Source organism: Xanthobacter agilis (genome assembly GCF_021730435.1).
In the GTDB taxonomy this organism is placed as follows: Bacteria; Pseudomonadota; Alphaproteobacteria; order Rhizobiales; family Xanthobacteraceae; genus Xanthobacter; species Xanthobacter agilis.
The window spans coordinates 1-55,309 of the sequence record NZ_JABWGX010000014.1 but is presented as its reverse complement, the minus strand read 5'-3'; the positions used below and the strand labels follow the sequence as shown (position 1 = coordinate 55,309).

The following is a 55,309-nucleotide window of genomic DNA, read 5'->3' as shown; positions in this document are numbered from 1 at the left end:
CGGCTATCTCGCGCTCAATCCGCGAGCCTCGCTCCGCACCGACATCATTCTCGGCGTGGTGCTGCTCTATTCGGTCCTCGGCCTCGCCGTCGATTTCCTCATCCGCACCGCCCAGAGCCGGCTCCTGCCGTGGCATCGCAGCGTGCTAGAAAAGGCGCGCTGAGCCATGAACCAGGCCATCCGCACACCTCTCCTGCCCGTCGGCGTCGTCGATCCGGCCGATAAAGCCGTAGCCCTCAAAGGCGCCGCCAAGGGCTTCGGCGGCCGCATCCTGTTCGAGGGCCTCGACCTCACCATCCGCCGCGGCGAGTTCGTGGCCCTGCTCGGCGCCTCCGGCTCGGGCAAGACCACCCTGCTGCGCATCCTGCTCGGCCTCGACACGCTGGATGCCGGGGAGGGCGAGGTCGCGACGCCGCGCGCTGCCGTGTTCCAGGAGCCCCGGCTGGTACCGTCCCAGCCGGTGTGGCGCAACGTGCTGATGGGCGTGCCGCGCCGCGCCCGGCAACGCCGTCAGGCTCTTGATGCGCTGGCCGAGGTAGGCCTTGCCGATCATGCCGACGCCTGGCCCGTCACCCTCTCCGGCGGCGAGGCGCAGCGGGTGGCGCTCGCCCGCGCGCTGGTGCTTGAGCCCACCCTGCTGCTGCTCGACGAGCCCTTCGCCGCCCTCGATGCACTGACCCGCCTCAAGATGCAGGATCTCGTGCGTCGCCTGTGCGCCCGCCACCACCCCGGCACGCTGCTCGTGACCCATGACGTGGACGAGGCCGTCCGCCTCGCCGACCGCGTCCTGGTGCTACGCGACCGTCGCCTCACCCTCGACGCGACGGTGGGCGAGGCCCGCGACGGCACCACCCCCGCTGGCGCCCGGATGCGCGCCCGCCTCTATGCCGAGCTGGGCGTCGACCCGCTCGGGCTGGAGGCCGCCGGCGCGTCCGGCAGCGCCCCGTGATTCTCGTTTCCCCTGACCAGCCAAGGACCCAGCGATGACCCGTTTCCCGACGAAACCGCAGCTCTCGCGCCGCCACGCGCTCGCGCTCGCCCTGTCCTCGGCGCTCGCCGTCGGGCTGGGGACTCCCGCTTCGGCCGCCGAGCCGGACCTCTCCGGCGTCACCCTGCGCATCGGCATTTTCGAGGACGTGACCCGCGACGCCATCGAGGCCACCGATTTCCTGAAGGGCACGCCCTACAAGATCCAGTGGGCGCGCCTCAACGGTGCCGGCCCGACCGTGCAGGCGCTGGGCGGCAATGCCATCGACATTTCCTGGGGCCTCAGCGACACGGCGGCCGCCAAGGCTTCGTCGGAGGACCGGCAGAACTGGACCGCCCAGAATGCGCCCATCAAGGTGGTGGCGCTGCTGAAGCCCCTCGACGAGGACAAGTTCTCCAACAGCCTCATCGCCGCCCACAAGAGCGCCGGCATCAAGACCCTCGCCGATCTGAAGGGCAAGACTTACGCCTATAACGAAGGTGGCAACATCAACGCGCTCGCTTTGCTCGGCCTTTACGCCGCCGGGCTGACGACCAAGGACGTGCAGGTGCGCCTCCTGACCTATGACGCGACCTCAACCGCCTTGATCGCGGGCGCGGTGAATGCAGCGCCCGTCACCCGCGCCCGCGTCGCCGACGCCCTGGCGGATGGCACGCTCGTCGAAGTCGCCCGCGATATCGATGTGGGCTTCCCCGGCTTCGTCTCGGTCACCGCCCGCACCGCCGCCGTCGACGATCCCAAGCTCGGCCCGGCCATCGGCGATTTCCTCAACCGGCTCGCCCGCTATCTGCGCTGGGCCTCGAGCCGTCCCGAGGAGACCGCGAAATCCTATGTGAAGACCCAGCAGCTCGCCGAGCGCGACGCGCTCGCCGCCGCCCGGGCCAAGGCCGTGACCCTCATTCCCGTGAACCCCGGCAGCCCGGGCTTCGAGAAGGAGATCGCGGCCACCGAAAAGCTGGTGAAGGCCGGCTTCTATCCCCGTCCCGTGGACTTCGCGACCGTGGTGGACGGCCGTTACGCCGAGCAGATCCTCAACGGCGATAAGGCCCCGACCAACTGATCGGCGGACCACACGGACGGAAGGACGTGCGGCACCGGCGTTGAGCCGGTGCCGCGACACGATCCGGCGAACCCTTGCGACTTGACCCGGTCACGCCTGGGCGCTCACGGCTTCTGCCCGAAGGCAGGAGCCGTTGCGTTTTTGGCATCCAGGCGGGCCAGAAGATCATCGGGGATACATGCGCGCCCATCGCCGGGCACCGAACTTCCGCCATCGAGCGGTCGGCGCCGAAGCCCTAACCCGCTACTTCGCCGAGAGCACCGCGTGCATGGCGTCCACCGAGCGGTTGGCGGCGGTGGCCGGGGTCCAACCGATGGCGGCGCGATAGGTGCCGAGGGGGAGCGGCGCGTCCGCCTCGCTGGCGAGGCCGAGGGGCGCCCCAGCAGTGGGCGCCACGTAGAGCGCATCCTCCGGGCAATAGAGTTCGCACATGAAGCAGGTTTGGCAATCCGCCTGCCGGGCAATCACCGGCGGGCCGGACAGCGATGGCGCGAACACGTTGGTGGGGCACGCGGCGACGCAGATGTTGCAGCCGGTGCAGCGGGCGGCGCTGATGAGCTCGATCATGCCGCGATCCCTTCGCCGGCGCGCGTCTCCACGGCATCCGCCGCGAGGGCCGCGGCCGGCCGCTGGGCGACGGACACCTCGGCGAGACCTGCCGCGGTGAGGAGGTGGCGCTGCGCCGGGTCGGCGGCCGCATGGTCGATCCGGCGATGCATCCCCCGGCTCTCGGTGCGGGCGAGCGCGCTGCGGTACATCCAGCGGGCCACCGCCGTCATGGCCGCCGCCTCGCGGGCGCGCAGTACGTTGGTGCCATCGGCCGGGGCGGAGGCGGACAGGCGCGCCCACTGGCTGTCGAGACGGTCGAGGGAGCGGGTCAGGCCCTCCTCCGTGCGGAAATAGTTGCGCGCGAAGGGGTGGACCTCGCCCACCACGGTGCGCGCCGCCTCGGCGGGATCGAAGGGGCGGGCGCCGGCGTCCCGCAGCCCCGCGGTGCCGGCGCCCCGGCGCACGCGCCCGTTCGGGACGCGGCGGCCGAAGTCCGCGGCGGCGCGCCCGGCCCAGCGCCCGGACGAGACCGCCCAGGCAGCGTTGTGGCTGCCGCCGCCGGTGAAGCCTCCGCAGATGAGTTCGCGCGTCGCCGCATCCCCCGCCGCATAGAGGCCGGGCACGCGGGTCGCGCAGGTCTCGTCCACGATGCGCAGCCCCCCGGTGCCGCGGACCGTGCCTTCGAGATGCAGCGTGATGGGGAAGCGGTCTGTGAACGGGTCGATGCCCATGCGGTCGAACGGCAGGAAGAAATTGGGCTGGGCCGCGCGCATGTTGGCCTGCATGGCCGCGTCGGCGCGGTCGAGCCTCGCGAACACCCGACCCTTCTGCAGATGGCGCGCGATGACCGAGCGTCCGCCGTTGGAGGCAGCGCCGGGGATCACCTCTCCGGCCTCGTCGGTGAAGGTCGCCCACTTGAAGAACAGGGTCTTGGTGACGGAGGCGAAGTCCGCCGCGATGGCATAGGCGTTGGAGAATTCCATGCCGGAAAAGTCCGCGCCCGCTTCCGCCGCCATCAGGTGCCCGTCGCCGGTGAGCGCGGTGCAGCCGAGCGCGCGGGAGAGGAAGGCGCAGCCGCCGGTGGCGATCACCACCGCCCCGGCATCCACCTGCCAGCCATCCCCCTGCTGCCGGCGGATGCCGCGGGCGCCGGCCACCGCGCCGGCCTCGTCCACCAGCAGTTCCAGCGCCGGGGAATGATCGAGGATGCGCACGCCCGCGCCCTTCGCGAGCTTGCGCATGAGGCGCATATATTCCGGCCCCTGCAGCGAGACGCGGATGGGATTGCCCGCGCCGTCCACCGGAAAGGGATAGCCGCGCGCGCCGAGTTCATGGAGGGCCGCGTGGGTGGTCTCCAGCACTCGGGCCGACCATGCGCGATCGGCGAGGAAGCCGCCCAGAGCCTCGCGGCTGACGATGGCGGCGGCGCGCAGCTTGGGGTCCGGCTCGACATACCAGATGGAGGTGCCGGACGGGGCGGTGGCGCCGGAAGTGCCGCAGAAGCCCTTGTCCGCCAGCACCACCCGCGCGCCCGTCCGCGCCGCCTGAAACGCCGCCCAGGTGCCGGCCGGGCCGCCCCCGAGCACGAGTACCTCGCAGGTGAGATGGAGCCCGGACGGGGCGGAAGATGAAAAGCCCATGATGCCTCCCGAAGCCCTCGCGAACGCCTGCCGCCACGCTGTCGCGCGAAGCCGAAGCGCATGCGGCGCCAAATAACGTCGATATAATGTTGATTTAGTTTATAGACTTACTTGAAAATATCAAGATTAATGTCCCTCGGCCGCCGGGAGACGCGCGGCCGCTTCGTCCGCCGCAGCCTGTCAGGAGGCCCTATGAGCGCTTCGATCAGCACCCTTCCCAACACGCCGGAGCCCGCCATTCCCGAGAGCGACATCCTCCCGCTCTCCGGGCGCATCGGCGTCGAGATCCGCAATGTGCGCCTCGCCGGCGACCTGCCGCAGCTGCTGTTCGACGAGATCCACCGCCTGCTGCTGAAGCACAAGGCGCTGTTCTTCCGCGACCAGCACCATCTCGACGACGCGGCGCAGGAGGCCTTCGGCGCGCGCTTCGGAGGGCTTGTGCCGCATCCGACCATCGGGGCGCTGGCCGGCACCTCCTCGGTGCTTGAACTGGACACCCGCCGCACCGGCGAGCGCGACAGCGGCCAGGGCGCCGGCCGGGCCGACCAGTGGCACACCGACGTGACCTTCGTGGACGCCTATCCGAAGATTTCCGTGCTGCGCGGCGTGGTGATTCCGGCGGCGGGCGGCGACACCGTGTGGTCCAACACCGCCGCCGTCTACGATCGCCTGCCCGAACCGCTGCGCCAGTTGGCGGACAGCCTGTGGGCGACCCATTCCAACGCATACGACTATGCCGCCGTGCGCCCCCACGCGACCGACGACGACCGCCGCCAGTTCGACCGCAATTTCACGAAGACCGTCTTCGAGACCGACCATCCGGTGGTGCGGGTGCATCCCGAGACGGGCGAGCGCTCGCTGGTGCTCGGCAATTTCGTGCAGCGCTTCGTCGGCCTCAACAAGGGCGACAGCCAGAAGCTCTACGACCTGTTCCAGAGCCACGTCACCGCGCCGGAGAACACCGTGCGCTGGCGCTGGCGGGCGGGGGACGTCGCGGTCTGGGACAATCGCTCCACCCAGCACTACGCGGTGAACGACTATGGCGACGCCCACCGCGTCGTGCGCCGCGTGACCGTGGATGGCGAGGTCCCGGTGAGCGTGGACGGCCGCACCAGCGTCACCCGCAACCGCTTCGACAAGCCGGCCGACCGCGCCGCCTGATCCCGTGCAGGCCGGCGGGCGGCAGGCCCGGCCGCCGGCCTGTCTTCTGCCCCCTTTCAGGAGTTCGAGACCAATGTCTGCCCTGCTGCGCCCGGTTCTGCGCCCCTTCGCCCGCGCCGCGTCGGCGCTCCTCTGCCTCGCGCTCCTCGCCGCCCCCGCAGCGGCCGAGACGGTGATCCGCTTCGGCCATCCCGGCGTCGGCGCGGAACAGCGGCCCTATTCCTATGGCGACGCGACCACCTATGCCCGCGCCCGCCAGCTGATCGAGAAGGAATTCGCCGACGACAAGGACGTGAAGATCGAATGGACCTTCTTCCGCGGCGCCGGCCCCGCGCTGAATGAATCCGTGGCCTCCGGCCAGCTCGATTTCTTCCTGTTGGGCGATCTGCCGGCCATTGTCGGCCGGGCGCGGGGGCTGAAGCACAAATTCATCTTCGCCACGGGGCGCAACAATCCCATCTTCCTCGCCGTGCCCACCGACAGCACCATCACCAAGGTGGAGGACGTGAAGGGCAAGAAGGTCGCCCTGTTCAAGGGCACGAACCTGCAGAACGCCACCGACCGCATCCTCGCCTTGCACGGCCTTTCGGAAAAGGACGTGCGCTTCATCAATCTCGACGCCAACGCCGCCGTCGCCGCGCTGACTTCCGGCAATGTGGATGCGGTGTTCGGCGGGCAGGAGTATCTGCCGCTGGCGGCGAAGGGCGTGGTGAAGATCGTCTACACCACCAAGGGCGACGACCCGACGCTGGGGCGCAATTCCTCCTATTTCGTCACCGAGGCCTTCGCCGCCGCCCACCCGGACCTCACCCAACGCGTGGTGACGGCCTTCATCAAGGCAGCCCATTTCATCTCGCAGGACCAGAACCGGGACGAGGCGTTCGAGGCCTGGGCGCTCTCGGGCCTGCCCAAGGAAACCTTCGTCACCAATTTCGAGGGCCAGCGCCTCTCCCTCATCGTCAATCCGCTGATCGATGACTATGTGGTCGCGCGCTACAAGGAACAGGCCCAGGCCGCCAAAGACTATGGCCTGCTCAAGGGCGATCCCGACATCGACCACTGGTTCGACCGCACCTATCTCAACGCGGCGCTGAAGACGCTGAAGCTCGAGGACTTCTGGTCCACCCGCGACGGGCGCGGAAACATCGAGACGCGCGGCAGCATCGACCAGAAGGCGTCAAACTAGGGGCGTCGAACTGGGGAGCGTCATGGAGCGCCCCTGCCTCCCCATCAGCGCCGTCATGCCCCGGCTCGTCCGGGGCATCCACCGGGCTCCGCTTCGGGTGTTTCAGGCCGAATACGGAGCCCGGCCGCACCGTGGATCCCCCGCACGAGGCGGGGATGACCAGCGGCGAGCGGGGCGACATGAGCGCGGGCGGGCGTTCGGCACGCAGCAGAGACGGAAGGTGACACAGCATGAGCCTTGCAGAAACGCTCGACAAACCGGCCTTCGACCAATCCGCCCGCGCCGGCACCGCGACGGCTTCCGCAGCCCGACGACGTGCCGGGAGGCGGGGGCCAGCCGGCCCGACACCCCTCGGCTCCGTACTGCTCGGCCTGTCCTTTCCCTTCGCCCTGCTGGTGGCCTGGTGGTGGGCGGCGCGCCTCGGCCTCGTGCCGGAGCAGATCCTGCCGGCACCGGCGACCATCTATGAGACCCTCTCCAGCCTCATCGCCGACGGCTCGCTCACCACCCATCTGGAAGTCTCCACCCACCGTGTGCTTGTCGGCTTCGGGCTCGGTGCCCTGTTCGGCCTCGTCTTCGGCGCGGCGGCGGGGCTTTCGCCGACCGTGCGCGCCTTCCTCTATCCGCCGGTCCAGGCGGTGGCGCGGGTGAACGTGCTGGCGTGGATGCCCCTCCTCACGTTGTTCATGGGCATCGACGAACCGCTGAAATACGTGGTCATCGGCTGGTCGGCGGCGATCCCCATCATCCTCGGCACGGCGCGCGGCATCGAGAACGTCTCGCCCGCCTTCCGGGAGCTCGGGCGCGTGCTGCACTTCAACACGCGCGACACGCTGCGCCTCGTGGTGCTGCCGGGCGCGGTGCCCTCCATCTTCGCCGGCCTGCGCGAGGGGCTCGCCAATGCGTGGCAGACGCTGGTGCTGGCCGAGCTGTTCGCCTCGTTCGAGGGGCTGGGCTATCTAATGACCTGGGGCCGGCAGCTGTTCCAGCTCGATCTCGTCATCATCGCCATGATCGTGGTGGCCCTCGCCGGCCTCGCCATGGACCTCGGTTTGCGCTGGGTGGAGCGCCGGGCCCAGCCGTGGAAGCGGGGAACGCGCGATGTCCATTGATGCCGCTGCCGCCACCACCCTGCCCGCCGAGGCCCGCGCCGGCACCGCCCTGCGGAGCGTCACGCGCCGGATTGACTGGCGCCCATGGACGGCGTTCGCGGCCCTGCTCGCTTTGTGGTTCGCCGCCCATCACTTCGGCTGGGTGCCGGCCAAATACCTGCCCTCCCCGCTCGCTGTGGTGCAGCGCCTCATCCGCGAGGTCACGGCGGGCACGCTGCTGGACGACCTTCATGAGACGCTGCGGCGCAATCTCTCCGGCCTCGTCATCGGCGTGGCTGCGGGTCTCGCGCTGGGGGCGCTGCTGGGCGCCTCCTCCCTCGTCGGGCGTATCGTCGGCCCCACGGTGCTGGCGCAGCGGCAGACAGCGCTGTTCGCCTGGGTGCCGCTGCTCGCCATGTGGTTCGGCGGTGGCGATACGGGCAAGATCACCTTCATCGCCGTGGCCGCCTTCCAGCCGGTGGTGATCGGCACGTGGCGCGGCATCAGCCTCGTGCCCGCCACCTATCGCGAGCTTTCCCACGTGCTGCTGCTGAGCCGCTGGAACTACATGCGGCTCGTCGCGCTGCCCCATGCCTTGCCCATGATCTTCACCGGCCTGCACGGCGCGCTCATCTACGCCTGGCTCGCCACCGTGGGCTCGGAGCTGTTCCTCAACATCTCTCCCGGCCTCGGCGGGCGGCTCAATGAGGGCAGCCAGCTGTTCGAGATCGACCTGCTGTTCCTCGTCATCCTCCTCTTCGGCCTCATCGGCCTCGGCTTCAACACGCTGGCCGAGCGCGCCGAAGGCCTCCTGATCCGCTGGAACAACCGATGAATGCCCCTTTCCATTCTCCGTCCCCGCAGGCCCCCGCAACCGCCGTTCCGGCCCTCGACATCCGCCATGTGAGCAAGGCCTTCGTGGTCGACGGCAAGGCCGTGGAGGTGCTCGCCGATATCTCGCTCTCGGTGGAGGCGGGGAGCTTCGTGAGCATCGTCGGTGCCTCCGGCTGCGGGAAGTCCACTCTGCTGCGGCTCATCCTCGGCCTCGATCTCGACTATGCTGGGGAGATCCACCTCGATGGCCGACCGGTGGAGGGGCCGGGGCCGGAGCGCTCCATCGTGTTCCAGGAACACCGCCTGCTGCCGTGGCTGACGGTGGAGGGCAATGTGGGCGCGGCACTGCTGCATTCGGGGCTCGACGCGGCGGCGCGGCGCCGGTCGGTGGCGGAGCATCTGGAGCTGGTGGGGCTGGAGGCCTTCGCCAAGGCCTATCCGGCCCAGCTCTCCGGCGGCATGGCCCAGCGCGTCGCCATCGCCCGTGCGCTAGCCAACCGTCCCCGCTTCCTCCTGCTGGACGAGCCCCTGGGCGCCCTCGACGCCCTCACCCGCCTGCGCCTGCAGGGCGAGCTGAAGCGCATCGTCGCCTACGAAGGCGCCACCGCCGTGCTCGTCACCCACGATGTGGACGAGGCGGTTTTCCTCGGCCATCGCATCGTCGTCCTCCACCCCCGTCCCGGCCGCATCGCCGCCGTGCTGGAGGTGCCCGAAGAGGCGCGTGCCGACCGCTCCAGCCCCGCTTTCGTTGCCCTGCGCGACCGGGTGCTGGAACTGCTCGGCGTCTCCCTCGGCGAGGGACGGGCGCGGTGACGATCAGAGGGCGTTGAGGAAGGCGACCAGCGCCGCCTTCTCCGCCTCGCTCAAGCCGAGGGGGCGGATATGCGGGGAGAGGCGTGCTCCGTCCCGGTAGAGGGGACGGGCCGCCTCCTCCGCATTCCGCGCCCATACCTCACCACCTCCACGATCGTAGAAATTGACCACGCCGGCGAGGGTCGGAAACAGTCCGTTGTGCATATAGGGCTGACTGGCACCGATATGCCGTAGAATTGGGGTCCTGAACCTGCCGACATCGTCCTGACTGTCGGTCGCCTCGAACCGCCCCAGATCCTGCGCCGGCTCGCCGAAGAAGGAGAGCCGCAGATTGTGGAACAGGCCATCGGAAAGCGTTGGCCCGAAATGACAATTCATGCATCTCGCCTTGGTGCGGAAGAGGTGCAGGCCGACCAGTTCGGTGTCGTTCAGGGCGGCTTGATCGCCCTCGATGAATCGGTCGAGCCGGGTGGGAGTGTCGATAGTATTCAGGTAGGCAACGATGGCTTCCGCCAGGGTCCGCGCGGTCAGCCCCTCCGCTCCAAAGACGGCCCGGAAATCCCCCTCCAGCTCGGTCCCGGCGATGCGGGCGAGGGCCAATTCGAGGTTGCGTCCCATCTCCGTGGGTTCGCTCAAAGGCGCAAGGACGCGGGCGGATAGGTCCCTGCCCCGGCCATCCCAATCGAACAGGGTCCGTGTCGCAGCCAATTGCAATGACGGCGGATTTCTCCGCCCCTTCGCGCCCCCGATCCCGCGCCCCACCCGCTCAGGCACGCTGAATCCATGATCCGAATCATGGCAGGATGCGCAGGCGACCTGCCCGTCCTCTGACAGCCTCGGATCGGCGAATAGCTTCGCCCCCAGCAACGCCTTGGGTCCGGAAGGCGCCGGCGGGGGCGGCACCCCCATCTCGACGAAGGCCACATCGGCATCGATGTCCGGCCGAGGCCATGAGGCCGGCGGTTCGACATAGGCCGCCCGCAGCTCCCCGCCCCGTTCCTCGGCGTTAGAAAACCCTGCACTGGCAAGGGTTAGCGCCACCAGCAATACGGGTCGGAGGGCGCGACCGAACCTCAATGGCAGTCCGCCGCCACCTGGTCGCGATAGACTTCGAACGAGACGGTAGACGCCCATTTCTCCCGTCGTTGCCGCCACCGCTCCGGGCTCGTCCCATCCCTGAGCGCGCCCGCAACCGCTTGAGCCAGATCAGCATTTCCGGGCGAGACGGCGACCACCAGGGACGTAGGCTCCACAGCCGGCAGGGTCGCGGAGAATTTCTGCCACGAGAGCTTGGTGAACAAGGGATCGAGCAGTACCTGGTCGTGGATGGCGGCATCGCACTCGCCGGTCCGCACATGCATCAGCGCAACAGCCGGCGCCCGCTCGACTTTCACTGTTGCGCCGAGGCGTTGGGCGAGGTCGCGACCGTGGTGGTTGGCCTCTGAGGCGCAGACAACCCGGCCCTTCAGATCCGCCCAGGACGCAAGCGGACGGTCCGACCGCATGGCGATGCTCAGCCCGGATTCAAAGCCCGTCTCGACAATCCGGGCACGCCGTCTCAACCCGTCTCCGGCTCCGGCGCGGGCCACCACGAGATCGACATCACCTGAGGCAAGAGCCAGCAAGGCGTCATCCGGCGCCACGAGGACGAGTTCCAGACGGGCGCCCATTCCCCGCGCGATCCCGGCCGCAAGGTCCAGATCGAATCCCTCCTCGGCATAGAGCCGCATGTCCGGAGTCTCCGGAGGCGACAGCCAGCCGACGCCGATGCGGAGCGTCCCACCCACCCGGTTGTTGGCGTGGGCATCTGCGCCCCGCGGCGCGACGAGGAGCAAGGCGGAGGCAAGCGCGCCGGCTAACGCCGCCACGACAATCGCCGCGATGAACAGAGGAGGCCGGTGGATCCGGGCCATTGGCTTGGCAATCCCTTGAAATGATTGGATCGAGGGCGAGCGGGGTGCTTGCGGCGCCAGCACCGGGCAAAACACCGCTTGATATTTTCTATAAAATCGCTCGATTATATCAAAATTGCAAGCGGGCGCCTGATCGGTGCCCCGCCCCGCTTACCATCCTTCGGGAGAGATCCATGCCCCGCCTATCCCTGCCGACATCCCGGACCGGCCGCGCCCTCGTCTTCTCCGCGCTTGCCGCTTCCGCCCTTCTGGCGACGTCGCTCTCCGGCGGCAGCCCGGCCGCCCGCGCCGACGAGCCGCTGACCGCCATCAACCTGCAGCTGACGCCCTGGACGGTGATCGCGCAGGAGAAGGGCATCTTCAAAGACGAGTTCGACCGGATCGGCGTCAAAAAGGTGAACCTCATCGCCTCCGGCGGCGCCGACCTCGTGGGCGCCGAATCCGCGGCGGTGAACAACGGCGCCATCGCCATCGCCCAGCGCATGATCTATCCGGCCACCGTGCACCGCGCGAATGGCCTCGACGGCGTGGTCATCTGGGCGTCCGAGCCCTCCAACCGCTATCGCGCGCCCATTCTGGCCCGTGCCGACAATGACAAGATCAACTCGGTGGCCGATCTCGACGGCAAGAAGTTCGGATCGAGCCGCATCTCCTGCTACTGGTCCTCGCCGTTCGAGATGACAACCAAGGCCGGCCTGCCGTTCGATTCCAGAGAAAAGCAGGGCCGGATCCGCTACACGTCCATCGACAATTCGGCTGTCGCCATCACATCCGTCCTCACCGGCGCGACGGACGCGACCACGGCGCACCTGGCCGCCGGGGCCTTCGCTGGAGCGTGGCTCTCCGGCAAGCTGAAGGTGATCGGCCGCTCGCCCGACGACGGCGTGTATGTGAACAATGCCGGCCGCGTCACCTACTTCGCCCGGCGCGATTTCGTGAACAAGTATCCGCAGGTGGTCAAAGCCTTCCTCGCCGCGCGCGAGCGCACCCGCGAATGGACCTACGACCATGTGGACGAGGCGGCCGAGATCGTCGCCGATAAGACCCGCGTGCCCGTTGAAGTGGCGAAGTTCCAGATCAGCCATGCGGGCGAATGGGAGTTCATGGCCGGCGAGCCCAATGCCGACCGCGCCCGCAACGCCATCAAGACGTTCCAGGCTTGGTACGTGGCCAATGGCGACGACATTCTCGCCGAACGCAGCCTCACCGAGGCACAGATCGACGCCTTCATCGACGGGCGCTTCTTCGCCGGCGGCGAATACTCGATCTACAACTGATCGGATCCGGCCTGAACTCAACCGCCGGGACCCAATCCCGGCGGCGACGTCCTTAATTCCTCTCGTTTCCAGCCGGATGCCTCAGCATGTCCCACACATCCGACACCATCGAGGCCGCGGCGGTCGAAGCGGCCACCGTGGACTTGCCGGCGCACGCCGAAGCCCCCGGTCGGCGCGGGCTTCAGCTGCCCAACCTCACCGGCTTCATTCTGCCTTTCATCATCCTGGTCCTGTGGCAGACGGCGGCGACCTACAAATGGATCGATCCGGTCTTTCTGCCCGCCCCCCTCACGGTGGTGACGGCATTCTGGAAGATGCTGACCAAGCAGAAGCTGGCTTTCGACTTCCTCGCCTCCATCAACATCGTCGGGCAGGCCTTCATCTATGGATCGGCCGCCGCGCTCCTGCTCGGCATCGCCGCCGGGCTGTCGCGCAAGGTCGAGGAATTCTTCGGCCCCACCTTCGATACGATCCGCCATATCCCGGGCATCGCCTGGCTGCCGCTCATCGTGCTCTGGCTCGGCATCGGCGCGCCGGCGAAGATCCTAGTCATCGCCAAGTCCGTCTTCTTCCCAGTGTTCCTCAATACGTTGCAGGGTATCCGCAACGTGGAGAAAAACTATATCGAACTCGCCAAGGTGCTCACGCTCACCCGTTGGCAGCTCATCCGCAAGGTGATCCTGCCCGCCGCCATGCCGTCCATCATGGTCTCGCTGCGCTATGCGGCGGGCCTCGCCTGGGCCCTCGTGGTGGTGGCGGAGGGGCTCTCCGGCCTTGAGGGCCTCGGCTTCCTCATCTTCCGCGCCCAAGGCCTGCTGCTCACAGACCAGTTGCTTGTCTGCATGGTCATCATCGGCCTTGTGGGCTTCGCCATCGACCGCTCGATGTTCCTCGCGCAGAAGCGCGTGCTGAAGTGGAAGCAGGGCTACGACGGCTGAGCCGGACGAAGGGAAAAACCATGGCCACGCCCGGACACCTTACCATCCGCAACGTTTCCAAGACCTATTCGCTCCCCGGCCGCCCGCTGGTGAACGTGCTGTCGCGCGTGAACCTGGACGTGGAGCCCGGCGCCTTCGTCACCATTGTCGGCCCTTCGGGCTGCGGCAAGTCCACCCTGCTGCGGCTCATCATCGGCCTCGATTATGACTACAAGGGCGAGATCGAGCTGAACGACAAACGCATCGTCGGTACCGCGCTCAGCCGTGGCATCGTCTTCCAGGATCATCGCCTGCTGCCGTGGCTGACGCTGGAGCAGAACATCGGCCTGAGCCTGGAAAACTCCGGCTGGACGCGGGCGGAGAAGGACCTTGCCGTGCGCGAGCATATCGCGCTGGTGGGGCTGTCCGGCTTCGAGAAGGCCTATCCGCACGAGCTTTCGGGCGGCATGGCGCAGCGCGCCGCCATTGCACGGGGCCTCGCCAGCCGCCCAGAAATCCTGCTGCTGGATGAGCCGCTGGGGGCCCTCGACGCCCTCACCCGCATCCACCTTCAGGACGAGATCCAACGCATCTGGGAGGTCGAGGGCGTCACCATGATCCTCGTCACCCACGATGTGGAGGAGGCCGTCTTCCTCAGCAACAAGGTCGTGGTGATGGCCGCCAAGCCCGGACGCATCGTCGAGACGCTGGATATCGACCTTCCCTTCCCGCGCGATCGCGCGGACCCGGCCTTCGTGGCCCTCAAGCGACGTATCCTCACAGCCATGGGAGAGGATGGCGGCAAGACCGCCACCCGCGCCGCATGAAGACCGGAATACGTTTCGCCGCAGCCCTGCTAGCGCTGACGATCCTTGCCGCTGCGAGCCCGGCGCGGGCCATGGACACTGCGCCGTCCACCGACCTGCCGGACCTCTCGGAGAGCCGCGCCGCGCTCTATGCCGGGGACTACGAACGGGCGCTGGCCCTGCTCGAACCTCTCACAGCCACGGTGCGGCACGCCGACCTCTACAACCTGCTCGGCTTCGCCAACCGCAATCTGAAGCGCTACGACGCGGCGGCGCGCTGGTACAAGGAGGCCCTATTCTACGACCCGGTGCACCGCCCGGCGATCGAGTATCAGGGGGAGCTGTTCATCGCCATCGGCGACTTCAAGGGCGCCGAAAAGAACCTCGAGCTTCTGCGGCTCCTGTGCTTCCCATCGGGCTGCGAGGAGCATGAAAAGCTTCGCAAGGCCCTCATTGCAGCCGGACGCAATTCCTGAGGGACATCGCTCAGGCGTCCGGGAAAAAGCGATTGGGCGGGCGCGGCAAACCGAGGTGCTCGCGCAGCGTGGTGCCCTCGTAATCCCGCCGGAAGATGCCGCGCCGCTGCAACTCCGGCACCACTTTGTCCACGAAGGCATCGAGACCTTCGGGCACGAACGGGAACATGACGTTGAACCCGTCCGAGCCCTCGGTGACGAGCCATTCCTCCATGGCATCCGCGATGGTCTGCGGCGTTCCCACGAAGGAGAGCCCACCATAGCCGCCGAGGCGCTGCGCCAGCTGGCGCACGGTGAGATTTTCCGCCCGCGCCAAGGCAATGGCCCGCTCGCGCCCGCTCTTGCTGGCATTGGTGTGCGGGACTTCGGGCAGCGGCCCATCCGGGTCGAAGCTTGAAGCGTCCACGCCGAGCGCGATGGAGAGGGCGGCGATGGCGCTTGCCTCGTGCACCAGGCCGTCGAGGCGAGCACGCGTCTCGCGCGCCTCATCGAGGCTGTCGCCCACCACGACCAGCGCGCCAGGAAGGATCTTGAGATGGTCGCGGCTGCGGCCGGCCTTCTCCACACGCGCCTTCACGTCCGTATAGAAGGCCCGGCCAGCCTCGATGGAATTGACCGCGGTGAACACCACCTCCGCCGTTTCCGCCGCCAGTTGCCGCCCGTCATCGGATGCGCCCGCCTGGACGATCACCGGCCAGCCCTGCACCGGGCGGGCGATGTTGAGCGGTCCGCGTACCGAGAAATGCTCTCCCTTGTGGTCGAGCACATGCATCCGCTCCGGATCGAAATAGAACCCTGAGGCCGTGTCCCGCACGAAGGCATCGTCGGCGAAGCTGTCCCACAGGCCCGTCACGACCTCGTAGAACTCGCGGGCCCGGCGATAGCGGGCCGCGTGCTCCGTCTGCTCATCGTGCCCGAAATTGAGCGCGGCATCGGGATTGGAGGTGGTGACGATATTCCACCCTGCCCGGCCACCGGAGATATGGTCCAGCGACGCGAAGCGGCGGGCGATGTGGAACGGCGCATCGAATGTGGTGGAGGCGGTGCCCACGAGGCCGATACGCTCCGTCGCCCCGGCGAAGGCAGACAGCAGGGTAAAGGGCTCGAAGGATGTGACCGTATGGCTGCGCTTCAGTGCCTCGATGGGCATGTTGAGCACGGCGAGGTGATCCGCCATGAAGAAGGCGTCGAACTTGCCCTCCTCCAGCTTGCGGATGAACCGGCGCAGGTGGGCGATGTTGAAATTGGCATCGGGGAACGCGCCCGGATAGCGCCAGGCACCCGTATGGATGCTGACGGGGCGCATGAAGGCCCCGAGGTGCAGGCGGCGCTGTGCGGGCATCAGGTCTCTCGATAGGGACGGGGCAGAAGCGGCGCGCGCCCGATCAGGGAGTGGCCGGCGCCCAGATGGCGGCGTCGGAGGCGTCGACCTTCTTCGGCAGAACACCCTCGGCGAAGAAGACATCGGCAATCTTCTGCTGCTCCGCAAGCCCGGCCCGCGTCACAGGACCCACCTTGTAGGACCGGCGCGCATTGGCCTTTTCCACGGTCGGCGCGTCGATGCCCCAGAGGCCCGCGAGGATTTCGGCGGCGGGGCTGGGATTGGCCTTCACCCATTCACCTGTGGCCTTGAGGCGCTCGAACAGCACGTCCAGCACCTTGCCACCGCGCTTCGAGAAATCCTCCGTGGTCAGGTAATAGCGCTTGTAGTTGGCAAGTCCGGTGCCGTCGGCAAGCACACGCGCGCCGGACTGGGCCTGCGTGCTGGCGAGGAACGGGTCCCAGGCCACCCAGGCGTCCAGATTGCCGCTGACGAAGGCGGCGCGGGCGTCGGCGGGGGTGAGATAGGCGGGGGTGATGTCGCGGATGGAGAGTCCCGCCTTGGCCAGCGCTACGAGCAGCAGATAATGGCTGCCCGCGCCCTTGGTAACACCGACCTTCTTGCCCTTCAGCTGCTCCACCGTGGTGATGGGCGAGTTGGCCGGGACGAGGATCGCCTGGGCCGAGGGCGAGGGCGCCTCCTCCGCCACATAGACGAGCTTTGCGCCCGCGGCCTGGGCGAAGACGGGCACGGTATCGGCCACGTCCGCGGAAAAATCGATGGCGCCGACATTCACCGCCTCTAGCAACGGCAGGCCGCTGGTGAATTCGTGCCACGTCACCTCGACGCCCAGCGGCTCAAGCGCCTTCTCCAGCGTGCCATTGGTCTTCAGCACGGTGATGAGAGTGGACGAGCGCTGGTAGCCGATGCGCACCTTGGTCGGCGCGTCAGCCGCCGCGGCAGCGGTCGCCAGCGCCAGGGTCAGGGTCAGGGCGAGGCCGGCAGCCAGGTGCCGGTACAGACCGGAAAGAGACATGGAGCGCAGGCGGCGAAACAGGGAATGGCGGGCAGAAGACACGTTCGTCACCTCGTGGGGGATGGCAGCACCCGCATGCGGACGGCACCGGCGCCCGCCTCGGAAAAGGGTGCGATCGGAGGGCATTGCGGTCCAGCCCACGGCCCGCGCGGTGCTGCATTGAGGTAATATGTACTTTATCAATCGACTTTATGCAAATATGACTCGGCATGACGGAGCTGACCCGCCGCCGCCTGTCGCGCGACGGCCTTGATCGCCCGCCGTACCTTGCCGCGACCATGCGAGATGATGAGATGACAGACAGGATTTGCGTGTTGGGCGCCGGTGCCATCGGCGGGCATATCGCCGCCAAGCTCGGCGCGGCCGGTGTCGACGTGAGCATTGTCGCGCGCCCGGCGACGGTGGAAGCGGTGCGCCGCGATGGGCTGAAGCTGCGCAGCCAGGGCGTGGAAATCGTCGCGCCCGTCGCGGCGAGCGACGATCCGTTCGCGCTGCCGGTGCAGGACCTTGTCATCACCACAGCCAAGGCCCACGCCCTGCCCGCGGCGGCCGCCGCGCTGGCGCATCTGACAGGCGGCAAGGCGCCCGTGGTCTATGTGGCGAACGGCCTGCCCTGGTGGTACCGCTATCGCGGCAAAGGCGCGAACGACGGCGCCAGCCTTGCGCGGCTCGATCCGGACGGCAGCCTGTGGCGTGGCGTCGGCCCTGAGGGCGCCATCGGCGGCGTCATCTATTCCTCGAATACGGTGACGGCGCCGGGCGAGGTCACGCACCTCGGAACCGACCACCGCCTCATCCTCGGCGAGCCGGACGACAGCCTGTCGCCCCGGCTCGCGGCCGTGGTCACGCGCCTTGCCCCCGCCGGGGCGGAGGCGACCGACAAAATCCGCACGGAAGTCTGGCGCAAGCTGCTCGTCAATCTCGCGAACTCGCCCATCGGGGCGCTGACGCGACTGGGCGGGGACCAGATCGCCGCCGATGCGCGGCTGCGCCCCATCTATCTCGGCCTCTACCGGGAAGGGCTGGCGGTGGCCGCGGCCCAGGGCATCCATCTGCCGGACGATTCGGAAGCCCGGTTCGAGCGCATGTCGCGGACCAGCCATCGCTCGTCCATGCTGCAGGACATGGAGGCGGGCCGGCCGCTGGAAACCGACGCCCAGCTCAGCGCCGTGCAGGATCTCGCCCGTGAGGCCGGCGTGCCCACGCCCACGCTCGACATCCTGCTGCCCCTGCTGCTCGCGGCCGCGGCGGGCCGCCAGTAGCCGGAAGAAGAGCGCCCCGCCCGGTGGCGGAGCGCCGGTAGCCGCAAGAGGGACGCCCCGCCGGCGGCGGGGTGTTCCGGCCTATTGCGCGTAGCCGGGATCTTCCCGGTCGATCTTGCGGCGGAAGGCCGCCCACTCGATCCGCGCGCCGGGCGACCAATGGTCGTCCGTGTAGGAGCGGGCGCCACGGGCCACCGTGCGTTCCACCACCTGCGGATCGACCGGCGTCAGCTCGCGCCCGCCGGCGAGGGCGGCGATCTGGATCTTCGCGGCCTTCTCCAGCCGGAACATCCAGGAAAAGCTTTCCCCGATGGTGCGCCCGGTGGTGAGGATGCCGTGGTTGCGCATGATGAGGATGCGCCCGTCGCCCAGCGCCGCCGTCAGCTTGGAGCACTCGTCGTCGTCGAGGTCCAGCCCGCCGTATGTGTAGTAGCGGGTTCGCCCGAGGATGATCAGCGCGTTCTGGGAGATGGGCAGAAGCCCGTCCTTCTGGATGGAGACCGCCGTGCCGTCCACCGAATGCAGGTGGATGACGGAGGCAATGTCCGGGTTGGCGGCATAGATGGCGCCGTGGATCCTGTCCGCGGCCGGATTGACGCCGTGCTCGGCGCCGCTCAGCAGCTTGCCCGACAGGTCGATCTTCACCAGCAAGGAGGCGGTGATCTCCTCGAATAACAGGCCATAGGGGTTCACCAGATACTGATCCCTGGTGCCCGGCACGCGCAGCGAGAAATGGGTACCCAGAAGATCGGTCCAGCCGAAGCGGGCGCCCAGGCGATAGGCCGCGGCCAGATCCAGCCGGGCTTGCCATTCCTCCGGAGAAATATCGGGTCGATGCTGCGGTGGCAGCTTCAGGGCGGTGGCGGTGGACATCAACATGTCTCCTGTCTGGGGATGAAACGTACTGCACCGGTTTGTGCAGGCTGGACGTGCAGCTCTTCGGGCTCCGTGCGGGCGTCGGGGCGAAAGCCGGAAAGCCCTGCGTTCCGCGCCATTCGCGCCGTGGTCCCAGCAAGCTGGGGACGCGCGGCGGGGGCTTCGGCCACGGGGAATTTAAAATTGATAATATCTATGTATTAGATTTACAATGTGCCATCACACGGCGCTTCCGGGCACGCCCGAGCCCTCCGCCGCCAGCCGGACACCCATCCCATGAGCGTTGAATTCATCGGCTACATCGGCCATTTCAACAATTCCGAGGCGGTGCGGCGCACCGGCCCGGCTCTCGACGTGGACCACATCGAGACCGTGGCCAAGGCGCACGAATACGTCGGCTTCGACCGGGCGCTGGTGGCGGTCAATTCCAATTCGGCCGAGAGCATCCTCATCGGCCAGCACGCGGCGAGCGTGACCTCCCGCATCAAGCTGATGATCGCCCACCGCCCGGGCTTCACCGCCCCGACGCTCGCGGCCCGGCAACTTGCGACCCTCGACCAGTTCTCGCGGGGGCGGCTCGCGGTCCACATCATCACCGGCGGCAGTGATGCCGAGCTCGCCCAGGACGGCGACCACCTCACCAAGGACGAGCGCTACGCCCGCACGGCGGAATATATCGAGGTGCTGCGCCGCGAATGGACCAGCGCGGAGCCGTTCGATTTCGAGGGTACGTATTATTCCATCCAGAAAGGCTTCGGCGACGTGAAGCCGGTGCGGGCGGAGGGCATCCCGGTGTTCTTCGGCGGCGCCTCCCCCGCAGCCATCGCGGTGGCCGCACGCCATGCGGATGTCTACGCGCTGTGGGGCGAAACCTACGATCAGGTGCGCGAGCTGGTGGGACGCGTGCGCGGCGCCGCGGCGGCCCACGGACGCACGCCGGAATTCAGCCTGTCGCTTCGCCCGGTCATCGCCGACACCGAGGAGGCCGCCTGGGCCAAGGCCGCCGACATCCTCGCCCGCGCCAGGGCCCTGCGGTCCGGCGGCGGGGATGGACGCTCTCCCTTCAACGTGCGCAAGCTTTCCGACGGCAACGCCCCGCCGACCAATGAGGGCTCGCGGCGCCTGCTGGAGGCCGCGGCCCGGGGCCCACGCCTCGACAAGTATCTGTGGACCGAGATCGCCGCCCTCACCGGCGCCAGCGGCAATTCCACCGGCCTTGTCGGCACACCGGACCAGGTGGCCGAGGCCATCGGCGACTATTTCGACCTCGGCATCTCCAAGTTCCTCATCCGCGGCTTCGATCCGCTGGTGGATGCCATCGACTATGGCCGGGACCTGCTGCCGCGGGCACGGGCGGTCATCGCCGAGCGTGCGGCGGCCCGCACCGCCGCCGAATAAGCACCGCCCCTCCCTCGCGATACCAGACGGTCCCGCTGCCATGACAGTCCCCGCCGCCTTGCCCTTGCCGGCTCCAGTGCCTGCCGAAACGCCGGCCATCGCGCCGCTGCGCGACTTCGTCGTCGCCTTCGGCACCCTGCTCGACCAAAGCCCCGACGAGGCCCGCATCCGGGAGGAAGGCTCCGCCCTGCTCGCGAGGCTGGTGGCACGGGACGATTGGCTACCGGAGGCCTTCGCGGCGCCCCACCCCACCTACTACCAGCAATATCTGCTGCACGCGGATTCGACGGAGCGCTTCTCCATCGTCAGCTTCGTCTGGGGGCCGGGGCAGAAGACGCCGATCCACGATCACACGGTCTGGGGCCTCATCGGCATGCTCAGGGGCGCCGAATACAACCAGCCATTCGCGCTCGACGCCGCCGGCCGTCCGGTCCCCTCCGGCGATCCGGACCGGCTCGAGCCCGGCGCCGTCGCCGCGGTCTCCCCGACCATTGGCGACCTGCACCGGGTCAGCAACGCCTTCGACGATCGGGTCTCCATCTCCATCCATGTATATGGGGCCAATATCGGCGGGGTCCATCGCCACACCTATCCGGAGGACGGGCCGCGCAAGCCCTTCGTTTCCGGCTATAGCAACACCACCCTGCCCAATCTCTGGGACCGGTCCAAGGAAGGCCGAAGGAGCGCGTGACCCATGACCTATATCGAGGTTGCCACCTTCCCTTCCCTGTCCTTCGAAGAGGTGCGGGCACGGCTATTAGGGCGGCAGGAGACCGCCCTTCTCGACGTGCGGGAGGAAGACCCCTTCGCGCAGGAGCACCCGCTCTGGGCCGCCAACCTGCCCCTGTCCCGCATCGAGCTTGACGCGTTCCGCCGCATCCCGCGCCGGGACACGGTGCTGGTGCTCTACGGCAGACACGCCGGCGAGGATCTTGCGCCGCAGGCCGCGCGCAAGTTCATCGCGCTGGGCTACACTGCTGTTCATCTACTGGAGGGCGGCCTCGAAGGCTGGCGTACGGCCGGAGGGGAACTTTTCCGCGACGTGAACGTGCCCTCCAAGTCCTTCGGCGAACTGGTGGAGCACGAGCGGCATACGCCCTCCCTCTCCGCCGAGGAGGTGTCGCGGCTGATCGCCGACAAGGCCGATGTGGTGGTGGTGGACGCCCGGCGCTTCGACGAATACCGCACCATGAGCATCCCCACCGCCACCAGCGTGCCGGGCGCGGAACTGGTGCTCAGGGTGCGGGAGTTGGCGCCCGATCCCGCCACGCGTGTGGTTGTGAACTGCGCCGGCCGCACCCGCTCCATCATCGGCACCCAGTCGCTCGTGAATGCCGGCCTACCGAACCCCGTGGCCGCGTTGCGCAACGGCACCATCGGCTGGCTCCTCGCCGGACAAGAGCTGGACCGCGGCGCCGAACGCCGACCGCCGGAACCGACGGCCGCCACCCGCGCCGCCGCGCGCGAAGATGCCAGGGCCGTCGCCGCGCGGGCGGGGGTTCAACCCCTTCCCTATTCGGCGCTGGCCGACTTCGCCAGTGCTGCGCGCACCACCTATCTGCTCGATGTCCGGACGCCCGAGGAATATGAGGCGGGCCATCTGCCCGGCTTCCTCAGCGCGCCGGGCGGCCAGCTAGTACAAGAGACGGACCACCACGCCCCGGTGCGCGGCGCCCGCTTCGTGCTCTTCGACACGGACGATGTACGCGCGCCCATGACCGGCTCCTGGCTCGCCCAGATGGGCTGGGAGGTGCATTTTCTGGAGGGCGTTCCCGCCGAGGCCCTTACCGCGATCGGCGCAGCTCCGCCCAACCGGCCCGCGATGCCGGAGGTGCCGCTCGTCACCGCCGCCGCGTTGGTCCAGGCGCTGGATGCGGCACAGGGCGATCCCGGCTCCCTTCAGATCATCGACGTGTCGCCCGGCGTTGATTATCTCCGCGGGCACGTCCCCGGCTCCTGGTTCGCCATCCGCGCGCAGCTTGCGGATGCGCTCAAGACCCTGCCTTCGGCACGGCGCTATGTCGTCACCTGCGGCACCGGCATCCTGGCCCGCTTCGCCACGGCGGACCTCGCCGAAATTCTCGGTCCCTCCGTGGACGTTGCCGCCCTCGACGGCGGGAATGCCGCCTGGCACGCGGCCGACCATGCGCTGGAACAGGGCGAAATCCACCTAGCCGTGCCGCGGACGGATCGCTATCGCCGGCCATATGAGGGGACGGAGGCGCCGCGGTCGGCCATGCAGGCCTATCTGGACTGGGAGTTCGGCCTCGTCGCCCAGCTCGCCCGCGACGGCACGCATCACTTCCGGGTCGTCTGAGGGGAAGCCGGCGGGCCTGTGGCCAGCCAATCCGTAGGGGCGTCGAGATACGCCCGGCAGATGACCGCCGAGCAGAGCCGGCGCAGCAGCGCCTCATTAATAATATATAAAATCGATAGACAAAATCATATTTGTGCATATCCTGAGTTTGTGGGGCTTCTGCCGCGCTTGGCCTCTACTGGTTGCACGAGCTCAATCGGCGGGTGGCAAGTGTCCGCGCCCGTGCATCCGCAAGACCAGCCTTTCACCAGACCGCGTGCGGGCACCATCGCCGGCACGGCATTTCAGTCGCAACGGCCGCCGACACTCGTCCGGCGGCGCATGCAAAACCACGAGACCGGGACCTCCTCATGCGCGAGAAGATCAACCTGCGTTCGCTGACCCGGCGCCGCGTCCTGGCCGCGACGTCAGTGCTGGCAGCCGCGGCCCTGCTGCTGATGGGCGCGCCCGGCCCCGCGCACAGCGCCGAGCCTCGCAACGGCGGCAGCATCATCTTCCTCATCGACTCCCTTGGAAACACTTGGATTCCGAACAACAGCGCCATATCGAGCTTTCAGGGCCACATCTGGGGCCATGTGACGGACAAGCTGGTTTACGTGGATGCCGACGGCAAGGTCAGCCCCTGGATCGCCGAGCGCTGGGAGCAGAACGACGCCGCCACCGAATTCACCCTCCACCTGAAGCCGGGCGTGACCTTCTCCGACGGCACCCCGCTCGATGCCGCCGCCGTCGTCGCCAACCTCGACATCTGGTATGCGGGCCGCAAGGGCGAGGGCATCAACCCCATCGGCCTCTTCCCCAAGACCTACGAGCGCGCCGAGGCGGTGGACCCGCAGACGGTGAAGGTTTTCTTCAAAGCGCCCACGCTCGGCTTCATCCCGACGCTCGGCTATCACGGCTCGATCCTCATCTCGCCGAAGACGCTCGCGCAGCCGGCTGCGCATCAGGCGGATCTCGGCAAGACCTCCGGCAGCGGCCCCTATGTGGTCGAAGCCTGGAAGGAGGGCGATTTCGTCCGGCTGGCCAAGCGCAAGGACTACAACTGGGGGCCGCCCGCCGTCGGCCATACCGGCCCGGCCTTTCTCCACACCATCACCTACAAGCTGGTGTCGGAGCCTTCCTTGAGGGTCGCCGCGGTCCAGTCAGGACAGGCGGACGTCGCCTACAGCCCGTCGCCCCAGGAATTGAAGTCGCTCAAGGCGGAGGGCTTCACCATCTCGACACCGCGCTATCTGGGCTTCGTAAACGGCCTCGCGATCAACACCAAGCAGGCGCCTTACGACGATCCGAAGGTGCGTCAGGCCCTTCAGGCGGGCATCAATCGCCAGGAGATCATCGACACCGTCTACACCCCCGACTGGAAGCTCGCGACCTCCTTCATCCAGAGCAACGTACCCGGCGCCACCGACCACAGCGCCCTACTGGCCTATGATCCCGAGAAAGCCGGCAAGCTGCTCGACGCGGCCGGCTGGACGAAAGGCGCCGACGGGATCAGGATCAAGGACGGCAAGCCACTGACTCTGACGCTCCATTCCAATCCCTATCTTGCCACGTCCAAGGCCATCGACGAGCTCATCGCCCAGCAGCTGGGCCGGCTGGGCTGGAAGGTCACCATCCGCGCCTTCGATGTGGCCACCTTCGGCGAGAAGGTGAGGTTCGCTCGCCCGGGCGTGCCGGCCTATGAGGTGACGCGCAGCTTCATCGACGCCGGCACCGTCGCGAGCATCCTCACCAATGCCAACAACGGTGAGAACTGGTTCGCCCTCGACGAGAGCGACCCGACGATCAACGCCCTGCGTGACAAGATCTCCGGTGCAGCGTCTTTGGACATCCGCACTCCGCTGCTCGACGAGCTGCAGAAATACGTTCTTGAGCAGGGCTATTTCATTCCACGCACGCAGATTGTCCAGCGCATCTATGTGCAGTCGCCGAAAGTGAAGGGCGAGACCTACAACGGCATCGCCTATGCCAGCTACTACACCGCCTTCAAGGGCGAATGACCCGCTGTTGAACCCGGCAGAGTGAGGAGGGCACGGCATGCGCAACGCCTACCTGACCTACGCCGCACGGCGCATCGCCCAGGCCGTGGCGGTGGTGCTGCTGGCCTATGTCTTCACCTTCGTCGTGGTCAGCATCCTGCCCGGCGATCCCGTCAGCACGATCCTCCACGACCCACAGAACGGGTTCACGGACGAGGAAATCCGCGAGATCATCGCCGCCCAGGGGCTCGACCAGCCGATCGCGGTGCAGCTGTGGACCGCGCTGTCCCATTTCGTCACCGGCAATCTAGGCCTGTCCATGCGCTCGGGCCGGCCGGTGGCGACGCTTTTGGCCGAGGTCCTGCCCTCCACCCTCATTCTGGCCTCCGCCGGCTTCGCCGTCGCGCTTTTGCTGGCGGCGGTGATCGCCTATGGCACGCAGTTCCTGCCCGCAAGGTTTGGACAGGGCCTCCTGCGCGGCTTCCCCTCTCTGTTCCTCTCGGTGCCCAATTTCGTGATCGGGCTGGTGCTGATCCACGCCTTCGGCTTCCAGCTCGGCCTGTTCCGGGTGATCGAGCCGAACAGCTTCTGGGCCACCCTGTTCGCGGCCCTCGCGCTGGGCATCCCCATTTCGGCGCAGATCGCGGAGGTGCTGATCGCCAATCTCGACCATGAAGCCCGGCAGGAATACGCCGCCGTGGCGCGCAGCCGCGGGCTCGGGCAGGTGGGCCTGTTCGTCAAGCACCTGCTGAAGCCGTCCTCGCTGCCGGTGGTCACGGTCATCGCGCTCACCATCGGCGAACTCCTCGGCGGCTCCCTGATCACCGAAACGGTGTTCGGGCGCACCGGCGTCGGCAGCTTGGTGCAACGCTCGGTCACGACGCAGGACCTGCCGGTGCTGCAGACGGTGGTCTCGCTGGCGGCAGTGGTCTTCGTGGGCGTCAACCTCCTCGCCGATCTCGTCTATCCGCTGCTCGACCCGCGCGTGACGCTGGTCGGTTCTGGCCGAAGCCGACAGGCCGGCGCGGAGGATCCGGCCACGCAGACGACGGAAGCGGTGACGGCATGAGTCTCGCCGTCCCGCCCTCCGCCGGGCGCACCCCGCTCCTGCGCGCCGGCTGCCTGCCCGCTGCGGCCCTTCGCGGACTGTCCGCGCTGCGCCTGCCGGCCAGCGTCGTGCTCTCCCTTGCCATCGTTGCGCTGGTGATCGGCTGGTCGCTGGCCCCGGGCCTGTTCACCGGCCAAGATCCAGTCATTGGCGTGCCGGCCGACAAGCTGCTCGCCCCGAGCCTCGCGCACTGGTTCGGTACCGACCACCTCGGCCGTGATCTCTATGCCCGCGTGGTCTACGGCACCGCCTCCTCGGTCACGAGCGCGCTCATCGCGGTCACTATCGGCGTGGTGGCCGGCGGCACTGTCGGTCTTCTCGCCGGATTTTTCGGCGGATGGGTGGACACCGTCATCGCGCGTCTCGTGGACGTGCTGCTTGCCATCCCAAATTTCCTTCTCGCCGTCATCGTCGTGACCGCGCTGGGTTTCGACACGCTCAACGTCGCCATCGCCACCGGGGTCTCGGCGGTGGCGGTGTTCGCCCGCGTGATGCGCGCCGAGGCGATCAAGACGCGGCAGGCCACCTTCGTCGAGGCCTCGTTCCTGCTCGGCGGCTCGCGCTGGCACATCCTCACGCGACACGTGCTGCCGAACGCGTCGCGCTCGGCATTGCCGCTCGCTGTGCTGCAGTTCGGCCTGTCGATCCTGGTGATCGCGAGCCTGGCCTTCCTCGGCTACGGCGATCCGCCGCCGGCGTCGGACTGGGGCCTGCTGATCTCCATCGGCAAGGACTATCTGAAATGGCCCTGGCTGGTCTACGCGCCCGCCTTCGTCACGATCACGACCGTGCTCTCCGTGAACAGGATCAGCCGATGGCTCCGCAGGATCGACTGAGCGCGCCCGCCCGCGCCGCCCCGCTGCTTGAGGTGGAGGACCTGACGGTCTCCTACGGGCGGAACGAGGTGGTGCGGAAGGCCTCGTTCGCGCTCGGCCGCGGCGGGAGCCTTGCCCTCATCGGCGAGTCCGGCTCGGGCAAGTCCACCATCGCCCGCGCGGTGCTGCGGCTGTTGCCCGCCGGCGCCCGCGCCACCGGGCGCGTCACGCTGGATGGCGCGAACGCGCTCGCGCTCTCCGAGCGCCGGTTTCGCCCGCTGCGGGGCCGGACCATCGGCTTCGTGCCGCAGGATCCCGGCCATGCGCTCAACCCGGTGCGGACCATCGGCGCCCAGGCTCTGGAGGCGGCCGCGCTCCTCGATGTGCGCGACAGGGCAGCCGGCAAGGCCCTGGTGCTGGAGACCTTCGCCGAGGTAGGGCTGGACAACCCCGGGCGGGTCTTTGGCTCCTATCCCCATCAATTGTCCGGTGGGATGCTCCAGCGGGTGCTGATCGGCCTTGCGGTCCTGCCACGCCCGGCGCTGCTGGTGGCTGACGAGCCTACGTCCGCGCTCGATGTCACCATCCAGAAGCGCATCCTCGATCTCCTCTCGCGGCTGCAGCGCGAGCGCGACATCGGCCTCCTCCTCATCACCCACGACCTCGCCATCGCGGCCGAGCGGACCCAGTCGCTCGTGTTGCTCAAGGACGGGCAGGTGCAGGAGGCCGGCAGCGCAAAGGCGGTGTTCTTCTCCCCGACCTCGGCCTATGCGCGCAAGCTGCATGCTGACGTTCCCGCCCTCAATCCCGACCGCTACGGGGCCCTGCGCGATCCGGGCCTGGGCCGCCTCGCTCAGGCGGCGGGCGAGGCCTCGAAGATTGAGGTCAGGGGTGTCACCAAGACCTTCCATGTGGATGGCAAGGCGCTCACCGCCGTGGACGCCGTGTCCTTCAGCGTCCCGGCCGGCACCACCCACGCGCTGGTGGGCGAATCCGGCTCGGGCAAGACGACGACGATCCGGCTGCTGCTCGGGCTCGAGCAGCCCGACACCGGCGACATCACGGTGGCGGGTGAGCGGCTCGCGGGGCGTGGGCCAGACGCGCTGCGCGGCGTCTGGCGCCACCTGCAGCTCATCTACCAGAACCCCTACACCTCGCTCGATCCCACCTGGAAAATCGAGCAGTTGGTGCGCGAGCCGCTCGACCGCTTCGGCATCGGCAGCCGCGAGGAGCGGGCTGCGCGGGTGCGCGAGGCACTGGCCAGCGTCGGGCTCGGCGAGCACCTGCTCGCCCGCGGGCCGGCGACCCTGTCGGGCGGCCAGCGCCAGCGCGTGGCCATCGCCCGGGCGCTGGTGCTGCGGCCGGACGTGATCGTGCTCGACGAGCCCACCTCCGCGCTCGATGTCAGCGTCCAGGCCGGCATCATGGAGGTGCTGCTGACGCTGCAGGCGAAACTGGGCCTCACCTATGTCTTCGTCTCCCACGATCTCGCTTTGGTGCGCCAGCTCGCCCACACGGTCTCGGTGATGCATCGCGGCCGCATCGTCGAGCACGGGCGCGTCGCCGACATCTTGGACAATCCCCGCCAGCCCTACACCCGCGCCCTGCGGGCCTCGATGCCCGCCGGCATCTCCGGCACGGCACGCGGCGTGCCACGGCGCGTGCCGATCCTCGCAGAGCAGAGCCTCCCATGACCCTGGCAGCGCTAGCCAGCAGCGTGCCGGCGCCCTTCCGCCCCAAGCCGGGGCTGGGCTTCAACACCCGCGTGGCGTTCAGCGACGATGCCGGGCCCGCGCAGGGGCTGCGCGAGGGGATCGAGCTGTTCAAGGCAGCCGAACGCCTCGGCTACCAGTCGGGATGGGCCTACCAGCGGCACTTCGACCACTATCTGTCCTCGCCTTTGCCCTTCTTCGCCGCCGCCGGCCAGCACACGCGGCGCATCCGGCTCGGCTCGGCGGTCATCCCCATGCGCTATCAGGACCCGATCCTGCTGGCGGAGGCGGCGAGCACCACAGATCTGCTCATCGGCGGCCGGCTGGAGCTCGCCATCGCCACCGGCGCCACTGCGGCCTTCGACGCCATCTTCGGGCACGTGGACACCAATGCCCGCACCGAGGCGAAGCGCCGTCAGGCCCGCTTCCTCGATGCCATTTCCGGCGCAGTGCTACATGTGGTGGACGGCCCCGGACAGGGCGCGCCCGAAGGCACGCCGCTGCGCGTCACGCCCCACAGCCCGACCCTGCGCACCCGCATCCGGCAGGGCTCGGCGAGCATCGCGTCGGCGGTGCAGGCGGCGGAACTCGGCATCGGTCTCATCTGCGGCACGGTGCAGCACAACCATGTGGAGGGCGAGAGCTTCGGCGCCTATCAGGCCCGCAGCATCGCCGCCTTTCGCGATACCTGGCGCGCGACGTGGGACACACAGCCCCCGCCGGTGGCCGTCGCCGCCTCCATCCTCGTGGGGACGACGCAGGAGCTGCGCGCGAAATACGCCGCCTATGACCTTGAGCGCCGGACACTGGGCATCGCCGCCTCCCGGCCCAAGGGTGCCATCACGCCCACCGCCCAGACCAACCAGCCGTCCGGCGCCCGCATCTCGCCCGTGTTCCACGGCACGCCCGATCAGGTGACACAAGCCATCCTGGACGATCCGGGCCTCGCCAGCGCCGACGAGATCGTGCTGTTCCTGCCCCCCCGGCTTCGACCTCGCCGAGAATGTGCGGCTGCTCGCCAACCTCGCGCAAACGGTGGCGCCGAGCCTCGGCTGGTCGCCGGACGCGTGACCAGGCGGGCCCGGCCGGGAACGCGCAGCCCCTGTCGTCAGCCGGCCAGCTCCCCGGCGAGATGACAGGCGGCCGAATGGCCCGGTTCCACGCCCCACAACTGCGGCCTTTCGCTTCAGCACGTGGCCGCGGCCACGGGGCAGCGGGTGTGGAAGGCGCAGCCGGGCGGCGGCGCGTAGAGGCTGGGGCAAGTCGCCCGGAAGCGCGAACGGCCGCGTCCTGCGGTAGGCCCACCTTACGCAGCAGGTCGCGGACGCGGGCGCGCCGTTTCTCCCACGTGCCGATGCCGTGGATATGCCGCGGCTCGGCGATCAGCTCGCCCGCGCTCCAGCTCGGATCGAGCGAGGCGGAGGGAAGTGCGCAACCTGAGGAGGCTGCGCTTCATCTCGATCAGGATATCCGCGATCGAGAAAAAGAACAGAAGGGGTGCCAGTGATTATCTCGCCAGCGCTTTTTTCAGAACTCGGGCCCTTGAGGCGCGTCGCGGGCTGCCGGTCGATGCCACGTCACCCGCTGGTTCCGCGCCGCGACCGAGAGCCGGTCGCGTCCCAGATCCGGGACAAGATCGCCGAGCGGGTTTTGAAGCCGCCGACATGGTGCCCCTAGGCGAGCCCCACCAGCAGCCCTTTGGCACGCGGCAGGACATAAATGGCTGCAGCCACCGCCACCACCTCGCTCACCACCACCACGAATAGAAGAGGCAAGCCGCGGACAAAATCCAGGATGGCACCAAAAAAGGCCGCCGGAAGGAAGGCAAGAGGCACCGCGACCACCGGCACGACATTCGAGATCCGGGCGTGCTGGAGGGTCTCGCTGCAGTGCGAGCATTCATCATGCACGAGCATCCAGATACGGAACAGGCCGCCCTCGCAGCATGCGGGACAGCGCCCCGACCATCCACGCCGCAACGCCTGCTCGACCGGACGCGGCGGATTGAAGCCATTGTGCGCGTAGCCCCCCTTCATTCGCCTGTTCCAACGGCCATGGCGAACGTGGAGCCAAGGAGAAGAGCGCCATCTCCGGCAGCGTCTCTGCCGTGAAGACATGGATGTGCGAGCGTGCAGATGCACGCCGGAAGAAGATGGCAACATGAGGAATCCGGGCTGGCCGCTGTTACGGCCACGGGACACGACACGCCCCGTCGCTGTAGACGGTCCGGCGCAGGTTCAGGTCAGCGGAAAGCGGGGGAGCCGGTGCGCAGCGGCTTGGGACACCCGTGCATCGACCGCCCGTCGCGGTAGTCGGACGATAAGGATGCGCCGGAAGCCCGGCGCCGCGACAGAGATTGCGTCTGCCCCGAGGAGGCCGGGGATGCCGTCAGGACGCAAGCGTCACACGGCGAGGCGTGAACATGAGACGAGCCGTCTCCGCCGCCGTCGCCACCGAGGCACACCTCGGGCAGCGTGCCGTCCGGCAACGCATCCGCCGTCATGTCGACCGGCGCGCTACCTCCCTCGATGACAAGGGCCTTGTGCGCGAGGCCGACGAATAGCGCCGCCAGCTTGAAGACTGCGGCAGCCAGCAACTTCCATCGATCGTCGCGCAAGCCAAGGAGCATAAGGCCGTTTTGTTGGAATGGCCGGGTTGGGTCGACCGCGTGAGAATACGGAGCAGGTCGCGACAGGATGGCAGCGCCGCTGGATGACGCGTCGACTGCGGCTTTGCTCCCCGGGCAGGCGGTTGCATGGCCTCCTGCGGCGTCGGCAACTGCGTCCTCCACCTGATGCTCCGATGCGCGCCTGACCTGCGAGAGAGCGCTGAAACGCGCGCGACGGCAACTTGGGCCAAATTGCCCCGTTGCTTTTTTATTAAATAGATAGATTAAATTTAAATTATGACCCACCCGCCGTTGCTGGCGTGGATCACGATCTTGCCCGAGGATGGAGTTTCCCCATGTGCGAAGCCTGCAACAACAATGACATCGAAGCGCTTGCCAAGGCATCCGCGCAGGCAGATTCGCCCGACGTCGACCGCCAGCGCCGTTCGGTGCTTGCCGCTGCTGCTGCGGGTCTGGTCGCGGCGCTCACGCCTGCGGTTTTCCGTCGGCAGGCCCACGCGGCCGAGAGCGGCAAGTTCCGCGTCGGCTACATCGCCGAGCCGGCCCACGGCCTTCATTTCATCGCCAAGGAGAAGGGCTACTTCAAGGACGAAGGCCTGGATGTCGAGCTGCTGCAGTTCAAGTCGGCGGGCGAGGGCCTGACCGCGCTCAAGTCGGGACAGCTGGACATCGGCACGTTCGGTTCGGCCGCGCCCCTCCTCTTCATCTCGCAGGGCACGCCCTTCACCATCTTCGGCGGCATGATGATCGGCGGACAGGCGCTCATCGCCCGACCGGAAACGGCGGCCGGACTGAAGGACATCGCAAGCTATCGCGGCAAGAAGCTCGGCCTCGTGCGGCTTTCCACCGGCGACGTGGTGTTCAGCGGCGCGCTGAAGAAGGCGGGCATCGATCCGAAGAAGGATATCGTCCGGGTAGAGCTGCCGTCCCCCGGCGTCGTGGTGGAGGCGGTGAAGAAGGGAGAGGTGGACGTCGGCCTCGTTTTCTCCCCGCACTTCACGCTGGCGGAAAAACAGGGGCTCGTCGTCTCCAACCTGATCGAGGACTTCTATCCCAACTATACCTGCTGCCGCCTGACGGCCAACACGGCCGATTTCGAGAACCGCAAGGGCGAATACCAAGCCTATCTCAAGGGGCTAATCCGCGCCTACAAGGTCTATTCCACCGATCCGGACGAAACGGTGCGCATCTTCACGACCTCGCTCAAGCTGGACGAGGGCATCATCCGCCGCGACACCTATACCCGCAAGGCATTCGCCTCCCATCCCGATCCCCTGCGCAAGGGCACGCTGGATTTCTGGCAGGCCATGGTCGACGCGGACTATGTGGCCGCGAAGGACTACCCCGTAGCCAAGCATATCGACGTCGACGTCTACAAGGCGGCGCTCAACTCGGTCATCGCCCGCGAGCCCAACGACAAGGTCTTCGCGGAACTCGCCACGTTCTACGCCGCCAACAACGCCTGAGGGGCTGGTCTTGTCCTCCACGGAAATCCGGGCCGGCGGCGCCCACCCCGGCACACAGCCCGCAGCCCTGGGGCCGGCCCGGGGCGCGCCGGCAGGCCTGCACTGGTCCCAGACCCTGCCGGCGGGTGCCATCCTGGCCGGCCTGCTCCTGGCCACCGCCTGGCCCGGATCCGAGGAGGGGTTTCCCCTCTACCTCGTCCTGTTCGCCGTCGGCGTCGGCGTGGTCGCGCTGGCCCGGTGGCGGCTGGCCGGTTCAGACGTAGCTCGCCAGTCGGTGTGCGACGTCGCGGCGATCCTCTACACCATTCTTCTCGCCTGGCAGCTCGCGACGGCCCACTTTGCCGTCCTGGACCCGATGTTGTTTCCGCCCCCCGAACTGACGCTCCGGCTGTTCGTGAAGGAGCTGCCGGATCTGCTCGACTGCCTCAGATCCTCCCTGATCCTTCTCGTCTCAGGGTTCGGAGCCGCGCTCGCGCTGTCGCTGCCGCTGGGCCTGTATGTGGGATGGCATTCGCGGCTGCATCACGCCGTCAGCCCGTTCACGAAGATCCTCGGCACCATCCCGCCGGTGGTCTTCATCCCCTACATCGTCCACCTCCTGCCCTCGTTCAGAAGCGCCTCCATCGTGGTGATCTTCATCGGCGCCTTCTGGCCGATCTTCATCAATACGGTGGCGGGCGTCTTCAACGTGCCCAAGGGCCTCATCGATTCCGGACGGGTGCTCAACCTCAGCACCCGCAAGATGCTCCTGCGCGTGGTGCTGCCGGCGGCGCTGCCCTCGATCTGCACCGGCGCCTCCCTGGCCCTGTGCTTTTCCTTCCTGCTGCTGACGGCGGCAGAGGTCATCGGCGCCAATTCCGGCATCGGCTGGTACGTGCACTACTTCTCCGACTTTGCCGATTATCACCGGGTGGTCGTGGGCATCATCTTCATCGGCATCGTCGTGGTGGCGATCACCCTCGCCACCGAGCGGCTTGAACGCCACCTCCTGCGCTGGCGCAGTTGAAGGAGAAAAGCCGTGACCAAGCGCGTGGAAATCGAGAACCTGTCCTTCGCCTATCGCGGCAACCCCGTGCTGCGCAGCGTCAACATCACGGCGGAAGGCGGCGACTTCGTCTGCCTGCTGGGCCCGTCCGGCTGCGGGAAAAGCACTCTGCTGCGCCTCATCGCCGGGCTTGAGCGGCCGGATGCCGGCAGCATCCGCATCGGCGGCGCGGCGGTGGCGGGGCCGGGCCTCGATCGCGGCGTGGTGTTCCAGGACTATTCGCTCTTTCCCTGGCTCACAGCAGGCGAGAACCTCGTCTTCGCTCTGGAGCAGGCCTTCCCGGGCCGCCGCCGGCGGGACCATGTGGAGGACGCGCGCGCGCAGCTTGGCCGCGTCCACCTGGAAGGCGCCTTCGACAAGCTGCCCTCGCAATTGTCCGGCGGCATGCGCCAGCGCGTGGCCATCGCCCGCGCCTTCGCCACTGATCCGCCCCTGCTGCTCATGGACGAGCCCTTCGGCGCCCTGGACGCGGTGACGCGGGCACATCTGCAGGAACATCTCCTCGCCCTGTGGCAGACCCCGTCGGGCGCGGCGAAGACGGTGTTTTTCGTCACCCACGACGTGGACGAGGCGATCCTGCTCGCGAGCACCGTGGTGGTCCTTGGCGCCAATCCCGGCCGGATCCGCGGCGTGTTCGATATCGACGTGGAGCGCCCCCGCTCGCGTCAGTCCCTCCAGTCAAACCCGCGCTACCTCGCGCTGCGCGCCGCCATGGTCGATCTTCTCTACGAGAGAAGCGACGATGCGGGCGATGCCGGCACCCTTCAATAGCCCCCAATCCGACGAGACACGGACATGACGGACACGACCCGGACCAATTCCTCGCCGCTTTCGGTGCTGACCGCATGGCTGCGTCGGCCGTGGGTGGACATCGCCGCCACCTCGGTCTCTCTGCTGTGCCTGCTACATTGCATCGTCCCGCCGCTGCTCATCCTCCTGTTTCCGCTTCTCGCTTATGAGATCGAGCTGCCGGAATACATTCACGTCGTGCTGCTGGCGGCGGCCATCCCCCTCAGCCTCATCGCCTTGCGACAGGGCCTGAAGGATCATGGCAAGGTCTTGCTCGTGGTGCTCGGCGTGCTCGGCCAAGGTATTGTGGCCTTCGGTGTCCTGAGCGAATCCGTGCCAGTGCTCGAAACCGGCCTGACCGTCATGGGCGTGAGCATCGTCGCGCTGGTGCACCTCATGAACTGGCATATCCGCCGCCGCAAGACCGCGCAGGCGCGTGCCTCCAGCGCAAACGGCGAGGGCATAGCGACATTGACCTGAAGGAGATTATCTTCTTGATTCAAAGGAATATTCCCAAAAGTGTCGGTGGGCATCGCTGCCATCGCTCTACCGGAAGCCCGTAGCCGGAAACACTGAACTCCAGAGATTTTGGCCTCTTACTGCCAAGGCAATGAACAGTGAGAATACTGCTCTTGCGGAGAGCAGATTGGGTTCTCTCGGTGCTCGATGGCTCCGGAATACGGGAGATCGCTCAGGAGTATCCGCGCAGTCGAGAGTGAGAGGTTGGATCGGAATTCCGCGATGGGTTGAGGATCGGGAGAGAGGCTCCCGGCACCCGTCGTGGAGTTTGGTCCCATGATCGAGGTTCAGGTTCTCGAAGGACACCGCGATGCGGCGCGCGGTTACAAGGTGGATGCGAGCCGCGGCGAGCGGAACGGGCGGGTGTCCTCCGAGTGGTTCTCCCGGCCGGCGGACGAGCGCTACCTGTCCCTGTCGGAGCTGTATGGCGCGGTGCGCGGGCGGTCCGACCGGAGCCGGACGCGCACCGTGGAGAGTGCTGCCATCCGCGTCGAGGCGAGCCGCGAGATGCCGGACCGGCTGACGCTCGCACTGCCCGGGGCGGACGCTCCTGTTGCCCCGACCCATTGGAGCTTCGGCCAGCTTGCGAGCCTTATCGGCGCGCCTGCCGCCTATCTGCGCCAGCTCCCGGCACCGTTGGCCGGCACCAATCTGCAATACGGACTCACATCCCATCGTGCCGAGCAGGTCAAGACGCTCGAGATCGAAGACGGACGCGTCGAGCTCCGGGCAGTCACCGGTCCCGACTATGGCCGCATCTATGATCATGAGCTGGTGGACGCCGTGCGCCGGATCGCCGGCAACGGCACGGGCGATACCCGCTGGAAGGTGCCGGGCGTGCTCGACTGGTCGACCGGCATCTACAATCCCAGGATCGACATCACGAGGGACACCACCACGCTCTATGCCTCGGATCGGGACGTGTTCCTGTTCCTGGTGGACGACCTCAACCCAATCGAAGCCGGGCGGCTGCCTGATGGCTCGCCCGACTTGTTCTTCCGGGGCTTCTATTGCTGGAACTCGGAGGTGGGGGCGAAGACGCTGGGCATCGCCAGCTTCTATCTCCGGGCGGTCTGCCAGAACCGGAACCTGTGGGGCGTGGAGGATTTCGAGGAGATCACCATCCGCCACTCGAAGTATGCCGCCTCGCGCTTCGCCCATCAGGCAGCGCCGGCTCTCGAGCGGTTCGCCAATTCCTCCCCCATGCCCTTCGTCAACGGCATCAAGGCGGCCCGCGAGCGCATCGTGGCGCGCACCGACGAGGATCGCACCGAGTTCCTGCGCCGCAAGGGCTTCTCCAAAGCCGAGACGCAGAAGGTGATCGAGACCGTGCTCGCTGAGGAGGGGCGCAAGCCGGAGAGCATCTTCGACTTTGTGCAGGGCATCACCGCCGTGGCGCGGGACAAGCCGCACCAAGACGCCCGCCTCGATCTGGAGGCCCGGGCGAAGAAGCTCCTCGACCGGGCCGCCTGAGATCCGCAAAGCCGGAGATGGGGATTGCCGTGTCTCCGGCTTTGCGTTGTTCCGGATCATCGGCTTTACGGCGCTGCCCTCAGAGGAAGAGGGCGGCGCCGTGCTTCGTGACGGGTTCGAGGTTGAGAGAGAGGTTCTCCGGCCGCCCGTCGCGGAGAAGCATCCCATGGCCACGGCCGTTCAGAAGATCACCCTTTCGTCCTCCCGCGACATCCCCTTCAACAGGCTGGTGCTCAGCCAGTCCAACGTCCGCCGGGTGAAGGCGGGCGTGTCCATCGAGGAACTCGCCGAGGATATCGCCCGGCGCGGCCTGCTCCAGGGCCTCAATGTCCGAGCCGTGATCGATGTGGATGGCGTCGAGACCGGCATCTATGAGATCCCGGCCGGCGGGCGGCGGTACCGGGCGCTGGAACTGCTGGTGAAGCGCAAGCGCCTCGCCAGGACCGCGCCGGTACCCTGCATCGTTCGCGAGGGCGGCATCGCCGAGGAGGATTCCCTTGCCGAGAATGTCCAGCGCGCCCCTCTCCATCCCCTCGACCAGTTCCGCGCCTTCCTCGCCTTGCGGGAGAAGGGCCAGTCCGAGGAGGAGATCGCCGCCGCTTTCTTCGTCTCGGTCGCGGTGGTGAAGCAGCGGCTGAAGCTTGCCTCCGTGTCGCCGAAGCTCCTCGACGTCTACGCCGAGGACGGCCTCACCCTCGATCAGCTCATGGCCTTCACCGTGTCGGGCGATCATGAGCGGCAGGAGCAGGTGCTGGAGCGTCTCGCCCAGGCTTACGACAAGCAGCCCTACGCCATCCGGCGCATGCTGACCGAGGGCGCGGTCCGGGCATCCGACAAGCGGGCCCGCTTCATCGGCATCGAGGCCTATGAGACGGCCGGCGGCACGGTGCTGCGCGACCTGTTTCAGGGCGACGACGGCGGCTGGCTGCAGGATGTCGCTCTCGTCGACCGGATGGTGGCGGACAAGCTCGCTGCCGAGGCCGACGTGATCCGCAGCGAAGGCTGGAAGTGGATCGAGGTGGCGCCGGACTTCGCCTATGGCCACACCTACGGCTTGCGCCAGCTGCGGGGTGAGCCGACGCCCCTGACCGAGGAGGAGGAGGCAGCTCGGGCGACGGCCCAGGCCGCATATGATCGCCTCTCCGAAGAACATGCCGATGCCGACGAGCTTCCCGAGGAGGTCGATGCGCGGCTCGGTGAGCTCGAGGCGGTGCTGGAGGCCTTTGATACGCGCCCCCTCGCGTTCGATCCGGCGGAGGTCGGCCGCGCCGGCGCCTTCGTCAGCATCGCCCAGGACGGCAAGCTCCGGGTGGAGCGGGGCTATGTCCGCCCGGAGGACGAAGTGCCGGTCGAAGAGGAGCATGCCACTTCCGCCGAGACCGATGATGCAAACCATGTGGCATCGACTTCTCTCCATGAGGCGGCCACACCCGATGCCCCTGCTGAGCCCGAGGAAGAAGACGGCCTCGCGCCGATCTCCGACCGGCTACTCACGGAGCTGACCACCCATCGGACCCTTGGCCTGCGCCACACGCTGGGCGAGCAGCCCGATGTGGCCTTCCTTGCGGCGGTCCACGCCCTGACGCTGAAGGCCTTCTATGCCTACGGCTGGGACAGCTGCCTTGAGCTCGATCTCAAGAGCGTGTCCTTCAACGCCCAGGCGCCGGGCCTCAACGACAGCGTCTCGGCCGAGGCGATCCGTGTCCGGCATGAGAGATGGGCCAAGGCACTGCCCAAGGAGCCGGGCACGCTCTGGGACACCCTGAACGGCTGGGACCGCGACAGCCGAGCCGCCCTGTTCGCCCATGTGGTGAGCCTCTCGGTCAATGCCGTGCACGAGGCCTGGAACCGTCGTCCGCGGGCCTTCGCTCATGCGGACCGGCTGGCACAGGCGGTGGCGCTCGACATGGCGGCGGCTGGGTGGAAGCCCACTGTCGACACCTTCCTCGGCCGGGTCACCAAGGCCCGCATCCTGCAGGCGGTGACTGAGGCCAAGGGGGAACGTGCGGCGGAGCGGATCGCCCACCTCAAGAAGGGCGACATGGCGCGGGAGGCTGAATCCCTTCTCGCCGACAGCGGCTGGCTCCCGGAGGCACTGCGGACCCAGCCCTGCGACATCGCCGGCGAAGAAACGGCGGAGATCGACGGCGAAACGGCCATGGGCGACGGCGAGGACCTCGCCGATAGTGAGGAGCCCGAAGCGATCTCTCCCCCGATCGCTGCCGAATAACCCTCCCGGGCAACCTGGCCCGCCGACCGTCGCCTCGCGCTCCCCCTGTCGCGTGGTCCGGACGGCGGGCCTTTCTGTTGGAGCGTCCCCCATGTCGGATGCGGCCCATGACTTGGCCCATAAGCTCGGCCAACGGGCGGAGGCGGTCTGCCGCCACTATCTCTCCGCTGGCCAGAGGCAGGGGCATTACTGGCAGGTGGGCGACGTTCGCAACTCGCCCGGCCGCTCGATGTTTGTGCGGCTGCGGGACAGTGCGAAAGGCCCCGCCGGCAAATGGACCGACGCGGCGACGGGGGAGCACGGTGACCTGCTCGACCTAATCCGGGAAAGCCGGGGCCTGTCCAGCTTCAGCGAGGTGGTCGCCGAGGCCGAGATGTTTCTGGGCATTCCCCGATCAGTGCATGAGGCGCAGGCTCCGCTGTGCAAAACGGAAAACTCCTCACGTGATCCTGTCATCTCGGCACGACGGCTGTTTGCCGCCGCACGGCCGATTCCGGGCACAATCGTAGAGGCGTATTTGCGGAACCGCTGCATCACGGCTTTGCACGAAACCGGAAGCCTGCGCTTTCACCCCCGCTGCTATTACCGGTCCGATGCGCACACCCCCAGCCAGCCTTTGCCGGCCATGGTCGCTGCCGTCACGGGTCTCAGCGGACGGATCACGGGCGTGCATCGGACATGGCTCGCCCCGAACGGGTCGGACAAGGCAGCCATCACCACGCCCCGGCGCTCCATGGGTCACCTGCTGGAGCACGCCGTTCGCTTCGGCGAGGCTGATGACGTGCTGGCCGCCGGTGAGGGCATCGAGACCATCCTTTCCGTGCGCACGGCGCTGCCCAACCTTCCGATGGCAGCGGCGCTCTCGGCCGCACACCTTGCAGTCATCGCCTTCCCACCTGGACTGCGGCGGCTCTACATCGTCCGCGACAGCGATCCGGCCGGCGACAGGGCGCGAGACAGCCTCATTGCACGAGCCAATGCTGCCGCGATCGAGGCTATCGTGCTCTCGCCGGCGCTCGGAGACTTCAACGAGGACCTACGCGCGTTTGGCGTCGATGCGTTGCTGGCAGGACTGCGATGCCAGCTTGTCCCCGAGGATGTCAGCCGCTTCATGATGCTGAGCCCGTGACTTGAAGGAGCCGGGGAGCGGGGATGCGCTAACGGAATGCTCTGAGGCTCACCGTCGACAGAGGACCCGCAGCCAGGCCTTCCAGAGGGCGATCGGCCAGCAGTCGTCCCGGACCGGCAACGGCTGCGGCCGACGATTTTCCGTCGGCGGTGTTTCCCCCACGACGCAGGCGTCGCGGGACCCCCGCCACCGCCTTTCCATCGCGAAACAAAATCGTCGGCCTCCGCCATCCTCCGCTCACGCTCCGGCCCCGCGTTTCTCGCGGGGTGCAGGTCCGTCCCGCCCGCCGGCTTCGTCGCCATGAAGGCCGCAGGGCTGCGGTCCAACCGACGGAGCATCCAATGAGCACCGAGCACGACGAGCCCCGCCACGCCTCGTCTCCCACCGATCACCTGCTGCAGGAACTCCAGCTCTACGGCTACCGCCCGCTCAACGACGAGTCCGATCCCCGGCCCCTTCCCGAGGCCAACCACATCACCGGCGCCATCGCCGACATCTTCGATGCTCTCATCGCGACCCTGCAGGACACCCGCCTGGAGCCCGACCTTCCCGACCTCCTGTGGTCCACCGTCCATCTCTTCCACCGTGCCGCCGGCCGTATCTCGGGCACCCTTGACGATAACGAGCAGGGCCAACGCCGCAGCCAGCAGGAGCAGGATGGCAGCGAGGTGCGCTCGGTGGAACTGGAACGCCTCATCGCCGAGGGGCAGAGCCTCGTGGAGCGCCGCGATGCCTTCGAGCTGATGCGCGACGAAGCCGCCGACGCCTTCGAGCGGCACACCGGCTCAGCCTGGCGCCCACGCACCGGATCCATGGTGAACCATCGGCACCTCACCGCAGCCCTCATCGACAGCCGCGACTTCCTCACCGCCCGCAGGCGCTCGGAGACCGAGGTGCTGATGCCCGCAGGTCCGAAGATCGCCTTCTCCGGTGGTGACACGGCTGATCACAGGCTCATCTGGGCGAAGCTCGACCAAGTGCACGCCAAGCACCCCGACATGGTGCTGCTGCATGGCGGTTCGCCCAAGGGCGCCGAGCGGATCGCCGCCTGCTGGGCCGATGCGCGCAAGGTGCCCCAGATCGCGTTCAAGCCGGACTGGACACGGCACGCCAAGGCCGCCCCCTTCAAGCGCAACGACCAGATGCTCTCGGTCATGCCCATCGGGGTCATCATCTTCCCCGGCACCGGCATCCAGGACAATCTCGCCGACAAGGCCCGCAAGCTCGGCATCCCGGTCTATCGGTTCGGGTCGGGCGGCGCGTGAGCGCTGCCCCTTTCTCGACCATCGCAATCGAATTTCACGAGCCCTGAACGTTTCTCATGAAAGTGCTGGCTCCGTTATCGATTTTCACCGGACTGACGAGCAGGACCTGTACTCATCAGACGTGGACCTGAACAAAGCCTCCAGAGCCTGCTTATGCAGGGAGACGGCCGCACCTGCCGATCTTCGAGCGACGATCCACCCCCCGCTTTTCTTGCGCTGTTCCTTGGTCCGGCCGAGGGCCTGACGCCATCAACCCGCAAGGGGTCGGCTACGCACAGCGTGCCGCCGCTCCGCTTCGCCTGCGCGGTGATTGCGGCCCTCGGCCGGACCCGTCGGGCGCCTGTCAGCGGGGGATGGTCCTCCGCTTCGAGCAGGAGCCGGACCCCATGTCCTCCACCGATGCGCAAGCCTTCGCCCTCAGCCTCGCCAAGACCCTGATGGTCGTCATCGTGATCTTCCGCGCCGGTGACGGCAGCCTCTCGGTGGTGTCAGCCGACGAATTCGACGGTGACGCCTCGCAGATCGTCCGTGAAATCGATCCCTTCGCCAGATAGCGGAGGTGTACGCATGACGTGCCGGGTATACCCTTACTGGGATTTCGGCATGCATCTTCTCTTGCTATGCAGGTGATCGCGCCGTGGTGGTGGTGGAAGGCGCGACCGTCAGAGCTTTCCTTAGGGAGACACCACCATGATTTTCCTCGGCATCCTGCTTGGTCTCGCCGGCATCGCGTTATTCTGTTGGCTGCTGTTTACGCTCGCCGTCTTCGCGCTGCCGTTCTTCGCCGCCGTCGGCGCCGGCACTTGGGCACACCATACCGGCGCGGGCTGGCTCGGTGCGATCGTCGTTGGCCTGATCGCCGGGGGCATCACGCTCGGCATCGGCCAGGTTCTGTTCGCGGTCGTTCGTCCGATGTGGGCGCGGCTCGTCGTTGCGCTCGCCTTCGTCGCCCCGGCCGCCTTCGTCGGCTATCACGCGACGTATGGTATCGCGAAGCTCGCCATGCCGTCCGAGACGTGGCAGATCGTTTTCTCGATCATCGGTGCTATTGCCATCGGCATCACGACGCTGTTGCGGGTCGCGGGCATGGCGGCCGCCGGCCCGTCCAGCCGGGACCTTGCGCAGGTCTGAGCACGCTCCATGTCATTCGGCAGGGCCGGAGCCGAAAGAGCTTTGCCGCTCGCGCTGTCCGAGGATGGGGATCGGTGGCGCTCCCGCTTGCGGCAAAAGCCCAAGCGGCGGTCGATCGCGATTTCTTGAGACGAGACGACGCCTCGCGGTCAGTCGCGGACCAGCGCATGGTGGGAGCGATCTTGGGGGTTGTAACCTTGGCTGCGGAAGCGCACGGAGCCGGCCCGGAACGGGGGACGTGAAGCCGATGAGGATCGGGCCGGTCTTCCGTGAGGTTGCGGCGAGTCGCCATCATCCCCGTTCGGTATCCGTCGGTCGACCGCTCCAAACGGCCTCTCCAATGGGCGGATCTGGCCGAAGGGCGGCTGCGCCTCGACCGCCTCTGCCGCAACGGCGCATCATGACTTTCTTCCCCTTCCGGCTGAAGCCGTCATTCCTCGCGAGCCAAGAAAGTCCCTCTCGCGCCGTCCTCCGCTTCGCTCCGGTCGCAATCCTCACCCCATCGCGCGAGCGCGACGGGGCCCCGAGGCGATGCGGCGTCGGTCGCCTCCGGCCTTCCGATCGCCATCGAGGCCGCATGGTGCGGGCTCGGAAACGGAAGACGGAGATTTACCATGGCCACCATCGGCACCTTCAAGAAGACCGGCGCGAACGAGTTCTCCGGCGAGATCGTAACCCTCAGCGTCCAGGCCAAGGGCGTGCGCATCGTCCCGGACCTGCGGACCAACGGTGAGAACGCCCCCAGCCACCGGGTCCTGGTGGGCCGGATCGAGATCGGTGCCGCCTGGTCCAAGCGCTCCAGCGAGGGCCGCGACTATCTGGGCCTCAAGCTCGACGACCCGAGCTTCAACGCCCCGATCTACGCCAACCTCTTCGACGACGAGGACGCCGACACCTTCAGCCTCATCTGGTCCCGTCCCAGCGGGCGGCGCGGCGAGTGAGCCTCGCACAAGGCCCCGGCTGATCAAGCCGGGGCCTCCACATCGAGACAGGTCATCGCCAGCGGCCCGGCGCTTTACTCGAACGTATTCTCTGGCTCGCCCGGGACGTTGGCCGCGGGTTGCTTCAGCAATGCGGCGGCATCGAGATCAAGGGCGCAGGCCAGTCGATCCACGACATCAATGCTGGCGTTGTAGACGCTGCGCTCCAACGAACTGATGTATGTGCGATCGATCCCGGCGCGATGGGCAAGCTCTTCCTGCGATAGGCCTTTGGTGAGCCTCGCAGCCCTCAAATTCCGGGCGAACACCTCTCGGATCTCCATGATCGAGAGAGCACCGCCTTGATGAGTATTTCACCACGGAGTATTCTCTACAAAGACTGGCGCAGCAGCGGCGTCATTGAAAGGCGTGTAGGGTTCGGGAAAGAACCTGATATCGGGAAGGGCAGCAGGAAGACATGGTGACCGACGCGTTTGCAGACACCGTCCCAATCGCTCCCGAGCTCACGGACTACGACCGGGCGCACATCAAGCTCTACGCACGCCTGCTCGACGCCACGGCGGATGGCGCCGACTGGGAGGAGATCGCCTCGGTGCTGTTCGGCATCGAAGCGGCTCGGGAGTCCGAACGTGCCCGTCATGTCCATGACAGCCATCTGGCCCGGGCCCGATGGTTGGCCTCCAGCGGCTACAAGGACCTCCTCAGCCGTGCTGTCTGACGTTGCGGCCCTTTCGCAGGGGTGATGCCGCGGCCGCATCACGCGATGCTCCCCGGCCGACTTCCCCCAATACCCTCAATCCCTGATTGTCTTCACTCGACACGCACCCTTGATGCGGAGGCGAGTGATGAAGCCTGATACATCACGCTGGCGAGAGGATGCCAGCTACGTCTATTTCGACACGCTGTCGGTGGAGGGCCTCGCCTGGGAATGCCTGCGCCGGGACGAGACCTATCAGGACCACTACCAGTCCCTCGTGAAGGCCGGCTCGGACGCCGACCCGCTCCCCCGGGAGGTGGAGCAACGCTGGGGGCTGCGATTTCGCCGCGCGGCCATCTCTCTCCGCCGTGGAACAGAACGTCCCGTGGTCGCCGGTTGTCGATCCGGCCATCGTGCTTCTCGCCCAACAGCCCGCGTTTCTTCCGGGCGCGCCCAACGTGTCGTTCGGCGGCATGGTTGCGCCGCGGGATAGCACCGAGGGCCGATACTGGGTCCATGGTCCGGCACCTCATGCCGCGCAGGTGCTGCTGCTGACCGGGACTCACCCCGACGCGCCGCTGTCGGCATTGATCCCGCTGGATGCGGACACCATAGGGCGGGTTGAGGCACTGACCCGCTTCTGGCGCGCGGTCGAGGGTCGGCCGGCGATCCCCGACACCCGCATCACGGTGCAGCAGCGTGGCCGGCTGCGCACCATGATGCTGGCGGCCGATGGGCGGGCGAACGGCGCCAGCTATCGCGACATCGCCGCGGTCCTTTACGGCCCCAAGCGCGTTGCGTCCGAGCCCTGGAAAACCTCGGCGCTGCGCGACAAGGTCATCGGCCTCGTCAAAGGTGGCCTCGCCATGATCGGCGGCGGTTATCTCAAGCTCCTGCGTCATCGCAGAAGACCATAGCCGTAGCGACGGCATCCTGAGGGTGGGGATTTTCGCCCCCCTCAACTTCCCCATCCCCCTCGACAGCTGCCCTTCGCCACCGTGATCGCCATCCGCCGCTGATGACCAGCGGCCCGAGATCGCCCACGGAGGTTCGATCCATGCGACCTGATGCTGCCACGTTCCCGCCGCGCTACCTGCGCACCAAGGAAGCCGCCGTCTTCCTCAGCCTGTCGCCCCGGACGCTCGAGAAGCACCGCACCTACGGGACCGGTCCCGCCTATCGCAAGCTCGGCGGGCGCGTCGTCTATTCCGTCGAGGACCTGCAGGCCTGGGTCGCCCGCGGCGCCGTCACCTCCACCTCCGATCCCCGCGGCTGCGTCCTGCCGGCAAAGCGCCAGTGCCTGCCCGGAATTGCCGAGCCCCACCGCTTCGCACGCTGATCGGAGCCCTTCTCCATGGTGGCGCGGCATCGCTCCCAGCCGGAGCGCGGACAGCTCGATCTGTTCCGCGCGCTTCCCGGCGCGTTCGCGCCACGAGATGCGCAGGATCTCATGGCCTATCCCTTCTTCTCCCTCTCCAAGACCCATCGTATCGCGCCCATCGATTTTGCCGCCGGCGATGTCTCCATCCGGGTCGAGGCCGTGCCTGACCATGGCATGGCGACCATCTGGGACGCCGACATCCTGATCTGGGCGGCGAGCCAGATCGTGGAAGCTCGCGACGCCGGCCTGCGCACGTCGCGCTTCATGGTCGCCACCCCCTATGAAATCCTCAGGTTCGTGGGGCGCGGCACCTCGATCCGGGACTACCAGCGCCTCAAGGCCGCCCTCGACCGGCTGCAGTCCACCACCGTGTCCACCTCGATCCGCCAGCCGGCCGAGGGACGGCGCCATCGCTTCTCCTGGATCAACGAGTGGAAGGAGCGCACCGACCGGGATGGCAGGCCCGCCGGAATCGAGCTCATCGTCCCCGACTGGTTCTATTGCGCCATCGTGGAGGACGCCCTCGTCCTCACCATCGACCGGGCGTACTTCGACCTGACGGGCGGGCTCGACCGCTGGCTCTACCGGCTGGTGCGCAAGCACGGCGGCCGCCAGCACAACGGCTGGCGCTTCGACTTCCGCCACCTCTACTTCAAGTCCGGCAGCCTCTCGCCCTTCAAGCGCTTCGCCTTCGAGCTGCGGGACATCATCCGTCGCCAGCCGCTGCCCGGCTACACCCTGTTCCTGGAGTGTGACGCGGGTGCGCGCACGCTGCTCGCCTTCGAGCCCGCCTGTGGACAGCCTGTGAATCCCTTCGTGCCATCGGGAACCCCGTGCCACGTGCCATCAGGAACCGGCCCCTCGTGCTTTCAGGAACCGAAACAGGGGTTAACTCCAAGCCCGAAAACGCAAAATCGCGCTCCTAACTTAGAGTCTAACATAGAGTCTAACTTTAAAAGGCGCGCGGGCGATGTGGATAACCGCGCTCAGACGGCCCAAAAGCCCGCCAATCCGCGCACTTCTAAAGGTGAATGCCTTCCGTCTTTCCGTAAAGACGGGTTTCAGGAGCCAGAACCTCTTTCCGCGGCCGATCTGCTTCCCTCGCATGCGTCGGGAGGCCGTCGATGATCGTCGCGCTGCTCAATCAGAAGGGTGGCGTCGGCAAGACGACGCTCGCTTTGCACCTTGCCGGCGCGTGGGCGAGCGGCGGCCGGCGCGTCACGCTCATCGATGCGGATCCCCAGGGCTCGGCCCTCGACTGGTCGCAGCAACGCAGCCGCGAGGGCTTGCCGCGCCTGTTCGGCGTCGTCGGCCTCGCCCGTGACACGCTGCACCGGGAGGCCCCCGAGCTGGCGCGGGATGCCGACCATGTGGTCATCGACGGGCCGCCCCGTGTCGCCGCCCTCATGCGCTCCGCGCTGCTCGCCGCCGACCTGGTGCTGATCCCCGTGCAGCCGTCGCCGCTCGACGGCTGGGCCTCCGCCGAGATGCTGGCCCTCCTCAGCGAGGCTCGCATCTACCGGCCGGAGCTTGCTGCGCGGTTCGTGCTGAACCGCTGCGGTGCCCGCACCGTGCTCGCCCGTGAGACCGCCGCGACGCTGGCGGATCACGATCCGCCGGTACTCGCGACCACCATCGGCCAGCGCGTCGCCTTCGCCATGTCGGCACAGTCCGGGCGGCTCGTCAGCGAGCTGGACGAAGGCGGCCCGGCTGCGCGCGAGATTACGGCGCTGGCGGCGGAGATCGTCGGTCTCGCCGGTCATGGACGCCTACCATGAGCGCGCCGCCGACCCGCAAGGGCTTCGCCGCGCGGCCGGCCAATCCGGAGCGGTGGATCAAGGCTGCGGAGGCGAAGACGTCGAATGACGTCGCCGGCGGCTTTACCGCGCGGCTCACCATCGACGTCACGCCCGACCTGCGAGGGCGCATCAAGATCGCCGCCTTCGGCCGTGGCCAGACCGTCGCCGACATGCTCCGCGACCTCCTTGCTCGCGAGTTTCCCCCAACCCCAGGAGATGCGTCATGACCGGCACGTCCGTGCCCTCTGTTGTTATCGCCTTTGCGCCGGCCCCGCCGCTCGTCGACACGCTGACCCACGTCGAACTGACCTGGATCGAGAAGCGGATCGAGAACTGGATTCGCTTCGGCCGCCCGGCTCATGCGCAGATTCTCGATCGCAGCCGGCGCATCGTCTCATTCGCGCCGGGTAGCATCTTTTCCTTCGTGCGCTGGGCGTCGAACGACTTCGGCACCGTGGTCTCGCGCATCGATGTCGTGCGTGCCGTCGCGCCGGGTGAGGCGTACCAGACACTGCCCTTCGTGCGCCCCGGCGGGGAGATTCTGCTGCGCGCCGACGGCTGGCCGAAGGTCGAGAAGGTGCTCCAGCATATCGATGCCGTCGAGGCCATCGGCGTCAACGGCGCAGATGTCGCCCCCGACCATTGGCGGCACGTCCACAACCGTCTGGTCGCCGGCCACATGCCCCGCGCCTACACGACTGAGCGCCATGAGGCGTGGCTGAAGCGCCGGGAGTGCGAGGAATGACCCGCTTCGGCACTGTGATGGTCACCTATTTCTCGGTGATGGGGGTGGCGACCGCCGCGCTCGTTCCGACACCGCTGAAGCTGGTGTGGAACGTTTCCGCAAGCGCGCCCATCGGGCTCTATGCCATCGAGCCGGTGCGCAGGCTCGGGGTCACGGACCTCCTCGCCGTCACGCCGCCTGCAGCGCTCGCCCGCTTCCTGGTTGAGCGCGGCTATGTGGGCGCGGGCGTCCCATTGATGAAGCGCGTGGCAGCACTTCCCGGACAGGACGTCTGCCGCAAGGACCGCGTCATCACCGTCGATGGCGTGGCTTATGGCGAGGCGCTGGAGCGCGATCGCATGGGACGACCGCTGCCGGTCTGGCGCGGCTGCCGGCGCATCGTCCAGGGCGAGCTCTTCCTCATGAACTTCGACGTGCCGGACAGTCTGGATGGCCGGTATTTCGGGCCACTGCCCGCCAGCACCGTGATCGGCCGCGCCGTGCCGCTCTACACCGACGAGGCCGGCGACGGGCACTTCGTCTGGCGTGCGCCGACGCGCTGAGCGCGACCGACCACCCCCACCCTTATCACACGTCGAGAGGCCGTCATGCTGCAGGCGGATCCGTTCCCGCATGTCTTCACCCCCGTGCGCGTATCGATGCGAGCGTACGCTCGGCGTCGCGTAATCATCTTCGTCCTCCTTTCCGGAATGCCTTTCGGCTGGTCGGCGGCAGCACTCCCGGCGGAGGGTTCGGCAACACAGAAGCTGCCATCGCCGACCGATCGCTACGCCGATTTCGTCACGGAGGCCGCGGAACGCTTTGACATTCCAGCCACCTGGATCCGGGCCGTGCTGCGCGCCGAAAGCGACGGCGACGCGCGCTCGACCTCGCCCAAAGGCGCCATGGGACTAATGCAGATCATGCCGCAGACCTGGGCCGAGCTGCGCGTCCACTATGGCCTCGGCGACGACCCCTACGACCCGCACGACAACATCATGGCGGGTGCGGCCTACCTGCGAGAGCTGTTCGATCGCTACGGCAGTCCTGGCTTCCTCGCCGCCTACAATGCGGGGCCGGGCCGCTATGAGGCCTCGCGCAAGGGGCGCCCGCTGCCCCCGGAGACGCGCGCCTATGTCGACAAGCTGGCGCCGATCATCGCGGGCGCGGAAGCCGAATCGGAAGCGCCCGGTCGCTCCGTCACACTTCCGGCAGAGCCGCCGCTCTGGGCCGGCGCTCCGATCTTCGTTCTGCAGCCGGTCCGCACGTTGGCGACGGATCGAACGCAGACGGATGGCGTGCTGCCCGCACCAGATGTGCGCGACGTCTCCGCCATCGGCCCGCAGTCCAATGGCCTGTTCGTTACTCGCGGCGGCGCGGGAGGTGCGCCATGACCGCGACCGGGCTCATTCGCACCCTGTCGGGCTTTCTGCCGTTCGAGCGAACGGCGGGACGGAAGGACTGGGATACGACCGACCGATGGCGAGATAAAAGGGCGCAGGGTGCGCTGCGGTTGGGCGGTTGTTTCTATTGGGGAATTCGCGACCAAACACACATTGCGGCGTTGATCGGCAATGTGTGTCGAACACTTAAGCCGCTGCCACCGCAGGACTTCTCGCACCTTGCGGGGTCACGCCATGGCCGATGAGCGCGAGTTCCGTGTCAGGCCCGGCCGCATCCGCTCCTCCCGGGCCCAGAGGTCCCGTCCCTTCATCGCGCAGGCCCTCGCTGCTGCCCAGAAGGCCGGCGGCCACGTCTCCCGATCCGGTCGCCTCACCTCCAGCAAGCGCTCCCACTTCGGCCGCGGGCGGACGGCGAGCATCCAGGCCAACCGCCTGCTCACGGGTCGCTCGCGCGTCGTCGTCATCAAGACCCGCGTGGTGCGCCACACCGCCCGTGCCACACCGCTGACTGCGCATCTCTCCTACCTGCGCCGGGAGGGCGTGACCCGGGACGGAGAGAAGGCCCGCCTGTTCGGGCCGGGCGCCGAGGAGGGGGACGGCCGCGCCTTCGCTGAGCGGTGCGCCGACGATCGGCACCATTTCCGCTTCATTGTGTCGCCCGAGAATGCAGCCGACATGACCGACCTCAGGTCCTTCGCCCGCGACCTCGTCGGTCAGATGGAGAAGGACCTCGGCACAAAGCTCGACTGGGTCGGCGTCGACCACTGGAACACGGACAATCCCCACCTGCACATATTGGTGCGGGGCCGGACCGACGATGGCCAGGACCTCGTTATCTCCCGCGACTACATCAAGGAAGGCATGCGCGCTCGCGCGCAGGATCTTGTGACCCAGGAACTGGGCCCACGCACCGACCTCGACATCCACCATGCCGTCGAGCGGCAGGTGGAGGCGGAGGGCTGGACCCAGCTCGATCGCCAGTTGGTTCGCGACCAGCGCGAGGCCGGTGTCATCGACGTGGCCCGCGATGCCGACGGCGGGCCGGATGCCTTCCTGCCGATGAAGGTCGGCCGGCTGCGCAAGCTCGAGGCCCTCCGCCTCGCCGACGAGATCGGCCCCGGCCAATGGGTCATCGACGAGAAGGCTGAGGCGACGCTGCGCGCCCTCGGCGAACGCGGCGACATCATCAAGCGGATGCATCGGGCGCTCACCGCTCAGGGCATCGAGCGCGGCACGGCGAGCTATGTGCTCGCGGGAGAGAGCTTGGACGGTGCGATCATCGGTCGGCTTGTCGAACGTGGCCTTGATGACGAGCTCAAAGGCACAGCCTACGCTGTGGTGGATGGCGTCGACGGGCGGACCCACCATATCCGACTGCCCGACCTCGATGCGGCCGGCGACGGCGCGGCCGGCTCCATCGTCGAACTCCGGAGGTTTGAGGATGGGCGGGGCCAGCCCCGTGTTGCCCTCGCGGTCCGCTCCGACCTCGACATCGACCGGCAGGTCACAGCTTCGGGCGCCACCTGGCTCGACCGGCAGGCGCTCAGCCGCGCGCCGGCATCGCTCTCCGAAGGCGGCTTCGGCGCCGAGGTGCGTGAGGCTATGGATCGCCGGGCCGACCATCTGGTTCGGGAGGGGCTGGCTGAGCGGCAGGGCCAGCGCGTCGCCTTCGCCCGTGACCTGATCGAGACGTTGCGCCGGCGAGAGGTCGATACGTTGAGCGAGAAGATCGCTGTCGAGAGCGGCCTGCCGTTCCGGCGGTCTGGAAACGGAGAGTATGTCTCCGGTACCTATCGGCAGCGCTTCGCCCTCGCCTCCGGCCGCTTCGCCATGCTCGACGACGGGCTCGGCTTCCAGTTCGTGCCCTGGACGCCCTCCCTGGAGAAGCAACTCGGCAGGCACGTCTCCGGCGTCGCCCGTGCCGATGGCGGCATCGACTGGTCCTTCGGCCGCAAGCGCGGCCTTGGCCTCTGACCCACATATCACCGGAGCGCCGCATGTCCGCGACCAAGATCCTCTGGGGCCAGATCCTCCTCGTCTTCGCCATCGTGCTGGCCACCACCTGTGGCGCTACTCAGTTCGTGGCGTGGCGGCTGGGCTTTCAGGACCGGCTCGGCCCGCCCTGGTTCCTGCTGGGACCCTGGCCGGTCTATCCCCCGCCGGCCTTCTTTTGGTGGTGGTACTTCTACGACGCTTATGCGCCGGCCATCTTCACCGAGGGGGCGATCATCGCCGCATCGGGCGGGTTCCTGTCCATCGCCGCCGCCATCGGCCTCTCGGTCTGGCGGGCGCGGGAAGCAAGGCGCGTCGAGACCTATGGCTCCGCCCGCTGGGCCGAGCCCGAGGAGATCCGCGCGGCCGGGCTGCTCGGTCCCGATGGCGTGGTGCTCGGCCGCCATGGAGGGGACTATCTGCGCCATGATGGACCCGAGCACGTCCTGTGCTTCGCGCCGACCCGGTCCGGCAAAGGCGTGGGCCTCGTCGTCCCATCGCTGCTCACCTGGCCGGGCTCGGCCATCGTCCACGACATCAAGGGCGAAAACTGGCAGCTCACCGCCGGCTTCCGGGCGCGGCACGGGCGCGTGCTGCTGTTCGACCCCACCAATGTGCGATCCTCTGCCTACAATCCCTTGCTAGAGGTTCGCCGCGGAGAATGGGAGGTGCGCGACGTCCAGAACATCGCCGACATCCTCGTGGACCCCGAGGGCTCCCTGGAGAAGCGCAACCACTGGGAGAAGACGAGCCACGCCCTCCTCGTAGGCGCCATTCTCCATGTTCTCTATGCCGAACGGGACAAGACGCTCGCCGGCGTCGCCGCCTTCCTCTCCGATCCGAAGCGGCCGATCGAGACCACGCTCGACGCGATGATGAAGACCGCTCATCTGGGCGAGGCTGGCCCGCATCCCGTCATCGCCAGTGCCGCCCGCGAGCTGCTGAACAAATCCGACAATGAACGCTCCGGCGTGCTCTCCACCGCCATGTCATTCCTTGGCCTGTACCGTGATCCGGTGATCGCCGAGGTCACGCGGCGCTGCGACTGGCGGATCGCCGATATCGTCGGCGGGAAAGCGCCGACGACACTCTACCTCGTGGTGCCGCCCTCCGACATCAACCGCACCAAGCCGCTGATCCGTCTCCTCCTCAACCAGATCGGCCGGCGCCTGACCGAGGACCTGAAGGCGAAGGTCGGACGCCACCGGCTTCTCCTCATGTTGGACGAGTTCCCGGCGCTCGGGCGGCTCGATTTCTTTGAGAGCGCACTGGCCTTCATGGCGGGTTATGGGCTCAAGAGCTTCCTGATCGCCCAGTCCCTGAACCAGATCGAGAAGGCCTACGGGCCCAACAACTCCATCCTCGACAACTGCCATGTGCGGGTGAGCTTCGCCACCAATGACGAGCGCACGGCAAAACGCGTCTCCGATGCCCTCGGCACCGCTACCGAGATGAAGGCGATGAAGAACTACGCCGGTCACCGGCTCTCGCCCTGGCTCGGCCATCTCATGGTCTCGCGCTCAGAGACGGCGCGCCCGCTCCTGACCCCGGGCGAGGTGATGCAGCTTCCGCCTGCCGATGAGATCGTCATGGTGGCTGGTACGCCGCCGATCCGGGCGAGGAAGGCTCGATACTACGAGGATGACCGGTTCAGGGAACGGGTGCTGCACCCGCCGGAGCTCACGGGGTCTCGCGATCGCCAGCCCGACGATTGGACAGTGCTCCCGTTGCCCGCGCCATCGCAACTCAACCTGATGGTTGAAGGCAAAGACGACGAGGACACCACGGGTTCGGAGCAGCGGCGCCAGCCGGAGCTGGCGCGGGTAGAGCCGGTCGAGGCACCTGCGCAACCCCGCAATGAGTTCGAGATCGATTTGGCCGATGACACCGACGACGACGTGGCCCGAACCAGCCGCATGACCCGTGCCATGCAAGGCGTCGCACGGCAGGTTTCGCTCGATCCCAATGACGGCATGGAGCTGTGACGGTGATGGCCCTACGCAAGAAGAAGGCGCAGATCTCGGTCTATCTCGATCCGGCGACCATTGGGCTGCTGGCCGGTTATGCTGCGCGGCGCGGCCAGCCTCAGTCCCTGATCGCCGAGGCGGCCATCGCGTCCTTCCTGTCGCCGGACGGCGCGGAGCAGCGGGAAGCTGCAATCGCCAAACGCCTCGATCAATTGGACCGACGGATGGCCCGGCTGGAGCGGGACGTCGGCATCTCTGTCGAGACGCTGGCTGTGTTCGTGCGGTTCTGGCTGGCGACCACGCCGGCATTGCCCGAACCGGCGGCCCAGGCTGCACGAGCCAAGGCGGGGGAGCGGTATGAGGCGTTCGTCGCGGCGCTGGGGCGGCGGCTCGCGAAGGGGCCGCGGCTGGCACAAGAAATCTCGGAAGAGGGCAGCGATTCGAGACCATGAGAAAGGGTCTCTTGCGCCAGGAGCAGACTCTGACCTCTGTCCCTAAAGCAGACTCAACAGCGTTTCTGCTCAGTCCAAGCTATTTCAGACGGCTGGCGGGTTTAGCAGCACCCAGAGGCAAGCGATCCTGCCGTCGATGACCTGGGCCACGTCCGCCCCTGTCACCGTGATGGGTCCGCCTTCGGGATCGGCTTCCCATCGCAGCACGCCGAGCCCATGGTGACCCACGGCGGACCCGGTCGGCGTGAAGCGGAACGTGGGACCAAACTGCTCCAGAAGCTTGCCAGCGACCGCGGAGATCGCTGCGCGGCCTTCCACGACATTGTCCGGCTCGTACATAACGGGATCGGCGGTGAAGAGCTCGGCGATTGCCGTGGCGCGCTTGTCAGCGTCGCGCTCATTGAACACGCGCTGGAGATTGGCGTGCAGCATGTGGTTGTAATCCGGTTCGAAGGTGGACATGGCAGCATCCCTTTCGTGAGAGGGGCGGTCAGTCGATCTTGACGAGGTTCAGCGCCGCCAGCGGCCCGCCGGGGAACTGAACCAGACGGCTGCCGAGGGCGAGCGGGCCGAGATCGATGCCAAAGAAGCCCAGCCGGTCCATCAGAGCACCGACCTCGGCCTTCGCCCGGGCGTCATCGCCGGAATAGAACAGCACCCGCCGGCCGCCATCGCCTGCCGGATCGCCGGCGACAAGATCCGGTCGCAGATGGTTGAACGCCTTCACCACCCGTGCGCCCGGCACGAAATCTGCGAATACCTCGGATGACGAGCGGCTGCCGAGATCGACCGGCTTGAACAGCGGTGCCTCGATCGGGTTGTTGGCGTCGACCACAATGCGACCGTCGAAGTCGGACAGGCCCGCCAGCGCCGTGGGGATCTTCGACCAGTTCACCGCGACAAAGACAATGTCGCGCGCCGCCGCTTCCTCACGGGTGCCGGCGACGACGCTCGGCCCGAGTTCCGCGACGATGTCGGCCAGACTGTCGGGCCCGCGGCTATTGGCGAGCGTCGCCCCGATATCCTGCCGCGCGAAGGCCGTGGCGATGGCGCGGCCGATCTGGCCGGCGCCGATGATGCCGATGGAAGTCATGGCTTGTCTCCAGAGAGGGTGTGGGATCAGGCGGCCTGGCCGCCATCGACATTGAGCGTGGCGCCGGTGATGTAGCCGGCGTCGGGTCCGGCGAAGAAGGCAACCGCCGCGGCGATGTCCTCCGGCTGGCCATAGCGGCCGAGCGCCGCCAACTGGTTCAGCGCTTCCGCGAACGGACCGTCCTGGGGATTCATCTCGGTGTTGATGGCGCCGGGCTGGATGACATTGACGGTGATATTGCGGGGCCCGAGATCGCGCGCCCAGCCGCGGGTGTAGGCAGCGACCGCGGCCTTGGTGGCGACATAGTCGGCGGCGCCGGCAAAGGGGATGTGGACGGCGCCGGTCGTGCCGATCGAGACGATGCGCCCGCCGTTACCCATCAACGGCGCGGCCGCGCGCACCGCGGCGGCGACGCCCTTCACATTGATATCCAGCTGCCGGTCGAAGGCGGCGCGATCCGCCTTCTGATCGTCGACCATGCCGGTGACGAACACCCCCGCAGAGTTGACGAGAATGTCGAGCCGTCCGAGTGCGGCGTACACTTCACGCACTAGGGTCGAGACTCAACGTATCCAGCATGAGACGAGTGCGGCGAGGCACAAGGAGGCGAGATAGTTCCTCGCCAGCTTGTCGTATCGTGTGGCGATGC

At 67.6% G+C, this 55,309-nt stretch carries 58 protein-coding genes and 1 pseudogene (1 of these 59 cut by a window edge); 46 read left to right on the top strand and 13 right to left on the bottom strand.

The genetic code is table 11. The features are described from left to right. The 3 genes in view from HUW53_RS11785 to HUW53_RS11775 are tightly spaced (at most 34 nt apart) and all read left to right on the top strand, a layout consistent with a single transcriptional unit that may run on beyond the window. Positions 1–163: the end of an ABC transporter permease gene (locus tag HUW53_RS11785; RefSeq protein WP_237345959.1), read on the top strand. 695 nt of this gene lie to the left of the window's left edge; 163 of the gene's 858 nt are visible here — the last part of the coding sequence; its start codon lies beyond the left edge, outside the window; the stop codon is at positions 161–163. A 3-nt stretch (positions 164–166) separates the two neighbouring features. Next, positions 167–949 (top strand): ABC transporter ATP-binding protein, encoded by a 783-nt coding sequence (locus tag HUW53_RS11780; RefSeq protein ID WP_237345958.1) that lies wholly within the window; start codon positions 167–169, stop codon positions 947–949. Positions 950–983: 34 nt separating this feature from the next. Beyond that, a complete protein-coding gene (locus HUW53_RS11775; protein ID WP_237345957.1) occupies positions 984–2,048 on the top strand; it encodes an ABC transporter substrate-binding protein in 1,065 nt (354 codons plus the stop codon). Positions 2,049–2,291: 243 nt separating this feature from the next. Here HUW53_RS11775 and HUW53_RS11770 read toward each other — a convergent pair whose 3' ends face one another. Further along, on the bottom strand, positions 2,292–2,615 hold the full coding sequence (locus HUW53_RS11770) for a 4Fe-4S dicluster domain-containing protein (protein ID WP_169124058.1): 324 nt from the start codon (positions 2,613–2,615) through the stop codon (positions 2,292–2,294). Next, positions 2,612–4,237 carry an FAD-binding protein gene (locus tag HUW53_RS11765; protein ID WP_237345956.1) on the bottom strand — a complete coding sequence of 542 codons (1,626 nt, stop codon included), beginning with the start codon at positions 4,235–4,237 and terminating at the stop codon, positions 2,612–2,614. Before HUW53_RS11765 ends, HUW53_RS11770 begins: the two co-directional genes overlap by 4 nt. 192 nt (positions 4,238–4,429) lie before the next feature. Here HUW53_RS11765 and HUW53_RS11760 point away from each other — a divergent pair, with 192 nt between their 5' ends. The 5 genes from HUW53_RS11760 (at position 4,430) to HUW53_RS11740 (ending at position 9,322) form a co-directional block, all read left to right on the top strand. After that, entirely contained in the window at positions 4,430–5,398 is a 969-nt protein-coding gene (locus HUW53_RS11760; protein ID WP_237345955.1) for a TauD/TfdA dioxygenase family protein, read from the top strand. Between the two features lie 73 nt (positions 5,399–5,471). Continuing rightward, positions 5,472–6,584 (top strand): ABC transporter substrate-binding protein, encoded by a 1,113-nt coding sequence (locus HUW53_RS11755; protein WP_237345954.1) that lies wholly within the window; start codon positions 5,472–5,474, stop codon positions 6,582–6,584. Positions 6,585–6,814: 230 nt separating this feature from the next. After that, a complete protein-coding gene (locus HUW53_RS11750) occupies positions 6,815–7,696 on the top strand; it encodes an ABC transporter permease (RefSeq protein WP_237345953.1) in 882 nt (293 codons plus the stop codon). Then, the gene (locus HUW53_RS11745) at positions 7,686–8,510 is read left to right on the top strand and encodes an ABC transporter permease (RefSeq protein WP_237345952.1); all 825 of its coding nucleotides are present in this window, start codon (positions 7,686–7,688) and stop codon (positions 8,508–8,510) included. Before HUW53_RS11750 ends, HUW53_RS11745 begins: the two co-directional genes overlap by 11 nt. Then, positions 8,507–9,322: an ABC transporter ATP-binding protein gene (locus HUW53_RS11740; RefSeq protein WP_237345951.1), complete on the top strand. Its 816-nt coding sequence runs from the start codon at positions 8,507–8,509 to the stop codon at positions 9,320–9,322. The genes HUW53_RS11745 and HUW53_RS11740 overlap by 4 nt, the downstream gene beginning before the upstream one ends. Before the next feature lie 3 nt (positions 9,323–9,325). On the opposite strand, the gene HUW53_RS11735 is transcribed toward HUW53_RS11740, so the two are convergent. Both HUW53_RS11735 and HUW53_RS11730 read right to left on the bottom strand, forming a co-directional pair. After that, positions 9,326–10,231: a cytochrome-c peroxidase gene (locus HUW53_RS11735; protein WP_237346028.1), complete on the bottom strand. Its 906-nt coding sequence runs from the start codon at positions 10,229–10,231 to the stop codon at positions 9,326–9,328. Positions 10,232–10,395: 164 nt separating this feature from the next. After that, positions 10,396–11,190 carry a transporter substrate-binding domain-containing protein gene (locus HUW53_RS11730; protein ID WP_237345950.1) on the bottom strand — a complete coding sequence of 265 codons (795 nt, stop codon included), beginning with the start codon at positions 11,188–11,190 and terminating at the stop codon, positions 10,396–10,398. A 218-nt stretch (positions 11,191–11,408) separates the two neighbouring features. On the opposite strand from HUW53_RS11730, the gene HUW53_RS11725 reads away from it, so the two are divergent. The 4 genes from HUW53_RS11725 (at position 11,409) to HUW53_RS11710 (ending at position 14,711) form a co-directional block, all read left to right on the top strand. Further along, positions 11,409–12,512: an ABC transporter substrate-binding protein gene (locus HUW53_RS11725; protein WP_237345949.1), complete on the top strand. Its 1,104-nt coding sequence runs from the start codon at positions 11,409–11,411 to the stop codon at positions 12,510–12,512. An 86-nt stretch (positions 12,513–12,598) separates the two neighbouring features. Then, entirely contained in the window at positions 12,599–13,450 is an 852-nt protein-coding gene (locus tag HUW53_RS11720) for an ABC transporter permease (RefSeq protein WP_203194124.1), read from the top strand. Between the two features lie 20 nt (positions 13,451–13,470). After that, entirely contained in the window at positions 13,471–14,256 is a 786-nt protein-coding gene (locus HUW53_RS11715) for an ABC transporter ATP-binding protein (protein WP_237345948.1), read from the top strand. A 71-nt stretch (positions 14,257–14,327) separates the two neighbouring features. Continuing rightward, positions 14,328–14,711: a tetratricopeptide repeat protein gene (locus HUW53_RS11710; RefSeq protein ID WP_237345947.1), complete on the top strand. Its 384-nt coding sequence runs from the start codon at positions 14,328–14,330 to the stop codon at positions 14,709–14,711. Between the two features lie 10 nt (positions 14,712–14,721). Here the strand turns inward: HUW53_RS11710 and HUW53_RS11705 are convergent, their stop codons facing one another. Further along, on the bottom strand, positions 14,722–16,053 hold the full coding sequence (locus tag HUW53_RS11705) for an LLM class flavin-dependent oxidoreductase (RefSeq protein WP_237345946.1): 1,332 nt from the start codon (positions 16,051–16,053) through the stop codon (positions 14,722–14,724). A 43-nt stretch (positions 16,054–16,096) separates the two neighbouring features. After that, positions 16,097–17,068 carry an aliphatic sulfonate ABC transporter substrate-binding protein gene (locus HUW53_RS11700; protein ID WP_237346027.1) on the bottom strand — a complete coding sequence of 324 codons (972 nt, stop codon included), beginning with the start codon at positions 17,066–17,068 and terminating at the stop codon, positions 16,097–16,099. A gap of 209 nt (positions 17,069–17,277) precedes the next feature. Here HUW53_RS11700 and HUW53_RS11695 point away from each other — a divergent pair, with 209 nt between their 5' ends. Beyond that, a complete protein-coding gene (locus tag HUW53_RS11695; protein ID WP_237345945.1) occupies positions 17,278–18,330 on the top strand; it encodes a ketopantoate reductase family protein in 1,053 nt (350 codons plus the stop codon). An 81-nt stretch (positions 18,331–18,411) separates the two neighbouring features. Here the strand turns inward: HUW53_RS11695 and HUW53_RS11690 are convergent, their stop codons facing one another. Continuing rightward, positions 18,412–19,203 carry a class II aldolase/adducin family protein gene (locus tag HUW53_RS11690; protein ID WP_237345944.1) on the bottom strand — a complete coding sequence of 264 codons (792 nt, stop codon included), beginning with the start codon at positions 19,201–19,203 and terminating at the stop codon, positions 18,412–18,414. 279 nt (positions 19,204–19,482) lie between these two features. Between HUW53_RS11690 and HUW53_RS11685 the strand changes: the two genes are divergently transcribed. The 8 genes and pseudogenes from HUW53_RS11685 (at position 19,483) to HUW53_RS11650 (ending at position 29,606) form a co-directional block, all read left to right on the top strand. Then, entirely contained in the window at positions 19,483–20,604 is a 1,122-nt protein-coding gene (locus HUW53_RS11685; protein WP_237345943.1) for an LLM class flavin-dependent oxidoreductase, read from the top strand. A 40-nt stretch (positions 20,605–20,644) separates the two neighbouring features. Beyond that, on the top strand, positions 20,645–21,295 hold the full coding sequence (locus HUW53_RS11680; RefSeq protein WP_237345942.1) for a cysteine dioxygenase family protein: 651 nt from the start codon (positions 20,645–20,647) through the stop codon (positions 21,293–21,295). Between the two features lie 3 nt (positions 21,296–21,298). Continuing rightward, positions 21,299–22,921 carry a rhodanese-related sulfurtransferase gene (locus HUW53_RS11675; RefSeq protein ID WP_237345941.1) on the top strand — a complete coding sequence of 541 codons (1,623 nt, stop codon included), beginning with the start codon at positions 21,299–21,301 and terminating at the stop codon, positions 22,919–22,921. A 350-nt stretch (positions 22,922–23,271) separates the two neighbouring features. Beyond that, on the top strand, positions 23,272–24,921 hold the full coding sequence (locus HUW53_RS11670; RefSeq protein ID WP_237345940.1) for an ABC transporter substrate-binding protein: 1,650 nt from the start codon (positions 23,272–23,274) through the stop codon (positions 24,919–24,921). Positions 24,922–24,958: 37 nt separating this feature from the next. Next, positions 24,959–25,969, top strand: coding sequence for an ABC transporter permease (locus tag HUW53_RS11665; protein WP_237345939.1), 1,011 nt, complete (start codon positions 24,959–24,961; stop codon positions 25,967–25,969). Continuing rightward, complete coding sequence (locus HUW53_RS11660) at positions 25,966–26,844, top strand: ABC transporter permease (protein WP_237345938.1); 879 nt, start codon at positions 25,966–25,968, stop codon at positions 26,842–26,844. Before HUW53_RS11665 ends, HUW53_RS11660 begins: the two co-directional genes overlap by 4 nt. Continuing rightward, the gene (locus HUW53_RS11655; protein WP_237345937.1) at positions 26,823–28,517 is read left to right on the top strand and encodes an ABC transporter ATP-binding protein; all 1,695 of its coding nucleotides are present in this window, start codon (positions 26,823–26,825) and stop codon (positions 28,515–28,517) included. Before HUW53_RS11660 ends, HUW53_RS11655 begins: the two co-directional genes overlap by 22 nt. Next, a pseudogene (locus HUW53_RS11650) lies at positions 28,514–29,606 on the top strand (LLM class flavin-dependent oxidoreductase). Before HUW53_RS11655 ends, HUW53_RS11650 begins: the two are co-directional and overlap by 4 nt. Positions 29,607–30,208: 602 nt before the next feature. On the opposite strand, the gene HUW53_RS11645 reads toward HUW53_RS11650, so the two are convergent. Then, complete coding sequence (locus tag HUW53_RS11645) at positions 30,209–30,571, bottom strand: DUF983 domain-containing protein (RefSeq protein ID WP_237345936.1); 363 nt, start codon at positions 30,569–30,571, stop codon at positions 30,209–30,211. A gap of 206 nt (positions 30,572–30,777) precedes the next feature. Then, on the bottom strand, positions 30,778–31,131 hold the full coding sequence (locus tag HUW53_RS11640; RefSeq protein WP_237345935.1) for a hypothetical protein: 354 nt from the start codon (positions 31,129–31,131) through the stop codon (positions 30,778–30,780). 368 nt (positions 31,132–31,499) lie between these two features. Here HUW53_RS11640 and HUW53_RS11635 point away from each other — a divergent pair, with 368 nt between their 5' ends. The 11 genes from HUW53_RS11635 (at position 31,500) to HUW53_RS11585 (ending at position 43,152) form a co-directional block, all read left to right on the top strand. Next, positions 31,500–32,630 carry an ABC transporter substrate-binding protein gene (locus HUW53_RS11635; RefSeq protein WP_237345934.1) on the top strand — a complete coding sequence of 377 codons (1,131 nt, stop codon included), beginning with the start codon at positions 31,500–31,502 and terminating at the stop codon, positions 32,628–32,630. A 10-nt stretch (positions 32,631–32,640) separates the two neighbouring features. Further along, positions 32,641–33,636: an ABC transporter permease gene (locus HUW53_RS11630; RefSeq protein WP_272904205.1), complete on the top strand. Its 996-nt coding sequence runs from the start codon at positions 32,641–32,643 to the stop codon at positions 33,634–33,636. A 12-nt stretch (positions 33,637–33,648) separates the two neighbouring features. Then, positions 33,649–34,446: an ABC transporter ATP-binding protein gene (locus HUW53_RS11625; protein WP_237345933.1), complete on the top strand. Its 798-nt coding sequence runs from the start codon at positions 33,649–33,651 to the stop codon at positions 34,444–34,446. Between the two features lie 24 nt (positions 34,447–34,470). Continuing rightward, positions 34,471–34,944: a MerC domain-containing protein gene (locus HUW53_RS11620; RefSeq protein WP_237345932.1), complete on the top strand. Its 474-nt coding sequence runs from the start codon at positions 34,471–34,473 to the stop codon at positions 34,942–34,944. Between the two features lie 315 nt (positions 34,945–35,259). Continuing rightward, entirely contained in the window at positions 35,260–36,456 is a 1,197-nt protein-coding gene (locus HUW53_RS11615) for a DUF932 domain-containing protein (protein WP_237345931.1), read from the top strand. 166 nt (positions 36,457–36,622) lie between these two features. Then, positions 36,623–38,686, top strand: a complete 2,064-nt coding sequence (locus tag HUW53_RS11610) for a ParB/RepB/Spo0J family partition protein (protein ID WP_237345930.1) — start codon at positions 36,623–36,625, stop codon at positions 38,684–38,686. Between the two features lie 91 nt (positions 38,687–38,777). Continuing rightward, positions 38,778–39,815: a DUF7146 domain-containing protein gene (locus HUW53_RS11605; protein ID WP_237345929.1), complete on the top strand. Its 1,038-nt coding sequence runs from the start codon at positions 38,778–38,780 to the stop codon at positions 39,813–39,815. Between the two features lie 341 nt (positions 39,816–40,156). Then, positions 40,157–41,080 (top strand): DUF2493 domain-containing protein, encoded by a 924-nt coding sequence (locus HUW53_RS11600; protein ID WP_237345928.1) that lies wholly within the window; start codon positions 40,157–40,159, stop codon positions 41,078–41,080. Positions 41,081–41,466: 386 nt separating this feature from the next. Continuing rightward, positions 41,467–41,634, top strand: coding sequence for a hypothetical protein (locus tag HUW53_RS11595; protein WP_237345927.1), 168 nt, complete (start codon positions 41,467–41,469; stop codon positions 41,632–41,634). A 136-nt stretch (positions 41,635–41,770) separates the two neighbouring features. Next, positions 41,771–42,211 (top strand): hypothetical protein, encoded by a 441-nt coding sequence (locus tag HUW53_RS11590; RefSeq protein ID WP_237345926.1) that lies wholly within the window; start codon positions 41,771–41,773, stop codon positions 42,209–42,211. 614 nt (positions 42,212–42,825) lie between these two features. Then, positions 42,826–43,152 carry a DUF736 domain-containing protein gene (locus HUW53_RS11585; RefSeq protein WP_237345925.1) on the top strand — a complete coding sequence of 109 codons (327 nt, stop codon included), beginning with the start codon at positions 42,826–42,828 and terminating at the stop codon, positions 43,150–43,152. Positions 43,153–43,226: 74 nt separating this feature from the next. Here the strand turns inward: HUW53_RS11585 and HUW53_RS11580 are convergent, their stop codons facing one another. Beyond that, positions 43,227–43,475: a helix-turn-helix domain-containing protein gene (locus HUW53_RS11580; protein ID WP_237345924.1), complete on the bottom strand. Its 249-nt coding sequence runs from the start codon at positions 43,473–43,475 to the stop codon at positions 43,227–43,229. A 134-nt stretch (positions 43,476–43,609) separates the two neighbouring features. On the opposite strand from HUW53_RS11580, the gene HUW53_RS11575 reads away from it, so the two are divergent. The 14 genes from HUW53_RS11575 (at position 43,610) to HUW53_RS11510 (ending at position 53,567) form a co-directional block, all read left to right on the top strand. Beyond that, positions 43,610–43,870 carry a DNA -binding domain-containing protein gene (locus tag HUW53_RS11575; protein ID WP_237345923.1) on the top strand — a complete coding sequence of 87 codons (261 nt, stop codon included), beginning with the start codon at positions 43,610–43,612 and terminating at the stop codon, positions 43,868–43,870. A 112-nt stretch (positions 43,871–43,982) separates the two neighbouring features. Continuing rightward, positions 43,983–44,342, top strand: a complete 360-nt coding sequence (locus HUW53_RS11570; protein WP_307500690.1) for a transcriptional regulator domain-containing protein — start codon at positions 43,983–43,985, stop codon at positions 44,340–44,342. A 49-nt stretch (positions 44,343–44,391) separates the two neighbouring features. Further along, complete coding sequence (locus HUW53_RS11565) at positions 44,392–44,766, top strand: DUF2285 domain-containing protein (protein WP_307500688.1); 375 nt, start codon at positions 44,392–44,394, stop codon at positions 44,764–44,766. A gap of 140 nt (positions 44,767–44,906) precedes the next feature. Next, positions 44,907–45,188, top strand: coding sequence for a helix-turn-helix transcriptional regulator (locus tag HUW53_RS11560; protein ID WP_237345921.1), 282 nt, complete (start codon positions 44,907–44,909; stop codon positions 45,186–45,188). A gap of 15 nt (positions 45,189–45,203) precedes the next feature. Beyond that, positions 45,204–46,358, top strand: a complete 1,155-nt coding sequence (locus HUW53_RS11555; protein ID WP_237345920.1) for a replication initiator protein A — start codon at positions 45,204–45,206, stop codon at positions 46,356–46,358. Continuing rightward, positions 46,355–47,008 carry a ParA family partition ATPase gene (parA, locus tag HUW53_RS11550; RefSeq protein ID WP_237345919.1) on the top strand — a complete coding sequence of 218 codons (654 nt, stop codon included), beginning with the start codon at positions 46,355–46,357 and terminating at the stop codon, positions 47,006–47,008. Before HUW53_RS11555 ends, parA begins: the two co-directional genes overlap by 4 nt. Then, positions 47,005–47,256 carry a hypothetical protein gene (locus HUW53_RS11545; protein ID WP_237345918.1) on the top strand — a complete coding sequence of 84 codons (252 nt, stop codon included), beginning with the start codon at positions 47,005–47,007 and terminating at the stop codon, positions 47,254–47,256. The genes parA and HUW53_RS11545 overlap by 4 nt, the downstream gene beginning before the upstream one ends. After that, positions 47,253–47,774, top strand: a complete 522-nt coding sequence (locus tag HUW53_RS11540; RefSeq protein ID WP_237345917.1) for a DUF2840 domain-containing protein — start codon at positions 47,253–47,255, stop codon at positions 47,772–47,774. Before HUW53_RS11545 ends, HUW53_RS11540 begins: the two co-directional genes overlap by 4 nt. Continuing rightward, positions 47,771–48,316, top strand: a complete 546-nt coding sequence (locus HUW53_RS11535; RefSeq protein WP_237345916.1) for a S26 family signal peptidase — start codon at positions 47,771–47,773, stop codon at positions 48,314–48,316. The genes HUW53_RS11540 and HUW53_RS11535 overlap by 4 nt, the downstream gene beginning before the upstream one ends. 45 nt (positions 48,317–48,361) lie before the next feature. Further along, positions 48,362–49,147, top strand: coding sequence for a lytic transglycosylase domain-containing protein (locus HUW53_RS11530; RefSeq protein WP_237345915.1), 786 nt, complete (start codon positions 48,362–48,364; stop codon positions 49,145–49,147). Then, positions 49,144–49,401, top strand: coding sequence for a hypothetical protein (locus HUW53_RS11525; RefSeq protein WP_237345914.1), 258 nt, complete (start codon positions 49,144–49,146; stop codon positions 49,399–49,401). Before HUW53_RS11530 ends, HUW53_RS11525 begins: the two co-directional genes overlap by 4 nt. Next, positions 49,391–51,130: a relaxase/mobilization nuclease domain-containing protein gene (locus tag HUW53_RS11520; protein WP_237345913.1), complete on the top strand. Its 1,740-nt coding sequence runs from the start codon at positions 49,391–49,393 to the stop codon at positions 51,128–51,130. Before HUW53_RS11525 ends, HUW53_RS11520 begins: the two co-directional genes overlap by 11 nt. Positions 51,131–51,153: 23 nt before the next feature. Next, entirely contained in the window at positions 51,154–53,133 is a 1,980-nt protein-coding gene (locus tag HUW53_RS11515; protein ID WP_237345912.1) for a conjugal transfer protein TraG, read from the top strand. Between the two features lie 5 nt (positions 53,134–53,138). Beyond that, positions 53,139–53,567: a CopG family transcriptional regulator gene (locus HUW53_RS11510; protein WP_237345911.1), complete on the top strand. Its 429-nt coding sequence runs from the start codon at positions 53,139–53,141 to the stop codon at positions 53,565–53,567. 84 nt (positions 53,568–53,651) lie between these two features. On the opposite strand, the gene HUW53_RS11505 is transcribed toward HUW53_RS11510, so the two are convergent. The 3 genes from HUW53_RS11505 to HUW53_RS11495 are packed head-to-tail and all read right to left on the bottom strand — an operon-like array spanning position 53,652 to position 55,211. Further along, on the bottom strand, positions 53,652–54,029 hold the full coding sequence (locus HUW53_RS11505; protein WP_237345910.1) for a nuclear transport factor 2 family protein: 378 nt from the start codon (positions 54,027–54,029) through the stop codon (positions 53,652–53,654). A gap of 28 nt (positions 54,030–54,057) precedes the next feature. After that, entirely contained in the window at positions 54,058–54,660 is a 603-nt protein-coding gene (locus tag HUW53_RS11500) for an NADPH-dependent F420 reductase (protein WP_237345909.1), read from the bottom strand. Positions 54,661–54,686: 26 nt separating this feature from the next. Next, positions 54,687–55,211 (bottom strand): SDR family NAD(P)-dependent oxidoreductase, encoded by a 525-nt coding sequence (locus tag HUW53_RS11495; RefSeq protein ID WP_307500685.1) that lies wholly within the window; start codon positions 55,209–55,211, stop codon positions 54,687–54,689. Positions 55,212–55,309: the final 98 nt, after the last annotated feature.

Coding starts and splice junctions, on each gene's coding strand:
- HUW53_RS11690 (WP_237345944.1), bottom strand. CDS start 19,203: ATGTCCACCGCCACCGCCCTGAAGCTGCCACCGCAGCATCGACCCGAT.
- HUW53_RS11780 (WP_237345958.1), top strand. CDS start 167: ATGAACCAGGCCATCCGCACACCTCTCCTGCCCGTCGGCGTCGTCGAT.
- HUW53_RS11555 (WP_237345920.1), top strand. CDS start 45,204: ATGGTGGCGCGGCATCGCTCCCAGCCGGAGCGCGGACAGCTCGATCTG.
- HUW53_RS11530 (WP_237345915.1), top strand. CDS start 48,362: ATGCTGCAGGCGGATCCGTTCCCGCATGTCTTCACCCCCGTGCGCGTA.
- HUW53_RS11685 (WP_237345943.1), top strand. CDS start 19,483: ATGAGCGTTGAATTCATCGGCTACATCGGCCATTTCAACAATTCCGAG.
- HUW53_RS11740 (WP_237345951.1), top strand. CDS start 8,507: ATGAATGCCCCTTTCCATTCTCCGTCCCCGCAGGCCCCCGCAACCGCC.
- HUW53_RS11675 (WP_237345941.1), top strand. CDS start 21,299: ATGACCTATATCGAGGTTGCCACCTTCCCTTCCCTGTCCTTCGAAGAG.
- HUW53_RS11770 (WP_169124058.1), bottom strand. CDS start 2,615: ATGATCGAGCTCATCAGCGCCGCCCGCTGCACCGGCTGCAACATCTGC.
- HUW53_RS11515 (WP_237345912.1), top strand. CDS start 51,154: ATGTCCGCGACCAAGATCCTCTGGGGCCAGATCCTCCTCGTCTTCGCC.
- HUW53_RS11680 (WP_237345942.1), top strand. CDS start 20,645: ATGACAGTCCCCGCCGCCTTGCCCTTGCCGGCTCCAGTGCCTGCCGAA.
- HUW53_RS11705 (WP_237345946.1), bottom strand. CDS start 16,053: ATGCCCGCACAGCGCCGCCTGCACCTCGGGGCCTTCATGCGCCCCGTC.
- HUW53_RS11600 (WP_237345928.1), top strand. CDS start 40,157: ATGAGCACCGAGCACGACGAGCCCCGCCACGCCTCGTCTCCCACCGAT.
- HUW53_RS11660 (WP_237345938.1), top strand. CDS start 25,966: ATGAGTCTCGCCGTCCCGCCCTCCGCCGGGCGCACCCCGCTCCTGCGC.
- HUW53_RS11635 (WP_237345934.1), top strand. CDS start 31,500: ATGTGCGAAGCCTGCAACAACAATGACATCGAAGCGCTTGCCAAGGCA.
- HUW53_RS11745 (WP_237345952.1), top strand. CDS start 7,686: ATGTCCATTGATGCCGCTGCCGCCACCACCCTGCCCGCCGAGGCCCGC.
- HUW53_RS11720 (WP_203194124.1), top strand. CDS start 12,599: ATGTCCCACACATCCGACACCATCGAGGCCGCGGCGGTCGAAGCGGCC.
- HUW53_RS11525 (WP_237345914.1), top strand. CDS start 49,144: ATGACCGCGACCGGGCTCATTCGCACCCTGTCGGGCTTTCTGCCGTTC.
- HUW53_RS11605 (WP_237345929.1), top strand. CDS start 38,778: ATGTCGGATGCGGCCCATGACTTGGCCCATAAGCTCGGCCAACGGGCG.
- HUW53_RS11575 (WP_237345923.1), top strand. CDS start 43,610: ATGGTGACCGACGCGTTTGCAGACACCGTCCCAATCGCTCCCGAGCTC.
- HUW53_RS11500 (WP_237345909.1), bottom strand. CDS start 54,660: ATGACTTCCATCGGCATCATCGGCGCCGGCCAGATCGGCCGCGCCATC.
- HUW53_RS11775 (WP_237345957.1), top strand. CDS start 984: ATGACCCGTTTCCCGACGAAACCGCAGCTCTCGCGCCGCCACGCGCTC.
- HUW53_RS11535 (WP_237345916.1), top strand. CDS start 47,771: ATGACCCGCTTCGGCACTGTGATGGTCACCTATTTCTCGGTGATGGGG.
- HUW53_RS11590 (WP_237345926.1), top strand. CDS start 41,771: ATGATTTTCCTCGGCATCCTGCTTGGTCTCGCCGGCATCGCGTTATTC.
- HUW53_RS11700 (WP_237346027.1), bottom strand. CDS start 17,068: ATGTCTCTTTCCGGTCTGTACCGGCACCTGGCTGCCGGCCTCGCCCTG.
- HUW53_RS11765 (WP_237345956.1), bottom strand. CDS start 4,237: ATGGGCTTTTCATCTTCCGCCCCGTCCGGGCTCCATCTCACCTGCGAG.
- HUW53_RS11655 (WP_237345937.1), top strand. CDS start 26,823: ATGGCTCCGCAGGATCGACTGAGCGCGCCCGCCCGCGCCGCCCCGCTG.
- HUW53_RS11540 (WP_237345917.1), top strand. CDS start 47,253: ATGACCGGCACGTCCGTGCCCTCTGTTGTTATCGCCTTTGCGCCGGCC.
- HUW53_RS11610 (WP_237345930.1), top strand. CDS start 36,623: ATGGCCACGGCCGTTCAGAAGATCACCCTTTCGTCCTCCCGCGACATC.
- HUW53_RS11715 (WP_237345948.1), top strand. CDS start 13,471: ATGGCCACGCCCGGACACCTTACCATCCGCAACGTTTCCAAGACCTAT.
- HUW53_RS11585 (WP_237345925.1), top strand. CDS start 42,826: ATGGCCACCATCGGCACCTTCAAGAAGACCGGCGCGAACGAGTTCTCC.
- HUW53_RS11710 (WP_237345947.1), top strand. CDS start 14,328: ATGGACACTGCGCCGTCCACCGACCTGCCGGACCTCTCGGAGAGCCGC.
- HUW53_RS11580 (WP_237345924.1), bottom strand. CDS start 43,475: ATGGAGATCCGAGAGGTGTTCGCCCGGAATTTGAGGGCTGCGAGGCTC.
- parA (WP_237345919.1), top strand. CDS start 46,355: ATGATCGTCGCGCTGCTCAATCAGAAGGGTGGCGTCGGCAAGACGACG.
- HUW53_RS11615 (WP_237345931.1), top strand. CDS start 35,260: ATGATCGAGGTTCAGGTTCTCGAAGGACACCGCGATGCGGCGCGCGGT.
- HUW53_RS11695 (WP_237345945.1), top strand. CDS start 17,278: ATGACGGAGCTGACCCGCCGCCGCCTGTCGCGCGACGGCCTTGATCGC.
- HUW53_RS11560 (WP_237345921.1), top strand. CDS start 44,907: ATGCGACCTGATGCTGCCACGTTCCCGCCGCGCTACCTGCGCACCAAG.
- HUW53_RS11570 (WP_307500690.1), top strand. CDS start 43,983: ATGCGGAGGCGAGTGATGAAGCCTGATACATCACGCTGGCGAGAGGAT.
- HUW53_RS11620 (WP_237345932.1), top strand. CDS start 34,471: ATGACGGACACGACCCGGACCAATTCCTCGCCGCTTTCGGTGCTGACC.
- HUW53_RS11510 (WP_237345911.1), top strand. CDS start 53,139: ATGGCCCTACGCAAGAAGAAGGCGCAGATCTCGGTCTATCTCGATCCG.
- HUW53_RS11725 (WP_237345949.1), top strand. CDS start 11,409: ATGCCCCGCCTATCCCTGCCGACATCCCGGACCGGCCGCGCCCTCGTC.
- HUW53_RS11595 (WP_237345927.1), top strand. CDS start 41,467: ATGTCCTCCACCGATGCGCAAGCCTTCGCCCTCAGCCTCGCCAAGACC.
- HUW53_RS11735 (WP_237346028.1), bottom strand. CDS start 10,231: ATGGGGGTGCCGCCCCCGCCGGCGCCTTCCGGACCCAAGGCGTTGCTG.
- HUW53_RS11750 (WP_237345953.1), top strand. CDS start 6,815: ATGAGCCTTGCAGAAACGCTCGACAAACCGGCCTTCGACCAATCCGCC.
- HUW53_RS11665 (WP_237345939.1), top strand. CDS start 24,959: ATGCGCAACGCCTACCTGACCTACGCCGCACGGCGCATCGCCCAGGCC.
- HUW53_RS11645 (WP_237345936.1), bottom strand. CDS start 30,571: ATGAAGGGGGGCTACGCGCACAATGGCTTCAATCCGCCGCGTCCGGTC.
- HUW53_RS11520 (WP_237345913.1), top strand. CDS start 49,391: ATGGCCGATGAGCGCGAGTTCCGTGTCAGGCCCGGCCGCATCCGCTCC.
- HUW53_RS11760 (WP_237345955.1), top strand. CDS start 4,430: ATGAGCGCTTCGATCAGCACCCTTCCCAACACGCCGGAGCCCGCCATT.
- HUW53_RS11545 (WP_237345918.1), top strand. CDS start 47,005: ATGAGCGCGCCGCCGACCCGCAAGGGCTTCGCCGCGCGGCCGGCCAAT.
- HUW53_RS11505 (WP_237345910.1), bottom strand. CDS start 54,029: ATGTCCACCTTCGAACCGGATTACAACCACATGCTGCACGCCAATCTC.
- HUW53_RS11670 (WP_237345940.1), top strand. CDS start 23,272: ATGCGCGAGAAGATCAACCTGCGTTCGCTGACCCGGCGCCGCGTCCTG.
- HUW53_RS11755 (WP_237345954.1), top strand. CDS start 5,472: ATGTCTGCCCTGCTGCGCCCGGTTCTGCGCCCCTTCGCCCGCGCCGCG.